This window comes from Mesorhizobium sophorae (genome assembly GCF_002270415.1).
Lineage (GTDB): Bacteria > Pseudomonadota > Alphaproteobacteria > Rhizobiales > Rhizobiaceae > Mesorhizobium > Mesorhizobium sophorae.
This window is the reverse complement of sequence record NZ_NNRI01000015.1, coordinates 230687-288357: the sequence shown is the minus strand read 5'-3', so window position 1 is coordinate 288357 and position 57671 is coordinate 230687. Positions and strand designations below refer to the sequence as shown.

General features: G+C 62.3%; 49 protein-coding genes, 2 tRNA genes and 1 pseudogene (1 of these 52 cut by a window edge). 31 read left to right on the top strand and 21 right to left on the bottom strand.

What is annotated here, in order from left to right:
* The first annotated feature begins 115 nt into the window (after positions 1 to 115).
* Both CGZ66_RS24090 and CGZ66_RS24085 read left to right on the top strand, forming a co-directional pair.
* Entirely contained in the window at positions 116 to 1135 is a 1020-nt protein-coding gene (locus tag CGZ66_RS24090; protein WP_143748826.1) for a hypothetical protein, read from the top strand.
* Complete coding sequence (locus CGZ66_RS24085; protein ID WP_095088670.1) at positions 1132 to 1758, top strand: GTP pyrophosphokinase; 627 nt, start codon at positions 1132 to 1134, stop codon at positions 1756 to 1758. The genes CGZ66_RS24090 and CGZ66_RS24085 overlap by 4 nt, the downstream gene beginning before the upstream one ends.
* A gap of 162 nt (positions 1759 to 1920) precedes the next feature.
* Here CGZ66_RS24085 and CGZ66_RS24080 read toward each other — a convergent pair whose 3' ends face one another.
* The 3 genes from CGZ66_RS24080 to CGZ66_RS24070 all read right to left on the bottom strand — a co-directional run bounded on the left by CGZ66_RS24080 (position 1921) and on the right by CGZ66_RS24070 (position 4636).
* Positions 1921 to 3150 (bottom strand): tyrosine-type recombinase/integrase, encoded by a 1230-nt coding sequence (locus CGZ66_RS24080; protein WP_095088668.1) that lies wholly within the window; start codon positions 3148 to 3150, stop codon positions 1921 to 1923.
* A gap of 212 nt (positions 3151 to 3362) precedes the next feature.
* Positions 3363 to 3438 (bottom strand) — tRNA-Phe (locus CGZ66_RS24075).
* 304 nt (positions 3439 to 3742) lie between these two features.
* A complete protein-coding gene (locus CGZ66_RS24070; protein ID WP_206073758.1) occupies positions 3743 to 4636 on the bottom strand; it encodes a helix-turn-helix domain-containing protein in 894 nt (297 codons plus the stop codon).
* An 85-nt stretch (positions 4637 to 4721) separates the two neighbouring features.
* On the opposite strand from CGZ66_RS24070, the gene CGZ66_RS24065 reads away from it, so the two are divergent.
* The 5 genes from CGZ66_RS24065 to CGZ66_RS24045 all read left to right on the top strand — a co-directional run bounded on the left by CGZ66_RS24065 (position 4722) and on the right by CGZ66_RS24045 (position 10943).
* A complete protein-coding gene (locus CGZ66_RS24065) occupies positions 4722 to 5993 on the top strand; it encodes an extracellular solute-binding protein (protein ID WP_095088666.1) in 1272 nt (423 codons plus the stop codon).
* Positions 5994 to 6099: 106 nt separating this feature from the next.
* Positions 6100 to 6960 carry a carbohydrate ABC transporter permease gene (locus tag CGZ66_RS24060; RefSeq protein ID WP_095088664.1) on the top strand — a complete coding sequence of 287 codons (861 nt, stop codon included), beginning with the start codon at positions 6100 to 6102 and terminating at the stop codon, positions 6958 to 6960.
* Positions 6957 to 7793, top strand: a complete 837-nt coding sequence (locus CGZ66_RS24055) for a carbohydrate ABC transporter permease (protein ID WP_095088662.1) — start codon at positions 6957 to 6959, stop codon at positions 7791 to 7793. Before CGZ66_RS24060 ends, CGZ66_RS24055 begins: the two co-directional genes overlap by 4 nt.
* Before the next feature lie 8 nt (positions 7794 to 7801).
* Positions 7802 to 8881 (top strand): ABC transporter ATP-binding protein, encoded by a 1080-nt coding sequence (locus CGZ66_RS24050; protein WP_095088659.1) that lies wholly within the window; start codon positions 7802 to 7804, stop codon positions 8879 to 8881.
* A 34-nt stretch (positions 8882 to 8915) separates the two neighbouring features.
* On the top strand, positions 8916 to 10943 hold the full coding sequence (locus CGZ66_RS24045; RefSeq protein ID WP_095088657.1) for an aldo/keto reductase: 2028 nt from the start codon (positions 8916 to 8918) through the stop codon (positions 10941 to 10943).
* Positions 10944 to 10969: 26 nt separating this feature from the next.
* Here CGZ66_RS24045 and CGZ66_RS24040 read toward each other — a convergent pair whose 3' ends face one another.
* Complete coding sequence (locus tag CGZ66_RS24040) at positions 10970 to 11845, bottom strand: AraC family transcriptional regulator (protein WP_095088655.1); 876 nt, start codon at positions 11843 to 11845, stop codon at positions 10970 to 10972.
* Between the two features lie 245 nt (positions 11846 to 12090).
* Between CGZ66_RS24040 and melA (CGZ66_RS24035) the strand changes: the two genes are divergently transcribed.
* From melA (CGZ66_RS24035) to melA (CGZ66_RS24010), 6 genes are all read left to right on the top strand, one after another.
* Positions 12091 to 13557, top strand: coding sequence for an alpha-glucosidase/alpha-galactosidase (melA, locus tag CGZ66_RS24035; protein WP_095088881.1), 1467 nt, complete (start codon positions 12091 to 12093; stop codon positions 13555 to 13557).
* 103 nt (positions 13558 to 13660) lie between these two features.
* A complete protein-coding gene (locus CGZ66_RS24030; protein ID WP_095088653.1) occupies positions 13661 to 15742 on the top strand; it encodes an ABC transporter substrate-binding protein in 2082 nt (693 codons plus the stop codon).
* 115 nt (positions 15743 to 15857) lie between these two features.
* Positions 15858 to 16865 (top strand): ABC transporter permease, encoded by a 1008-nt coding sequence (locus tag CGZ66_RS24025; RefSeq protein WP_095088651.1) that lies wholly within the window; start codon positions 15858 to 15860, stop codon positions 16863 to 16865.
* Positions 16866 to 18005: an ABC transporter permease gene (locus tag CGZ66_RS24020; RefSeq protein ID WP_095088649.1), complete on the top strand. Its 1140-nt coding sequence runs from the start codon at positions 16866 to 16868 to the stop codon at positions 18003 to 18005.
* Between the two features lie 10 nt (positions 18006 to 18015).
* Positions 18016 to 19683, top strand: a complete 1668-nt coding sequence (locus CGZ66_RS24015; RefSeq protein WP_095088877.1) for an ABC transporter ATP-binding protein — start codon at positions 18016 to 18018, stop codon at positions 19681 to 19683.
* 19 nt (positions 19684 to 19702) lie between these two features.
* A complete protein-coding gene (gene melA, locus CGZ66_RS24010) occupies positions 19703 to 21073 on the top strand; it encodes an alpha-glucosidase/alpha-galactosidase (protein ID WP_095088875.1) in 1371 nt (456 codons plus the stop codon).
* 24 nt (positions 21074 to 21097) lie between these two features.
* Here the strand turns inward: melA (CGZ66_RS24010) and yacG are convergent, their stop codons facing one another.
* The 9 genes from yacG to CGZ66_RS23965 all read right to left on the bottom strand — a co-directional run bounded on the left by yacG (position 21098) and on the right by CGZ66_RS23965 (position 26735).
* Positions 21098 to 21295, bottom strand: a complete 198-nt coding sequence (yacG, locus tag CGZ66_RS24005; RefSeq protein ID WP_095088647.1) for a DNA gyrase inhibitor YacG — start codon at positions 21293 to 21295, stop codon at positions 21098 to 21100.
* A complete protein-coding gene (locus CGZ66_RS24000) occupies positions 21292 to 21921 on the bottom strand; it encodes a Maf-like protein (RefSeq protein ID WP_095088645.1) in 630 nt (209 codons plus the stop codon). The genes yacG and CGZ66_RS24000 overlap by 4 nt, the downstream gene beginning before the upstream one ends.
* 21 nt (positions 21922 to 21942) lie before the next feature.
* On the bottom strand, positions 21943 to 22161 hold the full coding sequence (gene infA / locus CGZ66_RS23995; protein WP_006200926.1) for a translation initiation factor IF-1: 219 nt from the start codon (positions 22159 to 22161) through the stop codon (positions 21943 to 21945).
* 87 nt (positions 22162 to 22248) lie between these two features.
* Positions 22249 to 22713, bottom strand: coding sequence for an arsenate-mycothiol transferase ArsC (locus tag CGZ66_RS23990; RefSeq protein WP_095088643.1), 465 nt, complete (start codon positions 22711 to 22713; stop codon positions 22249 to 22251).
* The gene (locus tag CGZ66_RS23985; RefSeq protein ID WP_095088641.1) at positions 22701 to 23186 is read right to left on the bottom strand and encodes a UPF0262 family protein; all 486 of its coding nucleotides are present in this window, start codon (positions 23184 to 23186) and stop codon (positions 22701 to 22703) included. Before CGZ66_RS23985 ends, CGZ66_RS23990 begins: the two co-directional genes overlap by 13 nt.
* A gap of 6 nt (positions 23187 to 23192) precedes the next feature.
* Positions 23193 to 24485: a histidinol dehydrogenase gene (gene hisD, locus CGZ66_RS23980; protein ID WP_095088639.1), complete on the bottom strand. Its 1293-nt coding sequence runs from the start codon at positions 24483 to 24485 to the stop codon at positions 23193 to 23195.
* A 7-nt stretch (positions 24486 to 24492) separates the two neighbouring features.
* Positions 24493 to 24927 (bottom strand): DUF2948 family protein, encoded by a 435-nt coding sequence (locus CGZ66_RS23975; RefSeq protein ID WP_095088637.1) that lies wholly within the window; start codon positions 24925 to 24927, stop codon positions 24493 to 24495.
* Positions 24928 to 25120: 193 nt separating this feature from the next.
* Positions 25121 to 26413 carry a UDP-N-acetylglucosamine 1-carboxyvinyltransferase gene (gene murA, locus CGZ66_RS23970; protein ID WP_095088635.1) on the bottom strand — a complete coding sequence of 431 codons (1293 nt, stop codon included), beginning with the start codon at positions 26411 to 26413 and terminating at the stop codon, positions 25121 to 25123.
* Positions 26414 to 26540: 127 nt separating this feature from the next.
* Positions 26541 to 26735: a hypothetical protein gene (locus tag CGZ66_RS23965; protein ID WP_095088633.1), complete on the bottom strand. Its 195-nt coding sequence runs from the start codon at positions 26733 to 26735 to the stop codon at positions 26541 to 26543.
* Between the two features lie 161 nt (positions 26736 to 26896).
* Here CGZ66_RS23965 and CGZ66_RS23960 point away from each other — a divergent pair.
* From CGZ66_RS23960 to CGZ66_RS23925, 7 genes are all read left to right on the top strand, one after another.
* A tRNA-Thr gene (locus CGZ66_RS23960) sits at positions 26897 to 26971 on the top strand.
* A gap of 737 nt (positions 26972 to 27708) precedes the next feature.
* The gene (locus CGZ66_RS23950) at positions 27709 to 29835 is read left to right on the top strand and encodes an alpha/beta fold hydrolase (RefSeq protein WP_095088872.1); all 2127 of its coding nucleotides are present in this window, start codon (positions 27709 to 27711) and stop codon (positions 29833 to 29835) included.
* 112 nt (positions 29836 to 29947) lie between these two features.
* A complete protein-coding gene (locus CGZ66_RS23945; RefSeq protein ID WP_095088629.1) occupies positions 29948 to 30241 on the top strand; it encodes a GYD domain-containing protein in 294 nt (97 codons plus the stop codon).
* A 254-nt stretch (positions 30242 to 30495) separates the two neighbouring features.
* Complete coding sequence (locus CGZ66_RS23940) at positions 30496 to 32232, top strand: adenylate/guanylate cyclase domain-containing protein (RefSeq protein WP_095088627.1); 1737 nt, start codon at positions 30496 to 30498, stop codon at positions 32230 to 32232.
* A gap of 161 nt (positions 32233 to 32393) precedes the next feature.
* On the top strand, positions 32394 to 33311 hold the full coding sequence (locus tag CGZ66_RS23935; RefSeq protein ID WP_245331189.1) for a ketopantoate reductase family protein: 918 nt from the start codon (positions 32394 to 32396) through the stop codon (positions 33309 to 33311).
* Between the two features lie 33 nt (positions 33312 to 33344).
* The gene (locus tag CGZ66_RS23930; RefSeq protein ID WP_095088625.1) at positions 33345 to 34085 is read left to right on the top strand and encodes a class I SAM-dependent methyltransferase; all 741 of its coding nucleotides are present in this window, start codon (positions 33345 to 33347) and stop codon (positions 34083 to 34085) included.
* Between the two features lie 19 nt (positions 34086 to 34104).
* Positions 34105 to 34809, top strand: a complete 705-nt coding sequence (locus tag CGZ66_RS23925) for a GNAT family N-acetyltransferase (RefSeq protein ID WP_095088623.1) — start codon at positions 34105 to 34107, stop codon at positions 34807 to 34809.
* Between the two features lie 85 nt (positions 34810 to 34894).
* Here the strand turns inward: CGZ66_RS23925 and CGZ66_RS23920 are convergent, their stop codons facing one another.
* The gene (locus CGZ66_RS23920; protein ID WP_095088621.1) at positions 34895 to 36031 is read right to left on the bottom strand and encodes an alpha-hydroxy acid oxidase; all 1137 of its coding nucleotides are present in this window, start codon (positions 36029 to 36031) and stop codon (positions 34895 to 34897) included.
* Positions 36028 to 37545 carry an amidase gene (locus CGZ66_RS23915; RefSeq protein ID WP_206073757.1) on the bottom strand — a complete coding sequence of 506 codons (1518 nt, stop codon included), beginning with the start codon at positions 37543 to 37545 and terminating at the stop codon, positions 36028 to 36030. Before CGZ66_RS23915 ends, CGZ66_RS23920 begins: the two co-directional genes overlap by 4 nt.
* 109 nt (positions 37546 to 37654) lie before the next feature.
* Between CGZ66_RS23915 and CGZ66_RS23910 the strand changes: the two genes are divergently transcribed.
* Positions 37655 to 38353 carry a GntR family transcriptional regulator gene (locus tag CGZ66_RS23910; protein WP_095088619.1) on the top strand — a complete coding sequence of 233 codons (699 nt, stop codon included), beginning with the start codon at positions 37655 to 37657 and terminating at the stop codon, positions 38351 to 38353.
* 305 nt (positions 38354 to 38658) lie between these two features.
* Positions 38659 to 38812: pseudogene (locus CGZ66_RS41755) on the top strand (IS481 family transposase); the annotation flags it as partial.
* A gap of 26 nt (positions 38813 to 38838) precedes the next feature.
* Here the strand turns inward: CGZ66_RS41755 and CGZ66_RS23895 are convergent.
* Both CGZ66_RS23895 and CGZ66_RS23890 read right to left on the bottom strand, forming a co-directional pair.
* Positions 38839 to 39048 carry a hypothetical protein gene (locus CGZ66_RS23895; RefSeq protein WP_095088617.1) on the bottom strand — a complete coding sequence of 70 codons (210 nt, stop codon included), beginning with the start codon at positions 39046 to 39048 and terminating at the stop codon, positions 38839 to 38841.
* Between the two features lie 111 nt (positions 39049 to 39159).
* The gene (locus CGZ66_RS23890; protein WP_095088615.1) at positions 39160 to 39930 is read right to left on the bottom strand and encodes an SDR family NAD(P)-dependent oxidoreductase; all 771 of its coding nucleotides are present in this window, start codon (positions 39928 to 39930) and stop codon (positions 39160 to 39162) included.
* 438 nt (positions 39931 to 40368) lie between these two features.
* Between CGZ66_RS23890 and metH the strand changes: the two genes are divergently transcribed.
* The 5 genes from metH (at position 40369) to CGZ66_RS23865 (ending at position 47989) form a co-directional block, all read left to right on the top strand.
* Positions 40369 to 44178, top strand: coding sequence for a methionine synthase (gene metH, locus CGZ66_RS23885; protein ID WP_095088613.1), 3810 nt, complete (start codon positions 40369 to 40371; stop codon positions 44176 to 44178).
* Between the two features lie 179 nt (positions 44179 to 44357).
* On the top strand, positions 44358 to 45752 hold the full coding sequence (locus tag CGZ66_RS23880) for a multicopper oxidase family protein (protein WP_095088611.1): 1395 nt from the start codon (positions 44358 to 44360) through the stop codon (positions 45750 to 45752).
* Positions 45753 to 45904: 152 nt separating this feature from the next.
* A complete protein-coding gene (locus CGZ66_RS23875; protein WP_095088609.1) occupies positions 45905 to 47221 on the top strand; it encodes an NAD(P)H-dependent oxidoreductase in 1317 nt (438 codons plus the stop codon).
* A gap of 133 nt (positions 47222 to 47354) precedes the next feature.
* The gene (locus tag CGZ66_RS23870) at positions 47355 to 47597 is read left to right on the top strand and encodes a type II toxin-antitoxin system VapB family antitoxin (RefSeq protein ID WP_095088607.1); all 243 of its coding nucleotides are present in this window, start codon (positions 47355 to 47357) and stop codon (positions 47595 to 47597) included.
* The gene (locus CGZ66_RS23865; protein ID WP_095088605.1) at positions 47597 to 47989 is read left to right on the top strand and encodes a type II toxin-antitoxin system VapC family toxin; all 393 of its coding nucleotides are present in this window, start codon (positions 47597 to 47599) and stop codon (positions 47987 to 47989) included. The genes CGZ66_RS23870 and CGZ66_RS23865 overlap by 1 nt, the downstream gene beginning before the upstream one ends.
* 12 nt (positions 47990 to 48001) lie before the next feature.
* On the opposite strand, the gene proC is transcribed toward CGZ66_RS23865, so the two are convergent.
* The 3 genes from proC to CGZ66_RS23850 form a co-directional block, all read right to left on the bottom strand.
* Positions 48002 to 48817 carry a pyrroline-5-carboxylate reductase gene (gene proC / locus CGZ66_RS23860; RefSeq protein ID WP_095088603.1) on the bottom strand — a complete coding sequence of 272 codons (816 nt, stop codon included), beginning with the start codon at positions 48815 to 48817 and terminating at the stop codon, positions 48002 to 48004.
* A 79-nt stretch (positions 48818 to 48896) separates the two neighbouring features.
* On the bottom strand, positions 48897 to 50222 hold the full coding sequence (locus CGZ66_RS23855) for an O-antigen ligase family protein (protein ID WP_095088601.1): 1326 nt from the start codon (positions 50220 to 50222) through the stop codon (positions 48897 to 48899).
* On the bottom strand, positions 50191 to 51189 hold the full coding sequence (locus CGZ66_RS23850; protein WP_095088599.1) for a glycosyltransferase family 2 protein: 999 nt from the start codon (positions 51187 to 51189) through the stop codon (positions 50191 to 50193). The genes CGZ66_RS23855 and CGZ66_RS23850 overlap by 32 nt, the downstream gene beginning before the upstream one ends.
* A 171-nt stretch (positions 51190 to 51360) precedes the next feature.
* Between CGZ66_RS23850 and CGZ66_RS23845 the strand changes: the two genes are divergently transcribed.
* The 3 genes from CGZ66_RS23845 to CGZ66_RS23835 are packed head-to-tail and all read left to right on the top strand — an operon-like array spanning position 51361 to position 54244.
* Positions 51361 to 52533 carry a glycosyltransferase family 4 protein gene (locus tag CGZ66_RS23845; RefSeq protein WP_095088597.1) on the top strand — a complete coding sequence of 391 codons (1173 nt, stop codon included), beginning with the start codon at positions 51361 to 51363 and terminating at the stop codon, positions 52531 to 52533.
* Positions 52530 to 53324 carry a WecB/TagA/CpsF family glycosyltransferase gene (locus tag CGZ66_RS23840; RefSeq protein WP_095088595.1) on the top strand — a complete coding sequence of 265 codons (795 nt, stop codon included), beginning with the start codon at positions 52530 to 52532 and terminating at the stop codon, positions 53322 to 53324. The genes CGZ66_RS23845 and CGZ66_RS23840 overlap by 4 nt, the downstream gene beginning before the upstream one ends.
* Positions 53321 to 54244 (top strand): DUF6492 family protein, encoded by a 924-nt coding sequence (locus CGZ66_RS23835; RefSeq protein WP_095088593.1) that lies wholly within the window; start codon positions 53321 to 53323, stop codon positions 54242 to 54244. Before CGZ66_RS23840 ends, CGZ66_RS23835 begins: the two co-directional genes overlap by 4 nt.
* A 96-nt stretch (positions 54245 to 54340) precedes the next feature.
* On the opposite strand, the gene CGZ66_RS23830 is transcribed toward CGZ66_RS23835, so the two are convergent.
* Entirely contained in the window at positions 54341 to 55639 is a 1299-nt protein-coding gene (locus CGZ66_RS23830) for a lipopolysaccharide biosynthesis protein (protein WP_095088591.1), read from the bottom strand.
* Between the two features lie 200 nt (positions 55640 to 55839).
* On the opposite strand from CGZ66_RS23830, the gene CGZ66_RS23825 reads away from it, so the two are divergent.
* Positions 55840 to 57671, top strand: partial view of a GumC family protein gene (locus CGZ66_RS23825; RefSeq protein ID WP_095088589.1) — the 5' portion only. 847 nt of this gene lie beyond the right edge of the window; only the first 1832 of its 2679 coding nucleotides appear in the window; its start codon is at positions 55840 to 55842; the stop codon falls past the right edge of the window.

Below are 57671 nucleotides of genomic sequence, written 5' to 3'. Positions count from 1 at the left end.
CACCAACACATGAGCGTCGTTCCAAACCCATCGGCCTAGCCCGGCGACCCTGCGAGAACAGATTTGTTTTGAAAATACCTGTGCTAAAGAAGGCCTTCCGGGCCAGGAGGGGACATTGCCAATTCAAAATATCCATACTTACTTGGTTCACCCCAACAAGGGGGTCGAAAACGCAGCTGCCGTAGTTGGCAATGAAGTACCTCATGTGGGGGATATGTACGCGCTGTTGAGCTCTGTTTACGCGAAAGCAGACGTGGAATGTAACATCGGTATTGCTTTCAATCCGGCCGCTAACGGCATCCAGTCAAATCCATGCCGAAATCTACTTTTAGCTTATGCAAATGCGCCGACAATAGCTACAGGGCGAGGTCTAGCCGAAAGGCTATCGGGTGTAACGACGAAAAGGTCCGGCCTGGGATTGATGTTCTTGATACGTGGCATGGAGGGGGTGCATCACAAGGTAGTTGTCTCGCGTTTCCGCGCCAACAACGGCGTCGTAGTCAACGAAGCCGCCGATATGCTGACAGTCGAATTCATCGACCGTGTTTTTATGAAAAACGCGCATTCCTACAAAGCGGTGGTGTATCGCCATCAGTCCCTCACAGGGGGCTTCTGGGATGGCATGGCAGTCGACAAGCAGATTAACAGCCAAGATTTGGAGTCGTCCGATTATTGGGTGAAGGACTTCCTCAGCTCTTCGTTCAAAACCAGCGCTGCATCGGGGACCCGCAGGTTGGCGATAGCGCTGAAGGACGCCATCAAAAGCGCTCCAAACATCGACATCAAGAAGCAGATAAGCGCCGCCGTGACCCTCGCCGGCAATCTGGACGGACAGGCAATGAGCGTGAACGAATTCTGTGTCCGGTATAATTTTACCGAGGAAGCCCGAAGTGCTGTGACGACTGCGTTGGGTCGGGAGGACCTTGCCGGCGACAATTTCCAGTTCAGCGCGGCCGAGTTCGAAAAGCAGCTGCCTTACCGGACAGTTGAGCTCGATTCAGGCGCTTTTCTAACCGCTGGCGCAAGCGATTTCGACCAGGTCTTCAGTCAGGTGCCGGTCGCCGGCCACCATGATAAAATTCGATTTTCTACCGAAGGCAAGATCGTCAGTGAAAAGCTGGAAAAATCCCGATGAGTGATATCGAGGGTGACTATCGTCTCCGCCATGACAAGGCGTTGACACCGATAGCAGGATCGTTGGCGACCTATCTGAACGACCTTTTGAAAGGTATCCAACGAATAGACCGCGTTTCGACACGTCCTAAGTCAATAGATCGCTTTGTGGCCAAGGCAACTAAACTCAAGGATGACAGACCAAAATACGACGATCCGCTTCATCAGATCCAGGATCAGATCGGCGCCCGCATCATCACCTTCTATCTCGAGGACGTGCCGCGGGTCGCTGACGCTGTCCTACCCTATTTCCATGCCATCGAACGCCAAAAAATCGTGCCGGAACGCGAGTGGGAGTTTGGCTACTTTGGACAACATTATATCTTGATGTTACCGGCCGATGTGGTCGACTCTTCGATAGACAAGGCTCTTGTACCGGAATTTTTCGAACTCCAGATTAAAACCCTCTTCCAGCACGCTTGGTCCGAGGCAGAACATGATCTGGGGTACAAACCCGGATCTCAACCGTTAGAGGCCGACCAACTTCGTCAGCTGGCGTATACTTCAGCACAAGCATGGGGGGCGGATCGGATGTTCAATGAGCTGTTCTTGGCGAGGGAGGGCGTTCTGCGCAGTGCGGGCTAAGGCCTGCGTGGGGATTTCTACCCCGCTGCTAAATCACTGCCTCAGCGTACTGGGAAGCTCCGAATCCTTCATCCCCTGAGTAATCCGGTGCAATGGCAGCAAAGGGCAGAACTCGCTCCGATAGCGGACTGACGGCTTGCGGCCCAAACCAGACTTTCATGTTCACGGATGTGCGTTTGCTCTGAGACTTTTTTGACTCAGCCCGCCGCGGGTATCAGCGCTCTCAATTTCGTCCAGATAATCTGCCCACCACTGCAACATCCTTACGCGCTCTTCCCAGTGCTCCGCGCGGGCATAAGCGCGGCGAACGTCGTTGTTTTCGATGTGGGCCAGTTGGCGCTCTATGGCGTCGGGGTGCCACTTGCCGCATTCGTTTAGTAGGGTTGATGCCGTTGCGCGAAAGCCGTGCGCCGTCGCCTCTCGTTTGCTGTAGCCAAGACGACGCAGGGCCGCATTGAGGGTATTGTCGGAAATCGGCCTGGAAGCCGATCGCACGCTTGGAAATAGCAGCGTCCCATTGCCGGAGATTTTTGCAAGATCGGTCAGAATAGTCACCGCCTGCCTGGAAAGAGGAACCCGGTGTGGTCGTCGCATTTTCATGCGCGCTTCCGGAATGATCCAAACCGAATTTTCAAAGTCGAACTCCACCCATTCTGCGGCGCGAAGCTCACCGGGACGAGGAAACAGCAGCGCCATCAGCTTCAGGGCGGCTCGGGTTGTAGGCTGTCCGTCGAATGTCTCGATTGCACGCAGCAAGCCGCCCAATGCCTTCGGATCGGTAACGGCGGCACGCGGTGTGACCGTTGGACTGATGAGTGCGCCCCTCAGGGCGAACGTTGGATCTGCCTCAGCGCGTGCGGTCGCGATTGCGTATCGAAACACACTGCCAATAGTGGAACGAAGGCGCCTGGCCGACTCGTACCGCCCCCGAACCTCCACGCGACGAAGGGCAGTGAGAATTGTGGACGCATTGATCTCTCGAATGCTCTTATCGCCGATTGTCGGATAGGCAAAGTCGAGCAGCCATTTGACCTTGCTGATCGTCCGGTCGGCACGTCCCTCCTTCTTCAGCTTGTCAACATATTCGTCCGCGATTGACCGAAAGGTGTCTTTTGGCGAATTGGCTTTGCGGAACCTGCGCTCCTGCGCTGGGTCGGCAGCACCCTTAAGAAGGCGTTTTGCCTCATCGCGCGCTTGGCGGGCATCTGCGAGAGAAATGACAGGATAGCTGCCCAAGGACAGAAGCTTCTGCTTGCCGTCGAACCGATACGCCAGGCGCCAAAGCCGCGTGCCCGATGGCTGCACCCACAGCTGCAACCCCCCGCCGTCGGAGAGTTTCTGGAGCTTGGACGCGGGCCGGGTGTTGCGGCATTTCACGTCGGATAGAGCCATTTGTGGGACCTCCTGTTTGGCGCTTCGATACCAACAGACTCTCAGATACCAACAAAAATACCAACAGCTCGCCTCGTTGGACCAAGTTTGCCGAGCTACGACGAAATTCGCCCAAGCACGTCGTTCGTGCTGAAAATAGCAGCGAATTCAGGCGGTTATAGCGAGCAAAGCGTAGAGGCTTCGGCGAAAGAGTGCGCGGGGGAAGGAGAGGATGGTGCCCAGAGGCGGATTCGAACCACCGACACGCGGATTTTCAGTCCGCTGCTCTACCAACTGAGCTATCTGGGCCTGTTCCGGCAAACGAAATCTCGTGCACCGGATCTCATGAAGCGCCATGGGCGCCCCTTGAAAGCGCGTGGGTTATAGCACGGGAATCCGGCCTGTCCAGCGCCCAGATGGCGATTTCAGACAGGAAATGAGACGCCGTGCAATGGCCGGTTCCGGTACCGTAGCGACGGGCGGAACGGCTTGCGGCGCGGTCCCATTTCGGCGGGCGCCGCCCTTGTGCGCAACGGCGCGACCCGTTTTTTAGCCGGCGATCAAGATGCTCGGCATTCGCGGCGCCGGGCAAGCACCGCCCGGTCTCCGCATTCTATCTGGTGGCGGACACGCCCCTGCGAAAATCGGAGGGTGACATGCCGGCCAGCTTGCGGAACGATTTGTTGAAGGCGCTGAGCGAGCCGAAGCCTGAATCCATGGCGACGCGGAGCACATTGGCGTCCTGGTGCATCAACAGCGCCTGCGCGTAGCTCAGCCGCAAAAGGTTGACATACTCGTTGAGCGTCATGCCCGTCGATTTCTTGAACAGGCTCATGGCGTATTTCGGGTGGATGTCGGCTGCGGCCGCGATGTTCACGCAATCGATGTCGTAGAGGAAGTTCTCGGCGATGAAATCGCACATGCGTCCGACGTTGCGCGACGACTGCTGGTCGAAGGCGCTGCCGGTTTCCTGGCCGATCGGGGTTGCGGAAACGAGCCGGTAGGGCTCGAATCGAACACGCTCCAGCCGCAGCAGCAATTCGTTGACGGCGTGTTCCGCCTTGGCCTGGTCGCCGGACCGGGCGTAGCGGTTCCAGCGCTCGAAATTATGGTTGTCGGAGGGGTCGGTGGCACTCGTCACCAGTGTGGCACCCGTCATCAGCCGGTGCCGGATGTCCGTGGGCAGGTGCAGCCGGAAAAAATGCACCAGCGGCAGATGCGCACCGGCATAGACGGCGTCGTCGGACAAATCGTCCATCTGGTGCGGCAGGCCACCCCAGAACAGGCACATCTCGCCGGCAGACAGCGAAATCTCGTGGTCGTTCATGCGGTAATGGACGCTGCCTCGCACGATGAAATTCACTTCGACCTGGGCATGCCAATGCGGTTTGAGCATCACCAGAGGACTGGTGTGAAACATTTGCAGCAGCAGCGGCAAGCCTTCCACGCTGCTGGCACCAGGCTGGTAAAACGGTCGTTCCGGCATCTTACTTTCCGCCAATTTCATATTCCCTTTGACGGCGACAGGCCCTGCCCACTGCATAGTCTAGCCACGCTCACAGTGAGAGAGCAAATGGAATGGGAGGATTTCAATGCGCATCACAATGACCTGCGCCGCGCTCGCGCTCGCCCTGGGCTCTGCCCCGGCCTTTGCGCAATCCGGCGAAATCACGATCTGGAGCTGGAATGTCGCGGCTTCATCGCTGAAGGCGACCGTTGCCGGCTTCAACAAGCAATTTCCCGACGTCAAGGTGACGGTCCAGGATCTCGGCAACCAGCCGACCTACGACAAGTCGATCGCCGGCTGCGCCGCCGGAGGCGTCGGCCTGCCCGATATCGTCACCATCGAGAACGGCGAGGCCGAGAATTACTGGAGCCAGTTCCCCGACTGCTTCGTCGACCTGCATACGCTGGGCTATACCGCCGAGGACCAGAAGAAATTCCCCGACTTCAAGCGCACCGAGCTCGAAGTCGGCGACAAGGCCTATGCAATGCCGTGGGATTCGGGTCCAGTGGCGGCCTTTTACCGCCGCGACTTCTACGAAAAGGCCGGCGTCGATCCGGCATCGATCAAGACCTGGGACGATTTCATCGCCGCCGGCAAGAAGATCCAGGCCGCCAACCCGGGCGTCTCGATGACCAATGCGGATTTCAACGGCGACAGCGAATTCTTCCGCATGATTTCCAACGAACAGGGCTGCGCCTATTTCGCCGAGGACGGCCAGTCGATCACGATCAACCAGCCCAAATGCGTTGATGCCATGACCAAGGTCAAGGAGATGAAGGACGCCGGTATCGTCTCCTCCGCCGACTGGAGCACCAAGATCACCAACAACACCGCCGGCACCGTCGCCACCCAGGTCTATGGCGGCTGGTATGAAGGTACCATCCGCACCGAATCGGCTGGTGAAAATGGCAAATGGGGCGTCTACCTGATGCCAAGCCTCACCGCCGACGGGCCGCGCGCCGCCAATCTCGGCGGCTCCTCGCTGGCCATCACCTCGGCGTCCAAGAACAAGGAGGCCGCCTACGCCTATCTGAAATACACGCTCGGAACCAATGAAGGCCAGATCACCATGCTGAAGGACTTCGGCCTGGTGCCCTCGCTGGTGTCGGCGCTCAATGACCCCTATGTCGCGCAAGGCCTGCCCTACTGGGGCGGCCAGGCGGTGTGGAAGGACATCCTCGGCACCTTGCCCAAGGTTGTTCCGAGCCGCGGCACGCAGTTCCAGAGCGACGCCGAAATCATCGTCCGCGCCGTGCAGACCAAATATCTGGCCGGCGGCTACCCCGACGCCAAGGCAGCGCTCGACGATGCCGCAAGCCAGATCGCCGCGGCGACCGGATTGCCCGTCAAATCTTGATCTGGACCGAGACGGTCCCGGGCGGCATTGATGCTGTCCGGGGCCGAACGCGCCACGTGTCTCGGCACGGGCGCGCCACCCCCTTGAACGCGGAAAGGAGGCTACAATGCGCTATCAGAATGCCACGGCGTATCGCTTCCTCGCGCCCTATCTGCTGATCTTTGCGATCTTCTGGGTGTGGCCGATCATCGATTCCTTCATGATCTCCTTCCAGGCGACACGCACCGTGCCATGGCGGTTCGCGCCCACCTTCAACTGGGGCCGGTTGATCGGCGACCCCGCCTTCTTCAACGCACTGAAGAACACGCTGCTCATCCTCGTCATCCAGGTGCCGGTGATGATCACGCTGGCGCTGGTGATGGCGGTGCTGTTGAACTCGCCGCTGCTCAAGGCGCGCGGCCTGTATCGCTTTGCTTTCTTCGCCCCGGTCGTGGTCGGCGAAGTTGCCTACTCGGCGGTCTTCCGGCTGATGTTCAACCTCAATTTCGGCATCATCAACAAGCTCTTGAACAGCGTCGGCCTGCCCAGCGTCGACTGGTTTTCCAACGTCACGCCGGCGATGGCGCTGATCATGATCGCGGTCACCTGGCGCTGGGCCGGCTACAACGCCATCATCCTGCTCGCCGGCATGCAGTCCATTCCCGAAGATGTCTACGAGGCGGCGACGCTCGACCGCGTCAGCAAGCTCAGGCAGTTCTTCTTTATCACTCTGCCGCTCTTGAAGCCGGTCATCGTGTTCTGCCTTGTGCTGTCGATCATCGGCACCATGCAGCTGTTCACCGAGCCCTTCCTGATCACCGAGCGCGGCGGACCCGGCGGCGGCACTGAGACGCTTGGCCTGTTGCTTTACCGCCAGGGTTTTCGGTCGCTCAACTTCGGCTACGCGTCGGCCGTCGCCTACACCATGGCCGGGCTGGCGATCGCGATCACGCTGGTGCAGCTGTGGCTGACGAGGGAGCCGAAATGAGTTCACTCTCCTCCGCCAGGCTGGGGCGCAGCATCGCGCTGCATCTGTTCCTGACGCCGCTGGCGCTGATCTGGCTGTTTCCGTTGTGGATGATGGTGGTGTTCTCGACCATGCCCGACAACGGCATCTTCAGCCCTGGCATCGAGCTTTTGCCGCATGGCAATTTCATGGACAATTTCAACAATCTGCAGCGTGACACCGACTTTGTCGGCGCCATCGGCATTTCGGTCTCCGTGGCGGTGACCTACACGTTCCTGTCGGTGCTGCTGACGTCGATGGCCGGCTGGGCGTTGGCCCGCTACCGGTTTGTCGGCAAGGGCGTGGTTGTCGCCATCATCCTCGGCACCATCACGCTGCCCTATGCGGTGGTGCTGATCCCGCAATTCATCATGGTGGCGCGCGATTTCAAGCTCGCCAACACCTGGGTGGCGCTGATCGTGCCGCCGCTGTTCAATTCGCTCGGCGTGCTGTTCATGCGGCAGAGCTTCTCGATGATGCCGGACGACCTTTTCGATGCGGCGCGCGTCGAGGGAGTGAAGGAATGGCGCATCTTCCTCTTCGTCGCACTGCCCTTGGCGCGGCCGATGCTGGCGGCGCTCGCCATCATCCTGTTCCTTGCCTCCTGGAACAACTATTTGTGGCCGCTCCTGATCAACAGCCAGCCCGGTTCGATGACGGCGCCGGTGGCGCTCGGCACGCTGATCGGCCTGACCAAGGTGTCGTGGGGCGGCATCATGGCGGGCGCGGTGATGCTGACGGTGCCGATGCTTGTCGTCTTCGTGCTTCTGCAGCGCCATTTCATCGCCGGCATCGCCGCCGGCGCGATCAAGTAAGGGACAGCATGGCGACAGTCACGCTCAACAATGTCATCAAGCGCTTCGGCGTCTTCGAGGTCGTCCATGGCGCCAACATCGACGTCAAGGATGGCGAGTTCGTCGTCTTCGTCGGCCCCTCCGGCTGTGGAAAATCGACGCTGCTCAGGATGATCGCCGGGCTCGAGGACATCAGCGGCGGCGAGATCGCCATCGGCGGCAAGCTCGTCAACGATGTCGAGCCGGCCGACCGCGGCATCGCCATGGTCTTCCAGTCCTACGCGCTCTATCCGCACATGAGCGTCGAACAGAATCTGAGTTTTGGGCTCAGGATGACCGGCAATCCGAAGGCCGACACCGACCGGCGCGTCAAGCGAGCCTCAGAAATCCTGCGCATAAACGAACTGATGAAGCGACGTCCCAGGCAATTGTCGGGCGGCCAGCGCCAGCGCGTCGCCATTGGCCGCGCCATCGTGCGCGAGCCGCAGGTGTTCCTCTTTGACGAGCCGCTGAGCAATCTCGACGCCGAGCTCAGAGTGCAGATGCGGGTCGAGATATCGCGCCTGCACAAGGAACTCGGCACCACCATGATCTATGTCACGCACGACCAGACCGAGGCGATGACACTCGCCGACAGGATCGTCGTGATGCGCGCCGGCCATATCGAGCAGATCGGCCGGCCGCTCGATCTTTATGACAATCCCGACAATCAGTTCGTGGCGGGTTTTGTCGGCTCGCCGAAGATGAACTTCATCAGCGGCCGCATTGTCGGGCACGATGTACATGGTGTCGTGGTCGAACTGGCGGGCCAGGAGAAGACCCGTATCGCGCAACCGCTGACGGGTGCCGCACCCGAAGCAGGGAGCAAGGTCATGGTCGGTGTGCGTCCCGAACATTTTGGCAGCGCCGGAGAGGGCGACACCGACCTTGTGGTGCGCATCGACGTGGTCGAGCACCTGGGCGGCACAAGTTTTCTCTATGCCAGAACGGCGAACGGTGACGACGTGGTGATCCAGCGCGACGCGGCAAACGTTCCAGATGCGTCCGAGATCACGGTTTCCGTCCGCAAATCCTACCTGTTCGATGAAAAAGGGCTGCGGCTGCGCTGACGGCCGCCGGTTCCAGCCTTCAAGGAGAATGACAATGACTTCAACAACGCCCATTCGCTGGGGCATTCTCGGCCCGGGCAGCATCGCCCAGGCCTTTGCCGGTGGCGCGGCCGCTTCGCGCACCGGCAAGCTCGTTGCCATCGGCGCGCGCAACCCCGCCAAGCCAGGTCTCGCCGAGAGTTTCCCCGGCGCCCGCATCGTTGATGGCTACGATGCCTTGCTCGCCGATCCCGACATCGACGCCATTTACATTTCCATACCGCATCCCGGCCACGCGCAATGGGCGATCAGGGCGGCGGAAGCGGGCAAACACGTGCTTTGCGAAAAGCCGCTCGCGCTGACCGCCTTCGAGGCCGACGCCATGATCCATGCCGCGCGCAAGGCCGGCACCTTTCTTGGCGAAGCCTTCATGTACCGGTTGCATCCGCAGACGCTGAAGCTGGTGGAACTGATCAGATCGGGCGTCATCGGCGATATCAGGATGATCAAGTCGAGTTTCGGCTTTGCCATGCCTGGCTTCATGCCGGAGCATAGGCTCTATGCCAACGATCTTGCCGGCGGCGGCATTCTGGATGTCGGCGGCTATCCGGTCTCGATGGCGCGGCTGATTGCCGGGGCGGCGGCGGGCCTCCCCTTCGCCGAGCCGGACAAGGTGGTTGGTACAGCCCACCTTGGCCAGTCCGGTGTCGACGAATGGGCCTCGGCGCTGCTGCATTTCCCGGGCGGCATCATTGCCGAAGTTTCCTGCAGCATCTCGCTCAACCAGGACAATGTGCTCAGAATCTTCGGCACCAGGGGTCGCATTGAGGTGCCGGACTTCTGGTTCGCCGGCGGCAACCGCGACGTCGGCCTCGGGCGGATCGACGTGATCGGATCCGACGGGGCGCGCGAGACCATCAGCGTCGACGAAAAGCGCCATGTCTATTCTTTCGAGGTCGACGCCGCCGGTGAGGCCATCCTCGCCGGGCGGCAGGAATTCGCATGGCCGGGCATGGACTGGGCCGACAGTCTCGGCACCTTGCGCGTCCTCGACAGATGGCGGGCGGCGGCGGGCCTGGAATACGGGATCGAGAAGGCCCCGCAGCGTACCAACACCATCTCCGGCCGACCTTTGCGCGCCGGCGGAACGGCGATCGCCAAGCGCACCATTCCGGGCCTGTCGAAGCCGGCGTCGGTGGTGGCGCTCGGCTTCGAGGATTTCCGCACCTTTTCTTCCGGGTCGATCCTGCTCGATGCCTTTTTCGAGGCCGGCGGCAATCTCTTCGACACCGGCTATGTCTACGGCGGCGGTTACACCGAGGCGCTGCTTGGCGAGTGGCTGAAAAACCGCGGCGTGCGCGCGCAATCGGTGGTCATCGCCAAGGGCGCGCATTCGCCGCTCTGCTATCCCGATGTGATCGGCAAGCAGCTTGACCAGTCACTCGACCGCCTGCAAACCGACCATGTCGATGTCTATTTCATGCATCGCGACAATCCCGATGTGCCCGTAGGTGAATTCGTCGATGCGATGGATCGTGAGGTGAATGCCGGCCGCATCCGTGGCCCGTTCGGCGGCTCGAACTGGACGATGGAACGCATGGACGAGGCTATTGCCTATGCCGAGCGGACCGGCAAACAGAAGCCCGGCGCATTGTCCAACAACTTCTCGCTGGCCGAAATGCTGGAGCCGATCTGGGCCGGCTGCGTGACCTCCTCGACCGATGCGTGGAAGACCTGGCTGGCCGCCCGGCAGATGCCGAACTTCGCCTGGTCGAGCCAGGGGCGCGGCTTCTTCACCGACCGCGCCGGGCGCGACAGGCACGACAATGAGGAACTGGTGCGTGTCTGGTACTCTGAGCGGAATTTCGGCCGCCGCGACCGGGCGATCGAACTTGCCGCGCGGCTGGTGAAGAGCCCTATCCATATTGCACTGGCCTATGTGCTCAATCAGCCCTTCCCATCCATTCCGCTGATCGGGCCACGCACCCTGGGCGAGTTGGATGACAGCCTGCGCGCACTCGACATCACGCTTTCGCCGGCCGATCTCGAATGGCTGGATGGCGGCAGCCGGCACGCCGCCTGATGCATACTGAGAACCCCAAGGCGGCGTCAGGTCTCGTCGTCCGGCACCTTGGCGCCGCCTCTGGCCGGGGTTCTCATGCTGGCATACATGCCGGTGGTGCGGAATTGGCTGGGCGTGATGCCGTAGCAGCGGCGGAAGACCTTCGAAAAATAATTTGCGTCGTCGAAGCCGCACAGGATGGCGACTTCCTTCACCGGCAGGAAGTCCACCTTGGTTAGCAGCTTCGCCGCGCGTTGCAGGCGCTGCTGTAGCACGAACTCGGCGGGCGGCAAGCCTTCGCTCTCGGCGAAACAGCGTGAGAAATGGGCTCGGCTGAGGCCACTGATCTGGACCAGGTCCGCCACCTGCAGCGGCTTGTCGAGATTGGCACTGATGTGATCGATGACCGGCTGCATGGCACTCTGTTTTTCGGCAAAGGCATGCGAGCCGAAGACATCGTCATAGAGCGCCATCGCGGCTTCGTAGGCGACGGCGGAAGCAGCACCCGGCGAAGCGGCGCCCTTGATGAGGCGCAGGCTGCAATCGGCAAGATGATCGATCGTCGCCGGCTGCAGCCGAAACACCGGACCCGAAGTGCCGAGTATTGATTTGTGGATGCGCAGCGCCTCATCGCCGTTCATCGAAATCCAGAAATATTCCCAACGCTCATCCTTGGCCAGCCAGTAGCGGTGGTTGTGCGGCACCAGCACCAGCAATGTGTCGTTCTTCTGCAGGCGGTAGTTGCGGTTTTCATAGCGCAGCCGGCCTGTCCCGCTGATCGTGTGCTGGAGCACGGTGAACGGTGTCTGGCCCCGCTTGCGGCCGTCCCAGTCGTAGATTTCGTCCTCGCGCACTTCATAGCCCGTGCTCGTCGGCATGGCGTGCAGGCGCTGGCGGCCGCGCGGCAGCGAGATCGTGCGCATGGACTGTCCGTTGGCTATCAAATCCTGCAGCACAAAATTACCCTTGAAAGCACAATCCTTCTCTGGTCGCGCTCGCGAATAAGCGCATACTCCCCCTCGAAAAGCGAGAGAGATCCGCAGTCGAGGAGCAGACAGGGAGGTTGGCAGGCCGGATTCCGGTCTGTCGCGCACACATGTCACGGCATGTGGCTGAACCTTCCCTTGTCGTTCCTTGCCTGCCATTCGAACGAAATGAGGTCCGGCTGATGAGTTTCAAAATCGCTATCATTGGTGCCGGCAGCGTTGGATTCACCAAGAAGCTGTTCACCGATATTCTGTGCGTGCCCGAATTCACCGATATCGAATTTGCGCTGACCGACGTCAGCGCGCACAATCTTGAGATGATCAAGGCGATCCTCGACAGGATTGTCGAGGCAAACAGACTGCCGACCAAGGTGACGGCGACCACCGACCGCCGCAAGGCAATCGAAGGCGCACGCTATGTCATCAGCTGCGTGCGGGTCGGCGGCCTCGAAGCCTATGCCGACGATATCAGGATTCCCCTGAAATACGGCATCGACCAATGCGTCGGCGACACGATCTGCGCCGGTGGCATTCTCTATGGCCAGCGCAACATTCCGGTGATCCTGGATTTCTGCAAGGACATACGTGAGGTTGCCGAGACGAACGCCAAATTCCTGAACTACGCCAACCCGATGGCGATGAACACCTGGGCGGCGATCGAGTACGGCAAGGTCGACACCGTTGGGCTCTGCCACGGTGTCCAGCACGGCGCCGAGCAGATCGCCGAGGTGCTGGGCGCGAAGTCCAGACAGGAGCTCGACTATGTCTGCTCCGGCATCAACCACCAGACCTGGTTCATCGATCTGCGCCTCAACGGCCGCGAGATCGGCAAGGACGAACTGGTCGCCGCCTTCGAGGCGCATCCGGTCTATTCCAGGCAGGAGAAGCTGCGCATCGATGTCTTGAAGCGCTTCGGCGTCTATTCGACCGAAAGCAACGGCCATCTTTCGGAATATCTGCCCTGGTACCGCAAACGCCCCGACGAGATCACGCGCTGGATCGATATGTCCGACTGGATCCACGGCGAGACGGGCGGCTATCTCCGCTACTCGACTGAAACCCGCAACTGGTTCGAAACGGAATACCCGCAGTTTCTCGAAGCGGCATCACAGCCGATCGATCCCAAAAAACGCTCCAACGAGCATGCAAGTCACATCCTGGAGGCGCTGGAGACCAACCGCGTCTATCGCGGCCACTTCAACGTCAAGAACAATGGCGTGATCACCAACCTGCCGCAGGACGCCATCATCGAGTCGCCCGGTTTCGTCGACCGCTTCGGCATCAACATGGCCGCCGGCATCACCTTGCCGGAAGCCTGTGCGGCCACCTGCATCTCCTCGATCAACGTCCAGCGCATGTCGGTCCATGCCGCTATCGCCGGCGACATCGATCTGCTCAAGCTCGCCGTATTGCATGACCCGCTGGTCGGCGCGGTTTCAACCCCGGAGGAGGTCTGGCAGATGGTCGACGAAATGGTCGTCGCCCAGGCAGCCTGGCTGCCGCAATATGCCCACGCGGTTCCGGCCGCCAGGGCGCGGCTGTCGACATCCGAGGTCAAGACCCGCGAATGGGCCGGCGCGGCGCGGCGCAGCGTGCGCTCGATCGAGGAATTGCGCGCCGAAAAAGCCGCGCTGAAACAAGCCGGCTGAAAAACCCGGGCGCGGCGGCGGACCCACGGGAGGGAGGTCCACCGCAGTCAGTTCAGGGCAGAAGACGAGCAGCAGAAAACGTCTGAACATGAGGGAGGAGATTATGAGAAACCTACGCAGCATTGGCATTGCTGCCGGACTGGCGCTGAGCGTCTCGGTTCCGGCACTCAACGCTTTCGCTTCAGAGCCGACAGTCCCGCCGGTGCCGGCGACTTTTCCGGCCGAGGGCAAGATCAAATACGTCGCGCGTGACTCCATCCTGGAGTTCAAAGCCCTGCCGGAATATCATGAGCCGGATTGGTTGACCGAAAAATACGTCAAGACCGGCAAGCTGCCGCCGGTGAAGGACCGGCTGCCGAAGGAGCCGCTGGTCTTCAAGACGGCCAACATGCCTGACGGCGTCGGCGTCTATGGCGATACGATGCGCCATGTCATCGGCGGCCGGCCGGAAGGCTGGAACTATGGCGCCGGCCAGACGCAAGGCTGGGGCGGCATCGATATTGGCCTCTCCGAATGTCTGACGCGCACGGCGCCACTGTTCCAGGTCGAAGCCAAGGACACCGAGCCGCTGCCGAACCTTGCCAAAAGCTGGGATTGGTCGAAGGACGGCCACAAGCTGACCATGCATCTGATCGAGGGCGCCAAATGGTCTGATGGCGTGGCCTTCAACTCCGACGACGTCATGTTCTATTGGGATGACGAGGTGGTCGACCCGAACGTCTCGCCGCTCAATGGCGCGACGCCAGAAACCTTCGGTGTCGGCACGACGCTGAAGAAGATCGACGACTACACCGTCGAGTGGACCTTCAAGGACGCCTTCCCGAAACAGTACCTCTACGCCATGGCCTATGGTACCTTCTGCCCCGGCCCCGCGCACATATTGAAGCCGCAGCATCCGAAATATTCGAAGAACACCTACGACCAGTTCAAGAACGCCTTTCCGCCGGAATATATGAACATGCCGGTGATGGGCGCCTGGGTGCCGGTCGAGTACCGGCCGGACGACATTATCGTCATGCGCCGCAACCCCTATTATTGGAAGGTCGACGAGAAGGGCAACCAGCTGCCCTACCTCAACGAACTGCAGTACAAGCTGTCGACTTGGGCTGACCGCGACGTCCAGGCGGTCGCCGGCTCGGCCGACTTCTCCAACCTCGAGCAGCCGGAAAACTTTGTCGCCTCGTTGAAGCGCGCCGCTGAAGCCGACGCGCCGGCACGGCTCGCCTTTGGTCCACGCCTCATCGGCTACAATCTGCGCCTGAACTATTCCGCCAATGGCTGGGGCAACCCGGACGAGCGCAGCCAGGCAGTCCGTGAGCTGAACCGCAATGAGGACTTCCGCAAGGCTGTCACCATGGCACTCGACCGCAAGGCACTGGGCGACTCCCTGGTCAAGGGGCCGTTCACCGCCATCTATCCCGGCGGCTTCTCCTCGGGCACAAGCTTCTATGACCGCAAGTCCACCGTCTACTATCCATTCGACCTCGCGGGCGCCAAGGCCGAACTCGCCAAGGCCGGCCTCAAGGATACCGACGGCGACGGTTTCGTGAACTTCCCGGCGGGCACAGCCGGCGGCAAGAACGTCGAGATCGTGATGCTGGTCAACAACGACTACGGCACCGACAAAAGCCTTGCGGAAGGTGTCGTCGCGCAAATGGAAAAGCTGGGCTTGAGGGTCGTGCTGAACGGCCTCAACGGTACCCAGCGCGACGCCTCGCAGTATTCCGGCCGTTTCGACTGGTTGATCCGGCGCAACGACCAGGAACTGACCTCGGTTGTGCAGAACACAGAACAGCTTGCGCCTGTCGGCCCGAAAACCAGCTGGAATCACCGTGCGCCGGAAAGCGGCGAGGTCGACCTGATGCCTTTCGAAAAAGACCTCGTCGACATCGTCAACAAGTTCGTCGCGTCAGAGGACAACGACAAGCGCGCCAGCCTGATGAAAGAGTTCCAGAAGATCTCGACCGAACACGTCTACAATGTCGGCCTGACGGAATATCCCGGCGCGCTGATCGTCAACAAGCGCTTCTCGAACATTCCGCAGGGCACGCCGATCTTCATGTTCAACTGGGCCGAGGATTCGATCGTCCGAGAACGCGTCTTCGTCGCAGCCGACAGGCAGGCGAAATACGAATTGTTCCCGCAGGAGCTCCCGGGCAAGCCCGGAGACAAGGGTCCAATGTAAGTTTACCTCCCCTGACCAAGAGAGACCCGGCCGCGCCGCTGGCGCGGCCGGGGCAAACCAACCTCCGAACGACCCTCAATGGGAGCGTCCGGCGAAATGAGGAAGTCGACCGTCCATGCTGCGATTCCTGCTTATGCGCATAGCGTCGGCAATACCGGTCCTCGCAATCTTGAGCCTCGTCACCTTCGCCATCATCCAGGCGCCACCTGGTGACTATGCCGACTACATCCGTTCGCAGCTGATCAACCAGGGCGGCGCGTCCTTCGCCGAGGCCGATGCGCAGGCCCAGGCCTACCGCGTCGAACACGGCCTCGATAAGCCGCTGCCCGTCCAGTATCTCAACTGGATCGGCGGAATCATTACTCGCGGCGATTTCGGCTACAGCCTCTACTACAACAAGCCGGTGGCCGATGTCGTCGGCGAGCGCCTGCCGAGAACGCTGCTCCTGGCGCTGGTCTGCCATCTGCTCGCCTCGGTGCTGGGCATCACGTTCGGCATATGGGCGGCGACAAGGCAATACACGTGGATCGACTCGACGCTCTCGGCCATCGCCTTCCTCGGCATGACCGTGCCGCGCTTCCTGATGGCGCTGATCATCGTCTATCTCCTCGTCTTCCAGTTCAACCTGTCGGAGATCGGCTCATTCTTCTCGCCGCAATATGGCGGCGCGCCGTGGTCTTGGGCGAAGTTCGTCGACCTGGTCAAGCATGTCTGGCCGGTGGTGGCGATCGCCACTTTCGGCGGCCTCGCCTACAATATGCGCGTCATGCGCGGCAATCTGCTGGATACGCTTAACGCGCAATATGTCGAGACGGCGAGAGCCAAGGGCCTGACCGGTAGCGCCGTCGTCATGCGGCACGCCGTGCCCAATGCGCTGCATCCACTCGTCATGTATCAGGGTGTGGTGTTGCCCTACATGCTCACCGGCGAGATCGAGACGGCGATCATCTTCGCGCTGCCGACCGTCGGCCCGGCGATCGTCGGTTCGATGGCGGTCGGTGATGTCTATGTCACTGCCACCTTCATGATGGTGCTGTCAGCGACACTGATCGTCGGCAACATCATCGCCGACATGCTGCTCGTCCTGCTCGACCCGCGCATCCGCCAATACGGAGAGAGCTAGATGCTGGCCCGCGATCCATCACCTCCACCGCTGCCGGCGGAAGGACCTATCGTCGCCAAACCGGCGCGCGGCAATGAGAGCTATATCGCGCTCGTCTGGCGTCGGTTGAAGCGCTCCTGGACCGGCATGGCCGGGCTTGGGCTCGTTGTTCTGTTGCTGGTGATGGCCGTGTTCGCCGAATTCCTGGCGCCGATGGACCCGAAGGCGACCGATGTCGGCTTCGCTCCGCCGCAACTGCCCTCCTTCCACGACAAGGACGGCAATTTCGTCGCGCGGCCACGGGTCTATGCGCTGGCCGATTCGGCCGACCTCGATCCGGTCACCTTCCAGCCTGTCGTCGGCCCCGACTACGACCATCCGAGACTGCTTGGCTTCTTTGTCGAAGGCGCGCCCTACAAGCTCGTCGGGCTGGTCCCGGCGGACCGGCATTTCTTCGCCTCGATGGACGGCCAGCCGGTGCATTTCCTCGGTACCGACAAGTTCGGCCGCGATATCCTGTCGCGCGCCATACATGGTTCGCGCGTCTCGCTGATGATCGCGCTGACGGTCGTCTTCATCATCACCGTCATCGGCACCACCGTGGGCATGGTTTCCGGCTATTTCGGCGGCCGGTTCGATATCTGGATGCAGCGCTTCGTCGAACTGGTGCTCGCCTTCCCGCAGCTGCCGCTCTATCTTGCGCTGACGACGCTGATCCCCGTCACCGCGCCGACCAATGTCTTCCTCGCCTTTGTCATCGTCGTCATGTCGGCGCTGGGCTGGGCGCAGATGTCGCGCGAGGTGCGCGGCAAGACGTTGGCGCTGGCGCGCATCGAGTATGTGCGCGCCGCAATGGCGGTCGGCGCCACCGACCGGCGCATCATCCTGCAGCACATCTTGCCCAATGTGATGAGCCACGTGATTGTCGCCGTCACCTTGGCGATCCCGACGGTGGTGCTGCTCGAATGCTTCCTCGGGTTCCTCGGCTTTGCGGTCAAGCCTCCGCTGATCTCGTGGGGCCTGATGCTGCAGGACACCGCGACCTATTCCGTTATCGGCACGTATCCCTGGATCCTGTCGCCGGTCGGTTTCGTGCTCGTCACCGTATTTGCCTTCAACGCGCTGGGCGACGGCCTGCGCGATGCCGTCGATCCGTATTGAGGTGGCTGGGATGACCGTCGCACTCGCCGAATCCTTCGCCCCCACCGTTCGTCATGACCATGACGGGCGCCAGGACCAGCCCATCATCGACGCCCGCAACATCGAGGTCGCCTTCAAGGTCGAGCACGGCGTTGTCGAAGCGGTCAAAGACATCTCGTTCCAGCTCTATCGCGGCGAGACGATCGCCATCGTCGGCGAATCCGGTTCCGGCAAGTCGGTGACGGCGCGCGCCGTCATGGGGCTGCTGTCGCGCCGGGCCACCGTGTCGCCGAAATCGAGCATCTGTTACGATGGCCAGGACATCCTGAAATTCCCCGAGAGCGAGCGGCGCAAGCTGCGTGGCAACCGCATCTCGATGATCTTCCAGGAGCCGATGAGCTCGCTCAACCCGATCTATACGGTCGGCAGCCAGATCGTCGAGGCGATCCGGGTGCACCGCAAGGTGAGCCGCAGGCAGGCCTGGGCACGGGCGCTCGAACTCTTGCGGCATGTCCAGATCCCCGAGCCGGAGGCGCGGCTCAAACAGTATCCGCATCAGCTTTCGGGCGGTCAGCGGCAGCGCGTAATGATCGCCATGGCGCTGGCCAACGATCCTGACGTGTTGATTGCCGATGAGCCGACCACCGCGCTCGACGTCACCGTCCAGGCGCAAATCCTGAACCTGATCCGCAATCTGCAAAAGGAACTGCGGATGGCGGTGATCCTGATCACCCACGATCTCACCGTGGTGCGCAAATTCTCCGACTATGTCTACGTCATGCAGCATGGCGCGATGTGCGAGCACAACGTCACCGAACGGCTGTTTGCGGACCCACAGCATCCCTACACGCAGCGGCTGCTCGCCGCGGAGCCGCGTGGGCGTCCGCAACCGCTTCCCGAGGGTAGCGGCGCCATCCTCGAAGCGAATGATGTGCGCGTCTGCTTCATGCTGCGTCACGGCAGTTTCCTGAGGCCGGACTGGCGCGAGCTGGTCGCCGTCGACGATCTCGGCCTCAAGCTTTGCCGCCATGAGACGCTGGGGCTTGTCGGCGAATCCGGTTCCGGCAAGACCACATTCGGCCAGGCGCTGCTGAGATTGATCGACACCAAGCGCGGCGAAATCCGTTTCGACGGCCAACCGATCCAGGGCCTGTCACGCAACGAGATGCGGCCACTGCGCGCGCGCATGCAGATCGTTTTCCAGGATCCTTTCTCTTCCCTCAATCCGCGCATGACGATCGGCCAGATCATCGAGGAAGGGCTGGTCGTCAACAGCATAGGCGCGACGCGGGCCGAGCGGGTCGACCGGGTGCGCGAGGCGCTGGTCAGTGCCGGCATGCCGGGCGACATCCTGTCGCGTTTCCCGCACGAATTCTCGGGCGGTCAGCGCCAGCGCGTCGCCATCGCCCGCGCCATCGCGCTCGAGCCCGAATTCATCCTGCTCGACGAGCCGACATCGGCGCTGGACCTCTCCGTCCAGGCGCAGATCATCGACCTCTTGCGCAAGCTGCAGGACGAGCGGGGCTTGAGCTACCTGTTCATCTCGCACGACCTCAAGGTGGTCCGCGCGCTGTGCCACCGCGTCATCGTCATGCAGCACGGCAAGATCGTCGAACAGGGCCCCGTCGACGAGGTCCTCACCAATCCCAAGACCGCCTACACCGAACGGCTCGTCAGGGCCGCTTTCGATGTGGCTTGAACATATGCCGGAGGTTAGCGTGGCAAGAAATCCCAAGATCACATTCATCGGCGCCGGCTCGACGGTGTTCATGAAGAACATTGTCGGCGACGTGCTGCAGCGCCCATCGCTTTCGGGCGCGACGATCGCGCTGATGGACATCAATCCGCAGCGGCTCGAAGAGAGCGCCATCGTCGTCAACAAGCTGATCGCGACGCTCGGCGTCAAGGCGAAGGCCGAGACGCATTCCGACCAGCGCAAGGCGCTGGCAGGCGCCGACTTCGTCGTCGTCGCCTTCCAGATCGGCGGCTATGAGCCCTGCACGGTCACCGACTTCGAAGTGCCGAAGAAATACGGCCTGCGCCAGACGATCGCCGACACGCTCGGCGTCGGCGGCATCATGCGCGGCTTGAGGACCGTGCCGCATCTGTGGAAGATCTGCGAGGACATGCTCGCCGTCTGCCCGCAGGCGATCATGCTGCAATACGTCAACCCGATGGCGATCAACACCTGGGCGATATCAGAGAAATATCCTGAGATCAGGCAGGTCGGCCTCTGCCATTCGGTGCAGGGCACGGCAATGGAGCTGGCGCACGATCTCGACCTTCCCTACGAAGAGATCCGCTATCGCTCGGCCGGCATTAACCACATGGCCTTTTACCTGAAATTCGAGCATCGCCAGTCCGACGGTTCCTACCGCGACCTCTATCCCGATCTCGTGCGCGCCTATCGCGAAGGCCGCGCGCCCAAGCCCGGCTGGAATCCGCGCTGCCCCAACAAGGTGCGCTACGAGATGCTGACGCGGCTAGGCTATTTCGTCACCGAAAGCTCGGAGCATTTCGCCGAATACACGCCCTATTTCATCAAGGAAGGCCGCCCCGATTTGATCGAGGAATACGGCATTCCGCTCGACGAATATCCCAAACGCTGCATCGAACAGATAGAGCGCTGGAAAGACCAGGCGCAGGCCTACCGCTCGGCCCAGCGCATCGAGGTTGAGGAGTCGAAGGAGTATGCCTCGTCGATCATGAACTCGGTGTGGACGGGCGAACCCTCGGTGATCTACGGCAATGTCCGCAACAATGGCTGCATCACTTCGCTGCCCCGCGATTGCGCCGCCGAAGTGCCGTGCCTGGTCGACGCCTCCGGCATCCAGCCGACTTACATCGGCGACCTGCCGCCGCAATTGACGGCGCTGATCCGCACCAACATCAACGTGCAGGAATTGACGGTGCGGGCGCTGATGAGCGAGAACCGCGATCACATCTACCATGCTGCGATGATGGATCCGCACACATCAGCCGAACTCGATCTCGACCAGATCTGGTCACTGGTCGACGATCTCCTCGCCGCTCACGGCGACTGGCTGCCGGCCTGGGCACGTGTGGGGCGCAAGACCGAGGCGGCTTGATGAGCCGCTCCCGGCAGTCTGGCCTCACTTCGGCTCGTCGGCGTCCGTTTCTTCCTCGTCGTCGCGGGCGGAGATGACATAGGCGCCCTTCAGCCAGCGGTTGAGGTCGATGTCCTTGCAGCGCGTCGAGCAGAACGGATAGGTCTCGCGCGCCGAGGGCTTGCCGCATTCGGGGCAGGGGCGCTTCGGCCGCAGCGGCGTGACCTTGTCGTCCAGGCTCACAGCCGGGCTCCCACTTGCCAGCCGCGATGCACCTTGAAGCCTTCGCCGGCAAGCAGCGCCACTGTCTCGTAGAGTGGCAGGCCGACGATGTTGGTGTAAGAGCCGACCAGCTTGACGACGAAGGCGCCGGCGAGACCCTGGACGGCATAGCCGCCGGCCTTGCCGCGCCATTCACCGGAGGCCACATAGGCGTCTATTTCCTCGCGCGGCAGCCGCTTGAAGCGCACCCGCGTCTCGACCAGTCGCTGGCGCAATTTGCCGCCCGGCGTGATCAGGCAGATGCCGGAATAGACCCGGTGCGAACGGCCCGACAGCAGCCCGAGGCAATTGGCGGCGTCGTCGAGGGTTTCAGCCTTGGGCAGGATGCGCCGCCCGACGGCGACCACCGTATCGGCGGCCAGCACGAAGCCAGGCGCATAGTCGGCCTCGGCCGTCAGCGAGGCGAACGCCTTCTCGGCCTTTTCCTTCGACAGCCGCTTGGCCAGAGAGCGCGGATGCTCGGCGCGCAGCGGCGTCTCGTCGACATCGGCCGGCAGCACGCGGTCCGGCTCGATGCCGGCCTGCTGCAAGAGCTCGATCCGGCGCGGCGAACCCGAGGCAAGCACCAGCTTCTGCAAAATGCTCATCGCGGACCAGTCGGGCTTTGCTTACTTGAAACGATAGGTGATGCGGCCCTTGGTCAGGTCGTATGGCGTCATCTCGACCAGAACCTTGTCGCCGGTCAGCACGCGGATGCGGTTCTTGCGCATGCGGCCGGCTGTATGGGCGATGATCTCGTGTTCGTTTTCGAGTTTCACCCTGAACATCGCGTTGGGCAACAATTCCGTCACGACACCCGGAAACTCGAGGACTTCTTCCTTCGGCATTCGATACCTTTGCTTGGATGGTAGTTCCAGCGCCCTGGCCGGAATTTCGGCGGAACCTATATGATAAACGCCCGCTTGTGAACACGCTTAATCCGTCTCGGTTTTTGCTTCTGGAAGCAAAAAACGTCGACCTATGCGTGCTTTCAGCCGCTCGCGTACGTCGCGATAGCTGGCCATGATCTGTTCGCGCGTGCCGCCGGCGTCGGTCGGGTCCGGCGTCGGCCAGTATTCGACCTCGACCGCGAGCGAGCGGGTGAGTTCGAGCGCCGCGTGGTGTGCTTCCGGCGCCAGCGTGACGATGAGGTCGAAATAGTCGTCCTCGAGATCGTCCATCGTCCTTGGGTGACGCTCGCCCAGCGACAGCCCTTCCTCGGCCAGCACCGCATCGACGAACGGATCGCGCTCGCCGGCGCGAACGCCGGCCGAGGCGACGAAGACAGTGGCCGGCAGCGCCTGCCGCGCCAGCTGTTCGGCCATTGGCGAGCGCACGGCGTTCATGCCGCACAGGAACAGGATCGAGCGGGGCAGGGCAGCCAGGGCTAGCCCCGCCAGTGCAGCACGCAGACCAGCGTGAACAGCCGGCGCGCCGTATCGAAATCGATGTCGATCTTGCCGGCCAGCCGGTCCATCAGCGTTTGCGAGCCCTCATTGTGCAGGCCGCGGCGGCCCATGTCGATCGCCTCGATATGGCTCGGCGTCGAGGAGCGGATGGCGTCGTAATAGCTTTCGCAGATCATGTAGTAATCCTTGACGATGCGCCTGAGCGGCGTCAGCGACAGGATGTGGGTGACGACGGCATCCCCGTCCTCGCGCGCCACGGCAAAGACCAGGCGTTGCTCGGCCAGTGACAGCTTCAGCCGGTATGGCCCGGGGCCGCTGTCATTGACGGGTTGAAAACTGTTCTCCTCGATCAGGTCGAAGATCGCCACCGCACGCTCATGCTCGACATCGGGCGTCGAACGGCCGATCGATTCATCGAGTTCGACATCGATCAGCCTGGCGCGGGTTTGATCGGAGTCCGACATGGCGGCCTACATGTTCAGCCGTATGGCGACGGAGCGGCCGTGCGCATCGAGGCCTTCCGCCTTGGCGAGCGCAATCGCCGCCGGCGCCAGAATCCGCAACTGCTCCGGTCCAAGCTTCAGGATCGAGGTGCGCTTGACGAAGTCGAGCACGGACAAGCCCGACGAGAAGCGCGCCGAGCGTGCCGTGGGCAGCACGTGGTTGGAGCCGCCGACATAGTCGCCGATGGCCTCCGGCGTGTGGCGGCCGAGAAACACGGCACCGGCATTGCGCATCCGCGCCAGAAACCCTTCGGCATCGTCGATGGCAAGTTCGACATGTTCGGCGGCGATGCGGTCGACCAGCGGCAGCGCGGCGTCGATCGTGGCGACCTCGACCACCGCGCCGAAATCGCGCCAGCTCGCCGCTGCCGTCTCGGCGCGCGGCAGGCTTTGCAACTGGCGTTCCACGGCCTGTTCGACGGCACGACCGAAGGCCGGATCGTCGGTGACCAGGATCGACTGCGCCGACGCATCGTGCTCGGCCTGGGCCAGCAGGTCGGCGGCGATCCAGTCCGGATCGTTGCTGCCGTCGGCCACGACGAGCACTTCCGAGGGCCCGGCGATCATATCGATGCCGACGGTGCCGAACACCTGGCGCTTGGCCGCCGCCACATAGGCATTGCCGGGTCCGACGATCTTGGCCACCGGCTTGATCGTTTCGGCGCCGTAGGCAAGCGCTGCAATCGCCTGGGCGCCGCCGACGCGATAAATTTCCGACACGCCAGCGATATCAGCCGCCACCAGCACCAGCGGATTGATGATGCCGCCAGGCGCCGGCACGACCATGACGATGCGTTCGACGCCCGCCACCCCAGCCGGTATGGCGTTCATCAGCACCGAGCTTGGATAGCTCGCGGTGCCGCCCGGCACATAGAGCCCGACCGCCTCGATCGCCGTCCAGCGCGAGCCGAGCTCGACGCCGGCGGCATCCGTATAGCGATCATCCTTGGGCCGCTGCCGCTCATGATGCGAGCGGATACGGTCGCGCGCGAATTCCAGCGCCTCGATCGTCTTAGGGTCGGCGGCCTTGTAAGCCCGGGCGATATCGTCCTTCGAAACGGCAATGCCGAGACTTCCGAGGTCGGCGTGGTCGAATTTCCTGGTGTAGTCGATCAGCGCCGCGTCGCCCTCGGCGCGCACGCGCGCGATGATGTCGCGCACCGCGGCATCGACATCGGCTGACACCTCTCGCTTGGTCAAAAGGAAGGCGGCGAAACGCTGCTCGAAATCGGCATCGGACTGACGAAGCGTGATGGCCATCGGACGCTCAAGCCTTGTGGACGGGACGCGAGGTGGCTTCCCACGCGCCGCCGATGTCGGCAAGGCGGGCCTCGATGCACTCGACATCGAGCATGATGGTGCCGCCGCCCGAAAAGATCAGCTCGACGATGCCGGCCGGCTTGCTGATCTCGATGAAACTGATCGCCAAAAGCGACAGGACCTCGGCTGGCTTGTCTCGAGCAATGCCATTGGTCTTGGCGCCGAGCACGCGGTCGAAATGCAGCACGGCCTGCCGCCGCTCATTGTGCTGGCGAAACAGGCTGGATTTGGCCTCCCAGACAAAGCGGTTCATGGTCAGCACGAAACGCTTGGCCGAAGGCAGGAATTCGAGGTCCGAAACCTTCATCACGGCATCCTGGACATGGGCCGAAACGATGCTCAGATCCTGGTCGTCGAGTGCGATAAGCTTAAGGGCGGTCATGCGGATTTCGCACCTGAAGGTTGATTGTTCAGCCTTCTGTTAGAGCATGATCCCGAAAAGTGGAAACCGGTTTTCGCAAAAGATCATGCTCAGACAGGAATCTGGAGCCTCATCTCGACCTTAATCGAGATAAAACAGGCTCCAGGCGGGTCTTTCCCGTCCGCGCAACCGCGCCGCGAGGCGTGGCGATTGGCTACGCCGAAATCCGCTCGATCACCGCGCCGCAATTGGAAAGCTTTTCCTCCAGTCGCTCGAAGCCGCGGTCGAGATGGTAGACGCGGTTGACCGTGGTCTCGCCTTCGGCTGCCAGGCCGGCGATGACCAGCGACACGGAGGCGCGAAGATCGGTCGCCATGACCGGCGCGCCCTTCAGCTTCGGCACGCCGTCGACGATCGCCGTCTGGCCCGAAAGCGTGATGTGGGCGCCGAGCCGGGCCAGCTCCTGCACATGCATGAAGCGGTTTTCGAAGATCGTCTCGGTGATGCGCGACTTGCCCTTGGCCATGGTCATCAGGCCCATGAACTGCGCCTGCAGATCGGTCGGGAAGGCCGGGAATGGCGCCGTCGTCACGTCGACCGGCGAAATGCCGGCGCCGTTGCGCCTGACGCGAATGCCGGAATTGGTCGGCGTGATCTCGGCGCCGGTCTGCGAAATCACGTCGAGCGCGGTCTGCAGCAGCTCGGGTCGCGCGCCTTCGAGCACCACGTCGCCGCCGGTCATGGCGACGGCCATGGCATAGGTGCCGGTCTCGATGCGATCGGGAATGACGCGCACGCGGGCGCCCGACAGCGATTCGACGCCATCGATGATGATGGTTGGCGTGCCGGCGCCGGAAATCTTCGCGCCCATGGCATTGAGGCACTCGGCGAGGTTGACGATCTCGGGCTCGCAGGCGGCGTTTTCAAGCACCGTCTCGCCCTTGGCCAGCGACGCCGCCATCATCAGCACATGGGTGGCGCCGACCGAGACCTTCGGGAACGCGTAGCGGTTGCCGACGAGGCGACCATTCCGGGTCTTGGCGATGACGTAGCCGGTGTCGACGTCGATATCGGCGCCCAGCACCTGCAGGCCTTCGAGGAAAAGATCGACCGGGCGCGTGCCGATGGCGCAACCGCCCGGCAGCGACACCTTGGCCTCGCCCATGCGCGCCAGCAGCGGCCCGATCACCCAGAACGACGCCCGCATCTTCGACACCAGCTCGTAAGGGGCGGTGGTGTCGACGATGTTGCGGGCCGAGAAATTGATGGTGCGCGAATAGCCCTCATTCTGCTTCTCGCGGCGACCATTGACCGAATAGTCGACGCCGTGATTGCCGAGGATGCGGATCAGCTGCTCGACATCGGCCAGATGCGGCACGTTTTCCAGCGTCAGCGTGTCGTCGGTCAGGAGCGAGGCGATCATCAGGGGAAGTGCGGCGTTTTTGGCGCCCGAGATCGGAATGCTTCCGGCAAGCTTGTTGCCGCCGACAATTCTGATGCGATCCATGGAGAACGTCCCTCTCGGCCAAAAAAGCCGGTTCAATCGGTTGAGTATCGGCCCCTCTAGACCATTGGCCGGCCTGGTTCAAGAAATAGGATTTCCTGATATCTGAACCAAGAGTGGCCGATTTGAGTTAATCTTTTTGCATTTCCTTCGCCGAGCCGAGCCCGTCCGGTCGTTGGTCGGCTTCGCCGATACGCCGCGAGCGCGACTGCGCCTTGCGTTTCTGCAGATTGGCGCGCAATTGCTCCGCGAGCCTGTCCTTGCGGTTCGTGCCGCCCTTTTTCGCCGGACCATCCTTTTTCAGTGGAATTGTCTTGTCGTTCATTGTCCCGCCCCGGCCGGCGACCAGCCAGCCCGCTATTCAGGGATAGCCAACATTGTGGCGCCGCCATGTCATCAAAAGCGATCCGGCAAAGGCTTTCACAGAAGCGTTGCACTTGGCCTTGCGCTTGCCGGTTCGATATGGCAGAAGCCCCGCCATCGGCGGCTGCGGTAGCTCAGTGGTAGAGCACTCCCTTGGTAAGGGAGAGGTCGAGAGTTCAATCCTCTCTCGCAGCACCAGTCCATCCCGTTGAAATCGCTGAAGCCTTTGGCGCGCTGTGCGTTCCGTCAATCCTGACGTTACAAATGACGTCACAAGACGGAAATCGAGACGGCCGCTGTCCACCAGGCTTGTGATCCCAAGGACCTCCGGCCTTTTTTGTGGGCAAGACAGAGCTGCGGACACGCCTTGGGCCTGGTCATAGGACGGCTCTGGAGGCACTGCCAGGCGCTGTCGCTGCTCATCATCATGAGCGCGTTGTTGCACAGCTCCGGCGTGGGATCGCTGGACCGCTGAATGATGCTGACCCGGTTAGCGACGGTGAGTTCTGGGCGCTCCGACGGGAGCGACCAAGCGCTTGACAAAATCCCTCCCGGCATCGGCTATCAGCACAAATGCATGCGCCGTCGGGGTCCGGAGATCGAACGAGCGGACCATTGATTCTCGGCCAGCCCGCTGCTTCTCAAGATAGCGCGCGAGTGCAATTTCGTGGCGTTGCGGCGCAATCGCATTCCACAGCCGCGGGTTCTGCCCGGGATCATGATGCCAGATGGGCCACTCGTTCGGGTGCTGCATAGCATCCTCCTCCTGAGACAAGGGCTGCCTCGTCCGGGCAATCTCCTGCGCCGCCCGTGAGAAATGCGTTGGAACCAGCGTGATGAATGCGTGAAAAGCGTCACGCCGGCAAAATCGCGATTGAAATAGGGGCAGGTAGGGGAAATGATTGCCGGTGGGAGCTATGGCTGTGGCGGATTCGATGACGCATCTCTGTCTGCTCGGTGGTTTCGATTTTGCCAGCGATGCAGCGACGGTTCCGCTCCTCGGCCGCAAGGCGCGTGCCATGATAGCTTACCTGGCCCTCCAGTCCGGACGCTCGCAATCGCGCGAGAAACTCGCTTCGCTTTTGTGGGGTTGCAACAGCGAGTCCCAGGCCCGGACGAACCTGCGGCAGGCCTTGTCTGCCGTCAGGAAGGCCACTCACGCATCAGGGGGCGGGAGGTTCCTCACCGAGGGCGACACTATCAGCCTCAATCTCGACGATCTCGATTTCGATGTCGCGCGGTTCGAGGCGCTGGCTGCTGGCTCCGCCCCCGAGCAGCTCGAGCAGGCGCTTGCTGTCTATCGTGGCGACCTCCTCGACGGCTTCGATCTCAAGGAGGAGCCGTTCGAAGACTGGCTGAGGTTCGAGCGCGAGCGATTGAGGGCAATCTCCATAGCTGTGCTGGAGAAGCTCGTCGCACACCATTCCGCGACAAGCGATCTTGCATCATGCGTGCGGGCGGCTACGCGCTTGCTGGCTTTTGAACCCCTACGGGAAGACATTCACCGCGCCTTGATGCGGGCCTATGCGGCCCAGGGTCGCGTCAACCTCGCCCTGAAGCAATATGAGCGCTGCCGCGCTGCCCTGCAGCGACAGCTCGACTTGCGGCCCGAGCCCGAAACCCGAAAGCTGTATGACGACCTTCGGGCGCGCCGCATCACACCGGACTCGGCTTTTCCAGCGCCCGGAGTTTCACCTCCGCAACAGACGCGATCCCAAGCCGATAGGCGTCCGGATTTCTCTGGCCAGCCCATCAGCCCGCCGACGCACTACGTCAAATCGGCGGGGATCAACATCGCTTATCAGGTGACCGGCGACGGGCCGATCGACCTGATCTATGTACCCGGATGGGTCTCCAACCTCGACCTTTCCTGGTCGTCGCAGCGGCTGGCGAATGTGCTCCAGCGCCTCGGCAGCTTCTGCCGCCTGATCCGTATGGATAAGCGCGGCACGGGGCTGTCCGACCGCAATGTCGGTCTGCCGACGATGGAAGAGCGGATGGAGGACGTGCGGGCAGTGCTGGATGCGGTCGGCTCGAAGCGCACGGTTCTGTTCGGCAGCTCCGAGGGCGGCCCCATGTGCATGTTGTTCGCGGCGACCTATCCCGAGCGCACGGCGGCGCTCGTGCTCAACGGAGCCTATGCCAGCGGCAGATGGTCGAAGGATTATCCCTGGGCTAGAACAAGCGAGCAGGTGGAACAAGATCTAACAGTCGTCGAGAGAGAGTGGGGAGAGCCGGCGGACATGAGCAACGCCGCGCCCAGCCTGATGAACGACAGTTTCGAGAGAGAATGGTTCGCCGCCTACCTCAGGAATTCAGCCTCTCCCGCCGACGCCATAGCGCTCTGGCGCTGGGGAACCGAAATCGACGTTCGCGACATTCTGCCGGCCATTCACGTTCCGACGCTCATCGCTCAGACGACGGGCGACCGCTGGGTAAAGCGGGAAGAAGGACGCTACCTGGCAACGCATATTGAAGGTGCCCGATACATCGAGCTTGCCGGCCGGGACCACGTGATCTGGGGGGAGAATTCCGATCGCCTCGTGGACGAGATCCAGGCTTTTGTCACCGGCGCTTTGCCGGCGGTGCCGGGCAAGCGGCTCCTGGTGTCGGTGCTGTCCGTAGAGATAGAAGGCAGTTCCTCTATTGCCGGCACGGATCTGATTGAGCGACACGCCGAAGAGATCCGTAGCGATCTGCTCGGCGCCGAAGGCAGGCGGATCAGACGCACGGCAAGCGGATTTGTCGCCGTGTTCCAAGGCCCGACGCGATCGATCCAGTGCGCGATCGCGATCCGTCAACGCCTGAAGCAATCCGGTCTCGATGTCCGCTCGGCAGTCCATACCGGCGAATGCGAGGAGCGCGGCGATGACTTCACCGGGATGGCGATCGAGCTGTCATCGCGGCTGCTCGATCATGCGCGGCCAGGCGAGATCATTGCCTCGCGGACGGTTCGTGATCTCGTGGTTGGCTCCGGCCTGATGTTTGAAGAGCGCGGCGATACGGAACTTGCCGGGCTTCCCGGGAGCTTGCAGCTTTTCTCCGTCGGTGGGCTAGCCTGACGGCTATGATCCTTGACGCAAGTGGTTCGCGCACCTGACTCGTGGTATCGTCGTTGCGGGAGACGGCGGACGCGCCGTGAGTGCCCGCCCGCTCCCACAATGGGAGGAAAAAATGGCTTACTACGTATTGCTGTCAAATTTCACAGATCAAGGTATCAGGAGCATAAAGGATACCCAGAAGCGTGCCGAAGCCTTCAAGGCGATGGCCAGCAAGAACGGCATCAAGGTTCACACCCTGTTGTGGACGCTTGGCCAGCATGATGTCGTGGCGATTGCCGAAGCCGACGACGACATTGCTGCGACCGCGCTAGCCCTGTCGATCGCATCGCTAGGCAACATCAGAACCCAGACATTGAGGGCGTTCGACGCCGCGGATATGGCCAAGATAATGGCAAAGATGGCCTGACCGCCACTCTGCCGTGAACGGGCGATCGAAGCCCGCTGGCGAGGGGAACGGCGGCCTCGCTCATATCCTTGAAGCGAAACCCTGGGACGAGGCCAGGGTTTTTATGGGTGCGGTTCAACTCGATATTTTGGTCTAATCTCAACCGTAGCCAGCCGCATAGCGGCTACCTTGAAGCCATTGCCGTTCGGATTGCGGGTCGTACTTGAAGCTGCGAAGATTGGGCGTTCGCTTAGCGATGTATTGGAAGGCATCTTATGCCAGTTGTTCGGGTGGAGCGGCGGCTCGCCGCGATCATGGCCGCCGACATCGTGGCCTATTCACGCCTGATCGAAGCAGATGAGGCCCGTACACTCGCGTCGATCAGGACCCTTCGCGCCCAAGTGGTAGACCCGCTGATCGCAGACCATAGGGGCCGTGTTGCCAAACTAATGGGCGACGGCGCCATCGTTGAGTTTGGCTCCGTTGTTGAGGCCGTGGCCTGTGCCGTCGCAATGCAGGAAGGGACGGCGGAGCATCAGCGGGAGGTCCCGCCCGAGAGCCGCATCGTGTTCCGCATCGGCATCAACGTCGGTGACGTTGTCGTAGAGGACGGCGACCTGCTCGGGGATGGTGTCAACATCGCGGCACGGCTTGAGGCACTGGCGGAGCCTGGGGGCATTTGCATTGCCGATGCGGTGCAGAAGCAGCTGGCCGGCAAGACTGACTTCGCCTTTGAAGACACCGGCGAGCGCAAGCTAAAGAACATCGCGCAGCCGGTCCGCGTTTGGTGCTGGTCCAAGGGATCGGCACCGCCTGCCGCCGGTGCGCCGCTATCTTTGCCCGACAGACCCTCAATCGCAGTGCTTCCGTTCGACAATCTGAGCGGGCAGCCGGAGGAGACGTACTTCAGCGACGGCATCACCGAAGACATCGTCACCGGGCTGACGCACTTCCGCTCGCTGTTCGTGATTGCCCGTAACTCCTCCTTCGCCTTTCGCGGCAAGTCGATCGACCTTGCCGAGATCGGCCGGCGGCTTGGGGTGTCCTATCTTCTCGAAGGCAGCGTGCGGCGCGCCGGAGCGCGCGTGCGGATCACTGCGCAACTCATCGAGGCGGTGACCGGCGCGCATCTTTGGGCCGAACGCTATGACCGCGGCCTCGACGACGTCTTCACGGTGCAGGACGAAGTTGCGCAGACCATTGTGTCGACGCTGGTTGGGCGAATTGAAGATGCGAGACTTCAGCAATCGCTCCGGAAGCCGACAACCAGCCTTGCCGCCTACGACTGCTTGCTGCGGGGCATGGCCCACTTTCGGAGTGACACGGATGCCAATCGGCAAGCGCTTGAGATGTTCGAGAAGGCGGTGGCCCTCGACGCGCGGTATGCCGTGGCGCATTCGTATCGTGCATTCGTGAAGGTGGCACAGAACGGTCACGCCGCCGCACCGACCGAGGTGCTGGACGCGGCGTTCAACGAGGCAAAGCACGCGATCGCACTCGACCCTCTGGAGAGCCGCTGCCACCGCATACTGTCGACCATCTGTCTCTACCGTCGTGAATACGACATGGCCGAGCAACATCTCCGCCGGGCATTCGACCTCAATCCCAATGATGCAGACGGACTGATCATGAAGGGCCGCTTGCTGGCCTTTCGTGGCAGGCCGGAAGAAGCACTGGTTTGCTTGGAAGCTGCTGGTCGCCTGAACCCACTACACTTTCGCTGGTACGATGTTCACTTTGGCATCGCCCTTTATTCGCTTCGGCGCTTTGCAGAGGCCGCTCAGGCGTTCAAAAAAATGCCCCTGCCAAGCTCGTGGTCGAGTGCACGGCTGGCGGCCTGCTACGCCCAGCTCGAACGGACCGAAGCGGCACAGGCAGCAGTGGCGGAGGTCCTGCGCTTGCAGCCTGATTTCTCTACCGTTGAATACATGCGCGAGAGCGTCCTCCTTGAACACGCCGAAGACCGGGAGCTTCTCCGTGAAGGGCTCATCAAGGCCGGATTGCCGGCGTGACGGGCGGTGAAGTAGCCGAGGACCCGTCGTGATCGCTTGCCCTCGCACTCGAACCCCGTCGGCTGGCCTTGTATTCAAGTAAATGCTAATAGACATCGGGCCGGCGGATGCCGTTCCAGCTTCGCTCGGCCCATGGCGGCAGCTGATGTCGAGGGGGACGCATGCGGATCGCAATGATCGGGGCGGGCGGCATCGGCGGCTATCTCGGCGCAAGGCTCGCCGAGGCGGGGGGCGACGTCAGCTTCATCGCTCGAGGTGCCCACTTGCAGGCAATGCGCCGGGACGGCCTGCGAATTCAAAGCGATATCGGCAACGTCTTTCTCCCCAATGTGTCCGCGAGCGACGCGCCGGCCGACATCGGTCCCGTCGATCTCGTGATTTTTGCGGTCAAGCTCTACGACAGCGAGAAGGCCGCCGCCGCGCTCGGACCGCTCATCGGCAGGAATACGCGTGTCGTGACGTTGCAGAACGGCATCGACAGCGTCGAGATCCTAGGCCGCCATGTTCCCGGCGACCAGGTGATTGGCGGCGCCACCTACTTGTCCGCATTCATCAAACAGCCGGGAGAAGTCGTCCACGCTGGCGGGCTGCGTCACATCCTGGTCGGCGGGCACCGCGAGCCTCTCATCAAGGACCTTCAGGCGCTCTGCGATCGTGCTCTTGGGCTTGAGCTGAAGCCGGTTGCCGACATCGACAATGTGCTGTGGGAGAAGTTCGTGACACTCGCGGCCTTTTCCGGAGGGACGTCGCTCATGCGCTCCGGGATCGGTCCGATCCTCGACGACCCCGAGGCTCGTATCTTCATCGAGCAACTGCGCGACGAGGGGATGGCGGTCGCGGCCGCGGCCGGTCATCCTATGGCCGAGGGGTTCGAAGGGCGCGTTGTGACCAGATGGACCGCATTCCCACCGCACGTAAAATCGTCGATGGCCAACGACCTCGAAAGGGGCAAGCCAATCGAGGTCGCGTGGCTGTCCGGGCGCATGCACGAATTGGGCATCAGGTTCGGTGTTGCGACCCCCGGCCACACGGCGGTCTTCCGCGCCCTGCATCTCTACGCAGCGGGTGCCGCCCACTAGCGGTGCCGCTTCAACGTCCCTTGGGAGGATATCATGGCCAGTTCGTCGAGCGAGAGCATGCCGGTGGCGACCGTTAACGAGGCTACCGGCCCACAGGACATGTTCAACAAGGAGCTCGAGACGTACCGCAGGATCGTGGCCACAAACCTCATGTTCCACCGCGAGGTCTACGGGCTCCTGCGCGATCTGCTCGTCGAGCATGCACCAGGGTCGTTTCGATTCCTTGACGTGGCGTGCGGCGATGCCGCTGCCTCTGCCGCGATGCTGAAGATGTCCGCGATCGGCGGCTATGTCGGCATCGACCTGTCGGAAGCGTCGCTAGCGCTTGCCGCTCGCGCACTCGAAGGGCTCCCATGCCCGGTCGAGCTGCGCTGCGGCGATTTCGCGCAAGCGATGGCGAACTGGTCGGAACCCGTCGACGTAATCTGGATCGGCATGTCGCTGCACCATCTAGCGACCGAGGGCAAGGCGAAGCTGATGCGGCACGCCCGCAGGGCCTTGGGCGGCGTGGGCCAGTTCGTCATCTGGGAGCCGGCCCTGTTCGAGGGAGAAGATCGCGCCGCCTGGCTCGCCCGCTTCTCGTTGCTGCGAGACAAATGGTCGGCCGTTTCCGACGAGGAATTCGCTTCCATGGAACGGCATATGCTTCTGGCCGATTTCCCTGAAACCGCCGACACTTGGCTCGGCATGGGGCGGGATGCCGGGTTTCGCCGCGCCGAGGAGATCTTCATGATGCCGAACAGAATGGGCAGGGTATTCCGATACTGGAACTAGCCAGCGCATCGGGGCGACCATGTCATCAGATCTGAAACCGGGTGAGATCCCGCCGGGCGACGCTCCGGTTCCCGCCGCCGTCGTGCTGGTCGGCCGCTCGGGTCGCCTGCGCCCGCTCGACGCCGGGCGCGACGCATCCTGTCTCTACCCGCTGTCGCATGACGAGCACACGAATGCCACCTGGGTCGACATGAAGGTTGGCCCGTTCGCCAGCGAGCAATGTTTCGCCGACCACGTCGCCGAACTGGTGGCCGACAAGAAACGTGCCTTCTTTGCCGTCGCCGGCCTCGACGACAAGCCGCTGGGGTGGCTCTGTCTGATGGAGGCGAGACCCGCCCATCATGTCGTCGAGCTCGGCTATGTGCTCTACACGCCGCCGCTGCAACGCACACGGCTCGCCACCGAGGCGCTCTACCTGATCCTGCGCCATGTCTTCGACGATCTTGGCTACCGGCGCCTCGAATGGACCTGCACCTCGACCAACCTGCGCTCGCGCAAGGCGGCCGATCGGCTCGGCTTCGTCTATGAGGGCACGCTGCGCCAGGGCCTGTTCCTGAAGGGCAAACCTTGCGACATCTGCGTCTATTCGATGCTTTCCAGCGAATGGCCAGCCCATCGCTCAGCTTTTGAGGCCTGGCTTGATCCCGGAAATTTCGACGCCGGGCGGCAGCTTCGCTCGGTTGCCGAGATCAGGAGCGGCCTCAGCGCCAAAGGGTTATGCTAGCGAAAGCGTATCATGCAGCGCCTAGTCCTCTAGCATCTTTTGCCCGGCGGCAACGGACCGGCCTGTTCGCTTTCGTTACAGCCAACTAGGCCAGTATTCGGCGATCTATTTCATCAACGCGGACAACCCCGGTCAGGCCCATTGTCACTTCGAATTCTTTACGGATGAGATCGATGGCCTTGGCGACGCCTTGTTCGCCGGCAGCACCCAGACCGTGAACATAGGCCCGGCCGATCATGCACGCCTTTGCCCCAAGAGCCAACGCTCGCATGACGTCTTGGCCGGAGCGAACGCCTCCATCTACCAGAACCTCGAGATCGGCCCCCACCGCATCCGCAATTTCGGGCAGCACAGAGATCGTTGACCTGCCGCCGTCAAGTTGACGTCCCCCATGGTTCGAAACCACTAGGCCATGCGCCCCAATTTTCGCTACGTCACGTGCATCCCTGGCGTCCCCGATGCCTTTAATGATCAGTTTTCCAGGCCATATGCTTCGAACCCACTCCACGTCCTTCAAAGTTGGGCTCGTATTGAATTGCTCACTCATCCAGGCAGCAAGCGATTCCATTTTCGAGTTGCCGGATTGTCCGGCGAGATTCCCGAACGTTTTCCTCTTGCTGCGCATTACGCTGGAAACCCATGCCGGCTTGCTCGCAAAGTCGACGAATTTGCCGAAAGTCCACCTCGGCGGCACCGCCATGCCGTTCTTGATATCGGCATGGCGTTGCGCCAACACCGGCAAGTCTACCGTCAAGACAATTGCGTCGCATTTCACGGCAATCGCGCGTTCTACGAGCGATTTGACGAAGCCGCGGTCCTTTAACAAACTCAGCTGAAACCAGAAGGGCTTTTTGACAGCACCTGCAACATCCTCCATCGAGCAGATGGACATGATTGATAACGTATAGGGGATGCCCGCCGCCTGCGCCGCGCGACACGCGTGGATCTCTCCATCGGCATATTGAAGCCCTCCCAAGCCGACAGGCGCCAGAACCAGCGGCATTGAAATTGCCTCGCCCAGGAGCACGGTAGACGTGCTCCTCTTGGATACGTCGACGAGGACCCGCTGCCGTAATTTGATGTTTTCGAAATCCGCTCGATTCGCATGCAAAGTCTGCTCGCTATACGAACCGCGGTCGACATAGTCGAAAAATGCTTTTGGCACCCTTTTCTTATGAAGCTGCCGGAGATCTTCGATACAAGTGATCGTTTTTGAGTTCATGTCTTTTTCCTCCCGCTCGACTGAGAAGGACTGTCCATCCACCCGACAAGTTCCATCACCTGCATGGCCGCGCTCAATACGTCCGCATCGGCTCCCCTTGCGCCGACAATCTGAAACCCGATCGGAAGTCCTCTATTTGTTAGACCAATTGGCACAGAGCATGCGGGCTGCTGACTGAGGTTTATGGGAAAGTTGAAGCATGCCCACTCGGTCCATTCCTGATAAACGGATCCAGGCGGGACATCGTGCATGAGCGGAAACGCCGCGACCGGCGTGGTCGGCGAGATCACCAAATCGTAGATCCTGAGAAGCTGATCCATTTCGGCGCCGAAGGCCGAACGGTGTAACAACGCTTCCGCGTACTCAGATGCTGAGAATCGTCCACCGATTTCCGCTGCTCGAAGCAAACCCGGGTCCATTTGAAACCGGTCTTTCTCGGCGATCTTGGACACCCTGTTTGCCGCACCTGCAGACCAGAGGATGTTGAACGTCGCCAATATGTTTCCACCCGGCAGGTTGATCGGCTCGACTGCTGCGCCCGCCTCCTCCAGCAGGCGGGCGACGCGAACGACTGCAGCGAGGATTTCTGGGGCGACTTCGCCAGCGATCGGTGTTGACCACAGGCCGATCCGCAAACCCCGCCATTCCCGCTGCCGGCTGAGCACCGCAGATGCAAATTCTATTGCAGGCTGGTTCCAGTCCCGGGCGTCGCGGACCGTCATGGCGTCGAGCATCAGCGTGGCATCCTCGACCGTGCGAGCGATCGGCCCTAGGTGACCGAGAGTGCCGAACGCGCTCGGCGGATAATATGGCACTCGACCAAAGCTCGGCTTGTGGCCGACTACCCCGGTGAAGGCGGCAGGTATCCGCACCGATCCACCCCCGTCCGTGCCGAGATGCAGGTTCCCACAACCGGTGCGCGCGGCAACAGCCGCGCCTCCCGACGATCCGCCGCATGTCAACGCCGGGTTCCATGGGTTCGACGTCGCTCCGAACATCGGACTATCGGTGACTGCCTTCCAGCCGAACTCAGGCGTTGTAGTCGCCCCTACCAACAAGACGCCTTTCGCTCGCAGTGCTGCGACGGAAGGCGCATCAGCTTGAGAACGCGCACCAGCAGTTACCCCACTGACAAAGCGGGTGGGCCAGTTCTTGACCGTCATCAAATCCTTGATCGTAGCTGGAATTCCGTCGAGGGGGCCAAGCGCCGCCCCGTCTAGCCATCTGCGCTCGGATGCTTTGGCGGCGGCTATCGCCCCCTCATCATCCAGGAAGGCAAAGGCATTGAACCGTGCGTTGATGCTCGCCCCTCTGGTGAGCACGGCCTGGACGACCTCGACAGGGGATGCCTGTCTCTTCAGATAGAGGCCAGCAAGCTCGGAGGCAGTAAGCCGGCACAAGATATCAGCGTCCGAAATCGTCGCGGCACCACCGTGTCGAACATCTGTACCGTTTTCAGGACCGGCAGTCGGGACGTCTTTCATCTCTCCGACCATGTCGATGACTTGGGTCAAAGATGAAATTTTGGTAACATTTCACCGATATTTCTTCTAGCGCCTAACGACCGAATGTGTCAAGTGTGTCCGATCGACGGGCTCCACTGCGGCCAACCACGGTTGAACGATGAACAACGAAGGTATTTTCGCATTGCCGGCGCGGCGACGTCTGACTGACGAGGCCTACGACCTAATCAAAAACGACGTGATCCTGTGTAGATTGAAGCCCGGGGCTGACGCCACCGAAGCGGGGCTGGCCAGCCACTATGGACTCGGTCTGGCACCCATACGCTCAGCTCTGTCGAGACTTAGCCAGGAAGGGCTGGTCAACACTGTCCCGCGACGCGGCTACATCATTGCTCCGGTCAGTGGCAGGACGGCGAACGACGTCTTCGACCTTAGGGTACTTCTCGAACCTGCCGCGGCACGGGCAGCCGCAGGGCATGTCGATGAGAAGATGCTTCGCACGCTGGGGGCCGGCCCCTTCCTTCGGGACAGTGCGCCAGACGATCTGCAATTCCTGAGAAACAACAGAGACTTTCACGTTGCGATCGCCCGGGCGTCCGGAAACGAGCGGATGGTCCGGGTCATTGAGTCTTTGCTCGATGAAATGCAACGATTGCTTCACATCGGATTGTTCTCCAACCGAGATCGGCAGCGTCTGCTGCTGGACCATGAGCTTCAACGACAACAGCATGAGGAATTGATCGACGCGCTTGTGGCAGGAGACCCCAAGGCATCGGAGGATGCGGCCCTGCGGCATGTGCAGCATAGCCGTGAACTCGTCATGAACGCCCTTGGCAATATCCTTTCCGTGACGCTGTGAACCGCCGACCCCGATAGGCGTGATCGCGGGCGCGTGTATCTCTCGAACGCGACGGTCCGCAACCAGTTCGTCTTGCGGGCATGCTTCGTCAATCACCGGACGACAGACAACGATGTGCTCGAAATAGTGTCCGAAGTGATTGCGGCGGCCGGCGAACTGAACCGTTGAGGTGCGGTCGGCGTGTCATCCTGAAGGTCTTGCCTGTAGCCGGTTCGAGGCGCTGCCGGCATGCGCCCGATCTATGCCAGCTGTTCGATCCCTGGCTTTGATCGGGCATCATTGTCGTCCTAATCAACGGATGTGCTATGGGCCAAGTTCTTCATGGGAGCGCCACGACGACATAGGCGATCCGCCGAGCGATACCGAGCGATACAACATAGTCAAGAGAGCCTGAGGACACTGGCCAAACGCTACGGGATCAAACCGGAAGACGGCTCGAAGTGGAAGACGCGGACGTCGGAAGGTCCCGAATTCACAGTGCCGCGTCATCGACCAAGCGGCTGCCGTGACAAGGCGAGGAGCTCGGCCTCGTCGGTGATGCCGGCCATATAGTTGGCGATGATGCGGGAGGCCAGCGCTTCTCGGCTGGCATCAGAGTCGCCCTCGCGCTTTGCCTGGTCGAAGACCCGCCCAAGAAGTCCCATCTCGGACGGCGTGAAGTTGCCCGCCTCTTTGAGCTTGCGATTGATGGACATGCCGCCTTCCTTCCTTTCGAAAAGTATACGCGCATCTCACGCAAAAAGGACGGACTGAACGAGCGACACCTTCGATTGCGCCCTTTTTGATTTCGCTCACAACCCGCGATCTTACGCCACTGACCAGCCGCCATCGACCAGAATATTGGCGCCGGTGATCATCGAGGCTGCGGGCGAGGCCAGGAACACGACGGTTCCTGCGACATCGATCGGATCGCCGATGCGGCCGAGCGGTATGTGCCCGAGCACATGGGCGTGAAAGTCCGGCTCGGCGAGGGACGGCCGCGTGCCGTCGGTCCAGATGAAAGTCGGCGCCACGCTGTTGACGGCGATCTTGTGCTGGGCCCATTCGGCGGCCAGGCAGCGCGTCAAATGGTTGATCGCTGCCTTGCTCATGCAGTAGATCGCCTCGCCCTTCAGCGTCACCGTGCCGGCCTGCGAGCTGATGTTGATGATGCGCCCGGATTTCTGCGCGATCATCAGCCTTCCGACCGCCTGGGTGGTGAAGAACGTGCCCTTGAGGTTGACGTTCACCGTCAGGTCGAAATCCTCCTCGGTGACGTTTTCGGCCAGGTTTTCCGGCCCAAGCCCGACATTGTTGACCAGCACGTCGATGCGGCCGAAGGCGGTGTGCGCCTCGGCGACGGCCTTTCGCACCGTGGCGAGGTCAGTCAAATCCATCTGCACGGCAAGCGCCCGCCTGCCCAAGCTCTCGATCTCGGCGACCAGTTCCGCCCCGTCGGCCTTGCTGCGCACGCCGACGATCATGTCGGCCCCCGACCCGGCACAGGCGAGCGCACAGGCGCGGCCGATGCCGCGCGAGGCGCCGGTGACCAGCGCTACCTTTCCGGCCAGATCGAACTTTGGTGTGAACTCTGTCATAGCAACCTCCCCTGAAGGCTCTGGCTTCTTGCTTGAGCATGACCTCCAGCGAAACCCGGATTCCACTTTTCGGGATCATGCTCCAGGCCGAAACCATCGCGGATGGTGACGACCCTCTTTGCCGAACACTATCCGGTCGCCGCTTGAAAGCCAGCCGGCATCCGGAGATAGCTCGCTACAAGGACACCGCTAGCCCCCGGACTTGACAGCCTCTGCGATGTGCTGACCGATCTCGGCGCCGCCCGCAAGGAGAAGGCGATGGTTCGGAAAAAATCTCGCCGAGGCACAAGCCCTGCTGGCCGGACTGCACTGACGCAGCGATTTCCCTCGGGAGCCAGGCGATTGCAACGGCGCGTGACATCGTCGATCGTTCGTCGTATATTGACATAAAGATATCCTTATGTGACATGAATAGGCTTGTCGTCAAAGGGATAAAAAATGTCGCAGAATTCTGCATCGCTGGACGCATTGTTCGGCCCCGTTGCGGCAAAGCCCGACGGTTCGGAAGTGCTTGCGGCGCTGACGGCGGCAGCACGCGAACGCATCCTTATCCTCGACGGCGCCATGGGCACGCAGATCCAGGGCCTTGGGTTCGACGAGGGCCAGTTTCGCGGCGAGGCCTTCGCCGGCTGCGCCTGCCACCAGCAAGGCAACAACGACCTTTTGATCCTGACCCAGCCCGGGGCGATCGAGGAAATCCACTATCAGTACGCCATATCAGGCGCCGACATCCTCGAGACCAACACCTTCTCCTCGACCTCTATCGCCCAGGCTGATTACGGCATGGAGGATGCCGTCTATGCGTTGAACCGCGACGGGGCGCGGCTGGTGCGCCGCGCAGCGCTGAGGGCGCAGCAGCAGGACGGCAAACGCCGTTTCGTCGCCGGCGCCCTGGGGCCGACCAACCGAACGGCGTCGATGTCGCCTGACGTCAACAACCCCGGCTATCGCGCAGTGACTTTCGACGATCTGCGCGTCGCCTATGGCGAACAGTTGCGCGGGTTGATCGACGGCGGCGCCGACATCATCCTGATCGAGACCATCTTCGACACTCTGAACGCCAAGGCGGCGATCTTCGCCTGCAACGAGATCTTCATCGAGAAGGGCGTGCGCCTGCCGGTGATGATCTCCGGCACCATCACCGACCTGTCCGGCCGCACGCTGTCCGGCCAGACGCCGACGGCCTTCTGGCATTCTGTGCGTCACGCCAGCCCGTTCACCATCGGCCTCAACTGCGCGCTCGGCGCCAAGGCCATGCGCGCGCATCTGGCCGAGATTTCGGACGTCGCCAACACTTTCACCTGCGCCTATCCGAATGCCGGCCTGCCCAACGAATTCGGCCGGTATGACGAGAGCCCGGAATTCATGGCCGCGCAGATCGAGGATTTCGCCCGCGAGGGGCTGGTCAATGTCGTCGGCGGTTGCTGCGGCTCGACGCCGGATCACATCCGGGCGATCGCCGAGGCAGTGCGGAAATATCCGCCGCGCGCCATTCCCGAGATCGAGCCCAAGATGCGCCTGTCCGGGCTGGAGCCGTTCACGCTGACCGACGAGATTCCGTTCGTCAATGTCGGCGAGCGGACCAATGTCACGGGGTCGGCCAGGTTCCGTAAGCTGATCACGGCAGGCGACTATGTCGCCGCGCTCGACGTGGCGCGCGACCAGGTCGCCAACGGCGCCCAGATCATCGACATCAACATGGACGAGGGGCTGATCGATTCGAAAAAGGCGATGGTCAGTTATCTCAACCTGGTCGCCGCCGAGCCGGACATCGCCCGCGTCCCGGTGATGGTCGACAGTTCGAAATGGGAGATCATCGAGGCCGGCCTGAAATGCGTTCAGGGCAAGCCGCTGGTCAACTCCATCTCGATGAAGGAAGGCGAGGAGGCGTTCCTGCATCATGCCAGGCTGGTGCGCGCCTATGGCGCGGCGGTGGTCGTCATGGCCTTCGACGAGGACGGCCAGGCCGATACCAAAGCGCGCAAGGTCGAGATCTGCGCCCGCGCCTACAAGCTCCTGACCGAGCAAGCCGGCTTTCCGCCTGAAGACATCGTCTTCGACCCCAACGTCTTCGCCATCGCCACCGGCATCGAGGAGCACGACAATTACGGCGTCGACTTCATCGAGGCGACCGGCGAGATCACTGCGACGCTGCCGCACGTCCATATTTCCGGCGGCGTGTCGAACCTCTCCTTCTCGTTCCGCGGCAACGAGCCGGTGCGCGAGGCCATGCATGCCGTGTTCCTCTACCACGCCATCCAGCGCGGCATGGACATGGGCATCGTCAATGCCGGCCAGCTTGCGGTCTACGACACGATCGAACCGGAACTGCGCGAGGCCTGCGAAGATGTCGTGCTCAACCGCGTGCCCAAGGCTGGCGGCACCGCAACCGAACGCATGCTGGAGATCGCCGAACGCTTCAAGGGCACGGCGAGCCAGGAGGCCAGGGAGCGCGATCTCGCCTGGCGCGAATTGCCGGTCGAGCAGCGGATCAGCCATGCGCTGGTCAACGGCATCACAGAGTTCATCGATGCCGATACCGAGGAAGCGCGGCTGGCGGCCGAGCGCCCGTTGCATGTCATCGAAGGCCCGCTGATGGCCGGCATGAATGTCGTCGGCGACCTGTTCGGCGCGGGAAAAATGTTCCTGCCGCAAGTGGTGAAGTCCGCTCGGGTGATGAAACAAGCCGTCGCAGGGCTATTGCCGCACATGGAGGCCGAGAAGCTGGCGAACGCCGCCAATGGCATCGACAATGGTGAGCGCCAGACGGCGGGAAGAATCCTGATGGCGACGGTGAAGGGCGATGTCCACGACATCGGCAAGAACATCGTCGGCGTCGTTCTCGCCTGCAACAATTACGAGATCATCGATCTCGGCGTCATGGTGCCGGCGGCCAAGATCCTGCAGACGGCGCGCGAGCATCACGTCGACATCATCGGCCTGTCCGGCCTGATCACGCCGTCGCTCGACGAGATGGCGCACATGGCCACCGAGATGGAGCGCGATGGTTTCGACATCCCTCTGCTGATCGGCGGTGCGACGACCAGCCGCGTGCACACGGCGGTGAAGATCCATCCGCGCTATACCAGGGGCCAGACAGTCTACGTCACCGACGCCAGCCGGGCGGTCGGCGTGGTCTCGTCCTTGCTGTCGAACGAGACCAAGGGCGGCTATGTCGACGCGGTGCGCGCCGAATACAAGAAAGTCGCTGACGCGCATGCCCGATCCGAGGCCGACAAGCAGCGGCTGCCGCTGGCCAAGGCGAGAGCCAACGCGCACCGGATCGACTGGTCGAGCTACGAGCCGCCAAAGCCGTCCTTCACAGGCGTGAAGGTATTTGAAAACTGGGACCTCGCCGAACTCGCGCGCTACATCGACTGGACGCCATTCTTCCAGACCTGGGAGTTGAAGGGCCGTTATCCCAAGATCCTGGAAGACGAGGCGCAGGGTCCCGCTGCTCGCCAGCTGTTCGAGGATGCGCAGGCAATGCTGAAGAAGATCATTGCCGAAAAATGGTTCGCGCCACGCGGCGTCATCGGCTTCTGGCCGGCCAATGCCGTCGGCGACGACATCAAATTGTTCACGGAAGAAGCGCGCTCACAGGAACTGGCGACCTTCTTCACCTTGCGCCAGCAACTGACCAAGCGCGACGGCAAGGCCAATGTCGCGCTGTCGGATTTCGTCGCTCCGTCGGACAGTGGCAAGCTCGATTATATAGGCGGCTTCATCGTCACCGCCGGCATCGAGGAGGTGGCGATCGCCGAACGGTTCGAGCGGGCGAACGACGACTATTCCTCGATCATGGTCAAGGCGCTGGCCGACCGCTTCGCCGAGGCCTACGCCGAGCGCATGCATGAGAAGGTGCGCCAGGAGTTCTGGGGCTACGCGGCAGACGAGAAGCTGGCGCCGGACGAACTGATCGGCGAGCCCTATCGCGGCATCCGTCCGGCGCCCGGCTATCCGGCGCAACCGGACCACACCGAGAAGGCAACGCTGTTCCGGCTGCTCGACGGCGAGGGCAATGCCGGGGTGAGCCTGACCGAAAGCTATGCGATGTGGCCGGGCTCGTCTGTGTCGGGGATCTACCTGTCGCATCCCGAAAGTTATTATTTCGGCGTCGCCAAGGTCGAACGCGACCAGGTCGAGGACTATGCACGCCGCAAGGCCATGCCGTTGGCCGAGGTCGAGCGCTGGCTCGGACCCATCCTCAACTATGTTCCGGCGCACCATGCCGAGGCGGCTGAATAGCGGAGGCAAGCTCTGTCGCCTTTTCGCTCTGACAGTCGGTGTGAACGGGACTCAGGCGCAGGTATTTTGACTCTGGTTCACGCTGTGCCGTCAACAGAATTTGCTCTGGTTGCCGGCTTGTGATCCATGGCGTGGCGGTTACACCTTCGGGGTAACCGTCTTTGCAGTTGGAGCGCCAAATGACTGTCCTCACACGCCGTAGGCTTTTGAAAGCGGCAGCGATTGCCGGCGCCGGCGGGGTAGGGCTCTCGGCCAAGGGCAGGTTTGCTGGCTGGGCCGCTACCGGGCCTGAGCCGGTGGTGCTGCAGACGGCCAAAATCCAGGCGAAGCTGATGGATGTTGGCCAGACCAGGGATGTGCTGACTTATGGCAATGCCGGAATGCCGCCGGTACTCAGGATGAAAAAGGGCGAGCCCTTCGCCGCGCGGCTTGTCAATGCGATCGACGATCCGACGACGATTCATTGGCACGGCATTCGCGTGCCGAACAAGATGGATGGCGTGCCGTTCCTGGTCCAGCCCTATGTCTATACCGGTGATCATTTCGACTACGCCTTTACGCCGCCCGACGCCGGCACCTTCTGGTACCACCCGCACTGCAACACGCTGACCCAGATGGGCCACGGCCTGACGGGGCTAATCGTGGTCGAAAACCCCGGCGATCCGACATTCGATGCCGAGTTGGTCCTCAATCTGCGCGACTGGCGGCTCGGCGACGACGGCCAGTTCATCGACCAGTTCCGGCCGCGCGATGCCGCAAGAACCGGCACCTACGGCACCGTGCGTACCGCCAACTGGCTCGATCAGCCCCAATATGACGCGCCGGCCGGCGGGCTGGTGCGGCTCAGGGTCGCCATCACCGACGTCACGCGGATCTATGCTTTTCTCGTCGATGGCGCGGAGGCCACCGTCATGGCGCTTGACGGCAATCCGGTCCCGCAGCGCTTTTCACCCGATGCTCTGCTGCTTGGACCCGGCCAGCGCATGGAGCTGGCCATCCGCATGCCCGACGACGAGGGCGCGATCGTCAGCCTGCGAGACGTCAGGGGCACCAAGCCCAAGGTGCTCGCGACCCTGCGCGCCACTGGAAGCTCGCTCAAGCGCGACATTCGTGATGTTGCACCCCTCGAGGTCAATCCGGTGGCGGAGGTGGATCTCACCGCCGCCCAGCATATTTCGCTGGCGCTCAGCGCCACGGCGGAAAACGTCCCGAGCGACGGCATCTGCGGTTCGCTTGGCTACAGTTTCTGGGCCATCAACAAGGTGCCGTGGCCAGGCGATACGCCCGATCCAACCGCGCCATTGGCCGAACTGAAGCTCGGCAAAAGCTATGTCATCGACATGGAGAACCTGACGCCGCAATCCCATCCGATGCATCTGCACGGCATGAGTTTCAAGGTGTTGTCGTCCTCGACGCGCCAGGTTCAGCCGTTGATTTCGGACACCTATCTCATCCAGCCCAACGAGAAAGTGAGCCTGGGCTTCGTCGCCGACAATCTCGGCGACTGGCTGCTGCACTGCCACATCATCGAGCACCAGAAATCGGGGATGACGAGCTATGTCAGGGTGGCCTGAACCCGGTTTCAATGGCTCGGAGATGGGTGGGAAGGTTGTTCTAACGCTGCATTGACGAGCGAGAAATTGCCGCCGGCTTGCGGTTTCGTTGGCAAAAGGGGGCGATTCCCTGCTATTGCCGCCTCCAAATCGAGAAGCATGGACGCTCCCGCATGACCAATGTCGCCTTGACCGGGCTTGCCCGCGATCTCGCCAGCCGTGCCGCCGAGGGCCGCCCGGTGCGCATCGGCGTTATCGGCTCGGGCGAGATGGGCACCGATCTGGTGACGCAAGGCATGCTGATGAAGGGCATTTCGGTCTGCGCGGTCTCGACCCGCCGCCCGCACACCGCGCGCGAGGCCATCCGTATTGCCTATGGCGATGAAGCGATGGCGGTCGAAGCCGACACCGCATCGAAAGTCACCGGCACCATCGAAAGCGGCAAGATCGCCATCACCTCCAACGAGATGCTGGTCACCAATCCGCTGATCGACGTCGTCATCGACGCCACCGGCAAGCCGGGCGTCGCCGCCGATTTCGACCTGATGGCGATGGAGCACGGCAAGCATCTGGTGATGATGAACGTCGAGGCCGACGTCACCATCGGCTGTTATCTGAAGCAGCAGGCCGACCGGCTTGGCGTCGTCTATTCCGTCGGCGCCGGTGACGAGCCGTCGAGCTGCATGGAGCTGATCGAATTTGCGTCCGCGCTCGGCTACACCATCGTCTCCGCCGGCAAGGGCAAGAACAACCCGCTCAACCACGATGCGGTGCCGGACGACTATCGCGAGCAAGCGATCCGCCGCAACATGAACCCGCGCATGCTGGTCGAGTTCGTCGACGGCTCGAAGACCATGGTCGAGATGTGCGCCATCGCCAACGCCACCGGGCTGGTGCCCGATGTCCCCGGCATGCATGGCCCGAAGGCCGATCGCGATGACCTCGCGAAGGTGCTCATCCCGCGGGAGGACGGCGGGCTCCTGTTGAAGAAAGGCGTCGTCGACTACACGGTCGGCAAGGGCGTCGCGCCCGGCGTCTTCGTCATCGTCGAGGCGACGCATCCGCGCATTATCGAGCGCATGGACGATCTGCATATCGGCCACGGCCCCTACTACAGCCTGTTCCGGCCGTATCATCTGACCTCGCTGGAAGTGCCGCTGACCGCCGCCCGCATTGTGCTTTTCGGCAAGCCCGACATGGTGCCGCTGCCAAGGCCGGTGGCCGAAGTGTGCGCCGTCGCCAAGCGGGATCTCGCCGCCGGCGAAACCTTCGATGCGATCGGCGAGACCTGCTATCGCTCCTGGACCATGACCGTAGGTGACGCTCGCGCCCAACGCGCCGTGCCCGTCGGCCTGCTCGAGGGCGGCAAGGTGCTGAAGCCGGTCCGGAAAGGTGAATTGCTGAGCGCCGACAATGCCGCGCCCGACCAGACCACGCGGCTGTTCGCCTTGCGCCGGCTCCAGGACGAAATGCTGTACGGGAAAGCATGATCCCGAACTGAAAGGTCCGCGTTAGCGAGGAATGGGAACCGGTCTTCGGAAAGGATCATACCCAAGCAGGCCGTTATGGCGCCGTCATGACAAATGTACTATGTTGTAGTGACAAATCGCTGAGGAGCGGCGAATGAACCTTCAGATCAGGGACCCGCGAGCTCGTGAACTGGCACGACGGCTCGCCGCCAAACGCAAGATTTCTATGACCGAAGCGGTCATCGAAGCGCTGGAATCCGAGCTGAAGCGGGAAAGCGGGCGCGTTCCCCTGGCGGATCGGCTGGCTGCCATTGCGAACGATTTCAAGGCCAAAGCGGGCAAGGGCGGCCGGCCTGTGAGCAAGGACGAGATCGATGACATGTGGGGACATCCCTGATGTTCGTCGACACCTCCGTGGTTGTCGCAATTCTTTCAGGAGAAAGGGATGCTGGCGAGTGGAGCAACCGCATCGAGGCAGCACCCCACAGGATCACCTCCCCTCTGGTAGTACTTGAAGCGGCGATGCGGCTTTCCACTATGCTTGCCGTCGAACCCGTCATCGCGGAAGCGGCGATAGAGGCTTTTCTTCGCGAGGCTGAAATCGAAATCGTGCCGATCGACGCTGGCGACGCCAAGCTCGCGATCCAGGCCTTTTCAGACTACGCAAAGGGACGTGGGCATCCCGCTCAGCTCAACCTTGCCGATTGCCTATCTTATGCCTGCGCGAAGAGCCACAGCTCAGCGCTACTCTACAAGGGCAATGACTTCTCGCACACAGATCTCGCGTAGCAGGACGTTGGCTCACTTTCCCAGCTCGATCGATCGCAGCCGCGCTGCCTCGACTGCCTCTGTAAGCAGGTTGGTTAGCCTGTCCTCGCCCATCAGCACGCCAAGCGCGGCTGCGGTCGTGCCATTGGGGCTGGTCACCTGCTGTCGCAGCACGCCTGGCTCCTCGCCACTTTCGGCGGCGAGCGAGGCAGCGCCGTAGACTGTCTGCATGGCGAGCAGCTTGGCGGTCGCCGTCGGCAGGCCAGCCTTCTCGGCGGCCACGGTCAGTGCTTCGATGAAATGGAAAATGTAGGCCGGCCCCGATCCGGACACGGCGGTCACCGCATCCATCAGACCCTCGTCGTCAATGGTGGCCACTTCGCCACTCGACGACAAAAGGTCGGCAACGAAACGCTTGGTGTCGTCGGAGACCAGCCTGTTCGAAAACACCACCATCATGCCCTTGCCGATGGCAGCGGGCGTGTTGGGCATGCACCGCACGATCGGCGCGCGGCTGCCCAGGATTTCTTCGAAAGTGGCGGCCGGTGTCCCGGCAGCGATGCTGACGAAGGTGGTGCGGCCGTCGCCGAAGCGCTTGTAGGCGGCCGTCACGTCGCGGATCACTTGCGGCTTCACTGCGATGACGACGAGATCGGGAACGGCATCAGCTGGAATGCCGCCGGCATCGGCTGATGCGCCGCAGCCCAGCACTGCCGCTCGATTGCGTAGGTCGGCGTTGGGCTCGACCACGAAGACCGCCGATGGTTGAAGCTTGCCGGATTTCAGCCAGCCCGAGAGCATGGCGTAACCCATATTGCCGCAGCCGGCGAGAATGAGCCTGATCGTCATGGAATCCTCCGAAGGAAGGCCTTCACATAGACGCTCGCGGTTCTGTGGGGAAGCCCCGTCAGGACGGACGAGAAGACCGCTAGCCGCGATCGGGATCGCGCACTGCCATGGGCCGCAGCGACACCTGTCTCAGCCCAAGCACGCCGAGCACGAAGAACAGCCAGACCGGGTCGCCGCGATGGAAGAAGAAGCTTTCGAGGAAGGCGTTCAGCGCGGTGAACAGCACCACCATCATGAAGAAGTCGCCGAGATAGATGTTTTCCTTGCGCAGCGGGATGCGCATGTAGTCGCGCATCGGCGCGATGAGGAAGGTGTAGACGGCGACGCAAAGTGCCGGAATGCCCATCAGCACGGCGATGTCGAGATAGCCGTCATGGCCGTGCACGATGGTTCTGATGTCCCACGGCCGGTCGAAGGGCTGGTCCTGGTTGAGCAGCAGCGGCGTGCCCCAGAAGCTTTCATAGCCATAGCCGGTCCATGGTCTCTTCGCCAGCATACTGCCGGCGAACTCCCACAACGTCGTGCGCCCGGTATAGGTGAGGTCGGGGAAATAGATCGCCGCCAGATGCTTCACCGGCGGCAGGAAGACGATGCCGAGCGTGCCGACCGCCGTGCCAATCATCGCCAGCGCAAACAGGACCGGCGTGCCAAGCCGCATCCCCATCAGGCTCGGCAGCACGACGATCAGGATCGAGAACGGCACCAGCCCGGCCGTCGTCTTGGAGCCGGTGTGCAGCATGAAGATCATCGCCGCGCAAAAGATCGCCGCCCCCCAAAGCCGCTGCCCGCGCCGGTAGAGGTACAGGCCGGCGAAGCTGAAACAGGCCATGATCGGGCCGGCGATGTTCTTGTGGGTGAACACGCCGCGCCACAGGCCGGCATGTTCGGGCTCCTGCGAGTCGGCGGTGTGCATGGCTTCGTGCGGAAACACGATGAGGCCGAAATAGGACAGGCCCATGACCACGACGGCGGTGAAGATGATGACCTTTGAGAAAGCCTCGGCGTCGCGCGGCAAGACCAATATCGTCGCCATCGTCAAAATGCCGATCAGCGTGAACGAGGCGGCACGCATCGCCGTGGGCGGGTCGGTTGCCAGCACCACCGACAGGAAAAAGAAGCCCAACATCAGCACCCAGGACGGGCTGAGCAGCGAGCGCACCACGCGCGGATCGGCGAAAGCCATCAGCGAGAAGATCGACATGGCGCCGAGCGAGCCGAAGCCAAGCTGGTTGACGATGTCGCCACCTTCGCCGGTCAGTTCGGCGCCGGCCGGCTGGAACGGGCGGAAGGACACCATGATGACGGTGAACAGCAGTGCTGCGATCGCGGTCGCCACACCTTCGCGAGTGAACGCTTCGCTGAGCGGCGCGCGCTCAGTTTTTCTCAGGCTGGCGGTATTGCTCATTGGCATATCCGAATTCGGCCAGCACGCGGCCCAGCGCCACATGGACGGGATAGATGGCGATCGCCGGCGATCCTGTCCGCGCCAGCCGGAGCATGCCGCGGAACGGCGAGGCGGCAAGCAGCGCCAGGCTCTTCAGCAACACCACGGCGCCGGCCAGCGGCGTGCCGGCGCGTTTCTTCTTTTCGACCAGTGTCGAGATCACGCCGTTGCGCAGGCTGCGGGCACGGATCCAGTCGGCCTCGAGGCGCCGGGCCGGAACGGTTTCATGCACTTGTCCCTCGGCGCACCAGCCCAGCACGAAGCCTCTCTGTGCGGACCGGCTGAGAAAATCAGAATCACCGCCGCCCATGAAGTTGAATTTCAGATCGAGAAAGGGCGGACCCATGGCGATCAGAACGTTGCGTCCGACCAAAAGATTACCGGACGAATAGAGCGCGGGCACGCGTCCGGTTTCCCGGTAGGGCGGCGCAAACACCGGATGCTCGGCCCATTTCGCATGGGCGGGGTCAGCAAAGTCGGGCACCTGCGGACCGCCGACGATATCGGCGCCGAGCGTTTCGGCTGCCCCGCACATCCGTTCCAGCCATTGCGGATCGGCGATCTCGTCATCGTCGATGACCAGCAGATGCCTGAAGTTGGGGAATTGCAGGATCGCTGTCTGCCAGCCGGCATTGTAGGCGCTGCAATTGCCGCGCTGATGCGCGATGATGACCAGACCTGAAATCTCACCGCGCTCGAACAGCGGCACCGCCGCCTTGGCGCCGGCACGCGCTTCGGCTTCATTTTCCATGACGATGACGGCAAAGCGCCGGCCGGTTTGCTGCGCACGCAGTGACGCCAGCGTTTCCAGCACCTGCTCGGGCCGCTTGAAGGTCGGCAAGGTGACGACGACTTCGACAGCCTCGACGTCAAGCCGGGGCGAGCGCCCCGCGATCGATACCGAACTGTCCGATGGCAAAGGGATCATCTGTGTCCAGCCACATGGTGAGTTGGGTTCTGGTAGCACCACGGTGATAAGGTTTCGTTAATCACCTTGTACGGAGAAGCCTGCTTGGCAGCGGCTTTCGCTCGTCGATTGTGCTCGCTTAATCAAGGGTTCACCGCACTTTGCTACCGGCTACACCACAGGATAGGTGAGATGCATCTGCTGTTCGCCACATCGATCGTGCCCGACGGCGCTCTTGCCTCGGGCTATGAGATCGCCAACGCTGCAATCATCGCTGCATTGCGGCGCGCTGGCGTGCGCGTCACCGTCATCGGCTTCACCTGGCCAGGAAAGCCCGCAGACGACCCCGAAAACACCGTGGTGCTGGGTGCGATCGACGTGCGCACGGACAATGCCTCTGCACGACAAAAGCTGGCCTGGGTCGGCAAGGCGCTGCTCTCGGGCCTCACCTTCGCCTCGGTCAAGTTGCGCGCAGTGCCCGACAGCGACGTTCTCGCCGCGGTCGCACGCGCCGGTCCGTTCGACGGCTATGTGCTGAATTCCGTGCAGTTCGCCGGCGCCTTCGAAAAGCTGTTCGCCGACCGGCCCTCGATCTTCGTCGCCCACAATGTCGAGCATCTTTCGGCGCAGGAGAATGCCGCTGCCGCCGGCAGCCTCTTCCAGCGCCTGCTGTTTCGCCGCGAGGCGAAGTTGCTCGAGACCATGGAAGAGCGTCTCTGCCGCCGCGCGCGCTTCATATTCACGCTGGCGGAGGAAGACCGCGCTGCACTCGGTGTCGCCTCCGACGACCGCTCGGCGGTGCTGCCTTTGGTGACGGGAGCGCAGGCGCCGACCGAGGAAGCTTTGCGCCGCATCGACTGCGAGGCAGCGCTGATCGGCACCTGGACCTGGCAGCCGAACCGTATCGGCCTGGACTGGTTTCTGGGCAAGGTGGTGCCGCATCTGCGGCCCGGTTTCCGCATCCGCATCGCCGGCAGCATGCCTTCGGGCGTCACGTCGAAGCATCCCGGTGTCGAATTCGTCGGCCGTGTGCCGGATGCGCAGGCTTTCGTGCGCAGTGCTGCCGTCATCCCGCTGATCAGCACCGCCGGCAGCGGCGTCCAGTTGAAGACCATCGAGACCTTCGAACTCGGCCTGCCCTCCGTCGCCACCAGCCGCTCGCTGCGCGGCATCGATCATCGCCCGGCCAATTGCGTCGTCACCGACGATCCGGCCGATTTTGCCCGGGCCCTGGAGGCCGCGGCAGCTGTCATCCACGATGTCGACGGCAGCGCTTTCCGTCGGTCGCAGGTCAGGGCGCTCGATGCCGCCATCCGGCTCGGCCTCGAAAAGCTCGGGCCGGTCAGGCAGGAGGCGTTTGCATGAACATGCATGCCGCCCGCACCCCGTCGGGGCTCGACACCTCGAAGACGATCCTCGGTATCCCGGTGCTCGCCATCCGCTGGAACGATGCGGTCGGCCTGCTGAACCGCCTGATTGCCGAGCGGCGCTTCACCAAGGTCAGTTTCCTCAACGCCCACAACGCTAACCTCGCCTCCACCGACCCGGTCTTTGCCGACGCGCTCGATGATTTCCTCATCCTGCCCGACGGCATCGGAGTCGATCTGGCGGCGAAACTTCTTTATGGAGCGCCGTTTCCAGACAACCTCAACGGCACCGACTTCGTCCCCGCCTTCCTGCAGGCCTCGATGACGCCCCTGACGGTCGGGCTGCTCGGCGCGACGCGCGTCAATGCCGAAGCTGCGTCGGCCAAGCTTGCAGCGCTCGCCGTGCAACACAGCTTCGTGGTCATCCATGACGGCTATTTCTCGCCTGCCGAGGAGGCGGGAATAGTCGATCGGATCGAAGAATTGCGGCCGGACGTGCTGCTCGTCGCCATGGGCGTGCCGCGCCAGGAATTGTGGATCGCACACCATATCGACGCGCGTCACTGCACGCTGCCGATCGCCGTCGGCGCATTGCTCGATTTCCTCAGCGGCGCGGTGCCGCGGGCGCCCTTGTGGATGCGCCGGTTGCGGCTCGAATGGCTGTTTCGGTTGGCCGTCGAACCCGGTCGGTTGTGGCGCCGCTACGTGGTCGGCAATCCCTTGTTCCTGCTGCGCGTTGTCAGGCAGAAACTCTCGCGCACACCGGAAGCTCCGGGAGACATCCATTGAACAGCCGGTTCGTCCCAGGCGCCGCTATCGAACCAAGCTCGCTTCGGCAGATACCGACGGCGGCAATAGTGACGGCAAGCTATGCGCCGGATTTCGAGCGTTGCCGGCTGTTATGCGAAACGCTTGCCCGCCACGTCTCGGGCGCGGCGCACCACTATATCCTGGTCGAACATCGCGATATCAAGCTTTTCCGTCAGTTGGAGAACGGCCGTCGCAGCATCGTCGATGAGCGGGAATTGCTGCCGCGTTGGCTGCATGCCTTCGACGATCCGCTCAGCCTGTTTCGCCGGCGAGTCTGGCTCAGCCTGAAGACGCAGCCGTTGCGCGGCTGGCACGTGCAGCAATTGCGACGTATCGCGATCGCCGCGCACGCCAGCGAAGACGTCCTGATCTTCTGCGATTCCGACGTCGCCTTCCTCAAACCTTTCGACTGCGGCGCCTTCTGGCGCGAGGGCAAGGCACGGCTGTTCCGCCGCGACGGGGTGCTTGCGGACGAGGGGCATGAGGAGCATCGCATCTGGTCGCGCAACGCCGGTGCGGCACTCGGTATCGACCCCTCCCGGACATCGGTCCATGACTATATTTCGACGCTGATCGCGTGGCGGCGTGACACCGTGCTGGCCATGTGCGGCGAGATCGAGAAGGTCCATGCGCGTGGCTGGGTCGAGGTCGTCGGCTCGGCGCGCAAGTTCTCCGAATGCATGATCTACGGCCGCTATGTCGACGATCTGCTGGAGGGTGCCGGCCACTTCCACGCTTCGGAGGAGTTCTGCCGCGTCCACTGGACCGGGCAAGCGCTGTCGGACGACGACTTCCGCCGCTTCGTCGCCGCCATGGCGCCGGAGCAGGTGGCAATCGGCATGCAGTCTTTCATAGGCACCGATATCGGCCGCATCCGCCGTCTGATCGGGCTCAACTAAAGGCCGGATTCTGAAAGCGGGCCGGCTTTCCGTCGGCAATTGCGTCAAAGCTGGGGAGATGGGGTGGTTCTGCGTTTCTGTGAACGGTGAACCGCCCTAGACCGGCTTTGCCGGCTTGCGCATCGCCGTATAGGTGAACAGCGTTGAGGCAAGATACAGAAGCAGGAAGACGACGTTGAGCGACAGCACCAGGTTCGGCGTGTCGAGGATGGTCGTCAGCACATAGGTCAGCAGCACCGCCTTCAGCCCGGCAAGCAGGCCGAGATTGAGCGCCCGCACCAGCGTCTGGCCGCGGGCGAACAGCAGCTCGGCCTGGTATTCGACCAGATTGCGCAGTCCCGGGACGCAGATCGCCAGCGCCACCAGAGGAGCGGCCTCGGCGACGTTCTTGCCGAGCGCATTGGGGAAGAAATGCAGCACGATGCCAAGCGTCAACAGCGCCAGCGTCGAGACCGCGAAAACGCCTCCTTCAATGCCGCTCTTGACCGCCAGCCGTGACAGCAGCTCCGGCGCGCGCATCATGCGCTGCACCAGCATCATCGAGAAGGTGCGGATCGGAATGGCCGTCAGGTCGACCAGCCGCATGATAATGGCGTAGATGCCGGCCAGATGCGGTCCGCCGATCGCCAGGACCAGCAGCTTGTCGAACTCCATCTGCAGATAAAACAGCACTTCGGCCCCGGCCACGTAAATGGAGTCAGCCAGTCGCCGAAGATAAAGCTCGATGCGCAGCCGCAAACGCTGGCGCGGGTAGAAGAAGCCGAAGGCAATCAGCAGCGAGGCGGCATTGGCGCCGATATAGAACCACGACCATATCCAGACGCTGTGTTGCGCCCAGAACATGAACAGCACCGCGCCGAGCGCCCGCAGCGCCGTCGCCAGGATGGCCAGCAGCGCGGCGCGGCCGAACTTGCCCAGGCCGTTGTTGACGATCAGCGCCACCTCCACTGGCCGCCACAACAGCGCTTCGGCAAAGACGATTGCCGCAAACACCGACAGCGGCACGGTGTCTGCGAAGAAGATCAGGTAGACGCCGAACGAGGCCGCGGCCAACAGCGGCACCGACAGCAGGCCGAGCAGCAGGAAGCCGGCGGTGAAGGTACCGATCAGATTGGGGCGGATGGTGGCGGTGCGATAGAGTGCCGAGATGAACCCGAAGGCGAGAATGCGCGACAGCATGACGCCGGCCGCCGATGCGGTTGCGAACATGCCGAACTCGGAAATCGACAGCGTGTTGGCCAGCGCGATGAAATAGGCGAGTGAAAACACCAGCCGCCCGCCGGCGCCGCTGATCGCCGAGAAATAGTCGCGCAGCAGCCCCCGTCGTTCGGCCAAAAAAGTGCCGATCCGGGCGAGGGTGGGCCGCCTTTGCGGTATGTCACTGGCTTGCGTCATATCTCCAGGGAGAGCTTAGGTCGGAAAACTTAACGTGCCGTTCTGGAGCCCAGGAGCGTGTTGAAAAATAGGTGCTGGCGGAGGGAGAAACCGAGGCTTTGGCGGGCGAAAATTAACCTTTTGTTTTCCATGCCTGTTTAGCGTGGCTTAACGAATGGCGAGGCGCCGTTTGCAGGCCGCCAAGGGTAAAGCTCCAGACGATGGTCGACAGGGAAAACCGTGAAGACTGGAAGCGCGAGCGTTCGCTGCTGGCGCTCGGCAAGGCTGTGCGCGGCGACGGCGAACCCGACGCGTCCCTGGTCTCGATCGGGGACCGGGCAGACCCGTCATGGCGCGAGGATGCCGCCACGCGTCATCGTCTCGCCCGGTCACTGCGCGAAGCGCGGACGAGCCCTTCGCAGCGCGAGGCGCTGTCGAATCCGAAGCTGCCGGATGCCGTTGCAACAGATGGATATCAGGCTGGCTATGAGCCAGCTTCGTCTGCGCAGGTGCCGCCTGAAGGCGGTCGATCCGCTGACGATTATTCAGCAACCAGGTCGGCATCATCGGACTACGAGCAAACCACGTCACGGTCTGCTGAAACCGCAGGCACCACCTATCGCCCCGATCGCACATCCGAACCTTACCATTCAGGCGACGCGCGGGCGTCCCACAACGACGGCGCGGACAGCCAGCAATGGAAGCCGCTGATCGATCCGATGCAGGTCGTCCGCGGCGTTGGCAAGTCGAAGCTGCTCATCGTGGCGACGACGATACTGGGTGCCGGGCTCGGCATCGCCATCGCGCTGTCGACGCCGAAGAAATACGAAGCCACCACAGAACTGATCGTCGATCCGCGCGACCTGAAGCTCACCGACCGCGACCTCACGCAGTCGGTCGTCGCCTCCGACGCCACGCTGGCCATCGTCGAAAACCAGGTCCGGGTGCTGACGTCCGGCACCGTTTTGAACAAGGTCGTCGACAAGCTCAATCTCGTCAACGACCCGGAATTCAATGGGCAGGGCAGCGGCGGCCTCAGCGTCATGTCGCTCATCCGCTCCATCCTGTCACGCCACGACGGGCCGGGCGGTGTCGACGAGACCCGCCGGCGGGCGCTTACTGTCGGCAATCTGGGCGAAAGCCTTTCGGTCGAGCGCGGCGGCAAGACCTTCGTCATCACCGTCAGCGCCACCACGCAGAATGGCGAGAAATCGGCTCTCATCGCCAACACGATGACGGATGTCTTCCTGCAGACCTTCGGTCAGATTCAGTCCGATACCGCCGGCCGCGCCACCGACGAACTGACGGCCAGGCTTGATGAATTGCGCAAGGGCGTCGAGGCGGCCGAACGCAAGGTAGAGGATTTCAGGGCCACGCACGACCTCGTCGACGCGCAGGGCCACCTCATCAGCGACGACGAAATGCTGAAGCTCAACGAGCAGCTGTCGGTTGCGCGCGCCCGCACGCTGGAACTCAACGCCCGGGCCGCTTCGGCGCGTTCGGTCGACGTCAACTCGGTTCTCACCGGCACCTTGCCGGAGGAGATCAACTCCAACACGATGAGCGATCTGCGTTCGCAATATGCGTCGCTCAAGCAGGAGGCCGACCGCGCCGCCATCCGGTTCGGTCCGCGGCACCCCGAACTCCAGGCGCTCAATGCCCAGCTTGCCGGCGCACGCGACCGCATCGCCGCGGAACTGCGTCGCATCGGCTCGTCGCTGCAGGTCGACCTCAAGCGCGCGGTCCAGCTCGAACAGGATCTCGCCTCTCGTCTGGCGCAGCTGAAGGTTCGCAGCGGCGACGTCAACAGCGACCTGGTGTCGATGCGCGAACTGGAGCGCGAGGCCGCCGCCAAGCGTTCCGTCTATGAACAGTATCTGCTGCGCGCCAAGGAGACGGGCGAGCAGAAAGACATCAACACCGCCAACATCAATGTGATCTCGAAGGCCTTCGCGCCGCTCGAGCCGAACGGGCCGTCGCGGGTCGTGGTGGCGCTTGCCGGCCTGCTGCTGGGCTTTGCCTCCGGCGTTGGCCTCGGCGCCATGCGTGGCGC

Bases quoted from the DNA above. Each gene is read 5' to 3' on its own strand.
- CGZ66_RS24080 (WP_095088668.1), bottom strand. From the start codon at position 3,150: ATGGCTCTATCCGACGTGAAATGCCGCAACACCCGGCCCGCGTCCAAG.
- CGZ66_RS24000 (WP_095088645.1), bottom strand. From the start codon at position 21,921: ATGAGCATTTTGCAGAAGCTGGTGCTTGCCTCGGGTTCGCCGCGCCGG.
- CGZ66_RS23945 (WP_095088629.1), top strand. From the start codon at position 29,948: ATGGCTTACTACGTATTGCTGTCAAATTTCACAGATCAAGGTATCAGG.
- CGZ66_RS23870 (WP_095088607.1), top strand. From the start codon at position 47,355: ATGAACCTTCAGATCAGGGACCCGCGAGCTCGTGAACTGGCACGACGG.
- CGZ66_RS23975 (WP_095088637.1), bottom strand. From the start codon at position 24,927: ATGACCGCCCTTAAGCTTATCGCACTCGACGACCAGGATCTGAGCATC.
- hisD (WP_095088639.1), bottom strand. From the start codon at position 24,485: ATGGCCATCACGCTTCGTCAGTCCGATGCCGATTTCGAGCAGCGTTTC.
- CGZ66_RS23930 (WP_095088625.1), top strand. From the start codon at position 33,345: ATGGCCAGTTCGTCGAGCGAGAGCATGCCGGTGGCGACCGTTAACGAG.
- CGZ66_RS23940 (WP_095088627.1), top strand. From the start codon at position 30,496: ATGCCAGTTGTTCGGGTGGAGCGGCGGCTCGCCGCGATCATGGCCGCC.
- CGZ66_RS23920 (WP_095088621.1), bottom strand. From the start codon at position 36,031: ATGAACTCAAAAACGATCACTTGTATCGAAGATCTCCGGCAGCTTCAT.
- CGZ66_RS23845 (WP_095088597.1), top strand. From the start codon at position 51,361: ATGCATCTGCTGTTCGCCACATCGATCGTGCCCGACGGCGCTCTTGCC.
- CGZ66_RS23910 (WP_095088619.1), top strand. From the start codon at position 37,655: ATGAACAACGAAGGTATTTTCGCATTGCCGGCGCGGCGACGTCTGACT.
- CGZ66_RS24060 (WP_095088664.1), top strand. From the start codon at position 6,100: ATGCGCTATCAGAATGCCACGGCGTATCGCTTCCTCGCGCCCTATCTG.
- CGZ66_RS23855 (WP_095088601.1), bottom strand. From the start codon at position 50,222: ATGAGCAATACCGCCAGCCTGAGAAAAACTGAGCGCGCGCCGCTCAGC.
- CGZ66_RS23865 (WP_095088605.1), top strand. From the start codon at position 47,597: ATGTTCGTCGACACCTCCGTGGTTGTCGCAATTCTTTCAGGAGAAAGG.
- CGZ66_RS23985 (WP_095088641.1), bottom strand. From the start codon at position 23,186: ATGTCGGACTCCGATCAAACCCGCGCCAGGCTGATCGATGTCGAACTC.
- CGZ66_RS23935 (WP_245331189.1), top strand. From the start codon at position 32,394: ATGCGGATCGCAATGATCGGGGCGGGCGGCATCGGCGGCTATCTCGGC.
- CGZ66_RS24025 (WP_095088651.1), top strand. From the start codon at position 15,858: ATGCTGCGATTCCTGCTTATGCGCATAGCGTCGGCAATACCGGTCCTC.
- CGZ66_RS24045 (WP_095088657.1), top strand. From the start codon at position 8,916: ATGACTTCAACAACGCCCATTCGCTGGGGCATTCTCGGCCCGGGCAGC.
- CGZ66_RS23895 (WP_095088617.1), bottom strand. From the start codon at position 39,048: ATGTCCATCAATCGCAAGCTCAAAGAGGCGGGCAACTTCACGCCGTCC.
- CGZ66_RS23840 (WP_095088595.1), top strand. From the start codon at position 52,530: ATGAACATGCATGCCGCCCGCACCCCGTCGGGGCTCGACACCTCGAAG.
- CGZ66_RS24070 (WP_206073758.1), bottom strand. From the start codon at position 4,636: ATGAAATTGGCGGAAAGTAAGATGCCGGAACGACCGTTTTACCAGCCT.
- CGZ66_RS23830 (WP_095088591.1), bottom strand. From the start codon at position 55,639: ATGACGCAAGCCAGTGACATACCGCAAAGGCGGCCCACCCTCGCCCGG.
- metH (WP_095088613.1), top strand. From the start codon at position 40,369: ATGTCGCAGAATTCTGCATCGCTGGACGCATTGTTCGGCCCCGTTGCG.
- CGZ66_RS24020 (WP_095088649.1), top strand. From the start codon at position 16,866: ATGCTGGCCCGCGATCCATCACCTCCACCGCTGCCGGCGGAAGGACCT.
- CGZ66_RS24085 (WP_095088670.1), top strand. From the start codon at position 1,132: ATGAGTGATATCGAGGGTGACTATCGTCTCCGCCATGACAAGGCGTTG.
- CGZ66_RS24065 (WP_095088666.1), top strand. From the start codon at position 4,722: ATGCGCATCACAATGACCTGCGCCGCGCTCGCGCTCGCCCTGGGCTCT.
- CGZ66_RS23880 (WP_095088611.1), top strand. From the start codon at position 44,358: ATGACTGTCCTCACACGCCGTAGGCTTTTGAAAGCGGCAGCGATTGCC.
- CGZ66_RS23950 (WP_095088872.1), top strand. From the start codon at position 27,709: ATGACGCATCTCTGTCTGCTCGGTGGTTTCGATTTTGCCAGCGATGCA.
- CGZ66_RS24030 (WP_095088653.1), top strand. From the start codon at position 13,661: ATGAGAAACCTACGCAGCATTGGCATTGCTGCCGGACTGGCGCTGAGC.
- CGZ66_RS24050 (WP_095088659.1), top strand. From the start codon at position 7,802: ATGGCGACAGTCACGCTCAACAATGTCATCAAGCGCTTCGGCGTCTTC.
- CGZ66_RS24015 (WP_095088877.1), top strand. From the start codon at position 18,016: ATGACCGTCGCACTCGCCGAATCCTTCGCCCCCACCGTTCGTCATGAC.
- CGZ66_RS23875 (WP_095088609.1), top strand. From the start codon at position 45,905: ATGACCAATGTCGCCTTGACCGGGCTTGCCCGCGATCTCGCCAGCCGT.
- CGZ66_RS23890 (WP_095088615.1), bottom strand. From the start codon at position 39,930: ATGACAGAGTTCACACCAAAGTTCGATCTGGCCGGAAAGGTAGCGCTG.
- murA (WP_095088635.1), bottom strand. From the start codon at position 26,413: ATGGATCGCATCAGAATTGTCGGCGGCAACAAGCTTGCCGGAAGCATT.
- CGZ66_RS24040 (WP_095088655.1), bottom strand. From the start codon at position 11,845: ATGCGCACGATCTCGCTGCCGCGCGGCCGCCAGCGCCTGCACGCCATG.
- melA (WP_095088881.1), top strand. From the start codon at position 12,091: ATGAGTTTCAAAATCGCTATCATTGGTGCCGGCAGCGTTGGATTCACC.
- CGZ66_RS23965 (WP_095088633.1), bottom strand. From the start codon at position 26,735: ATGAACGACAAGACAATTCCACTGAAAAAGGATGGTCCGGCGAAAAAG.
- CGZ66_RS24055 (WP_095088662.1), top strand. From the start codon at position 6,957: ATGAGTTCACTCTCCTCCGCCAGGCTGGGGCGCAGCATCGCGCTGCAT.
- CGZ66_RS23925 (WP_095088623.1), top strand. From the start codon at position 34,105: ATGTCATCAGATCTGAAACCGGGTGAGATCCCGCCGGGCGACGCTCCG.
- proC (WP_095088603.1), bottom strand. From the start codon at position 48,817: ATGACGATCAGGCTCATTCTCGCCGGCTGCGGCAATATGGGTTACGCC.
- infA (WP_006200926.1), bottom strand. From the start codon at position 22,161: ATGCCGAAGGAAGAAGTCCTCGAGTTTCCGGGTGTCGTGACGGAATTG.
- CGZ66_RS23850 (WP_095088599.1), bottom strand. From the start codon at position 51,189: ATGATCCCTTTGCCATCGGACAGTTCGGTATCGATCGCGGGGCGCTCG.